52 protein-coding genes and 1 tRNA gene (1 of these 53 running past the window's edge) are annotated in these 57,671 nt (G+C 71.4%); 43 read left to right on the top strand and 10 right to left on the bottom strand.

The window, feature by feature from the left end:
- Window positions 1-2,524 carry the 5' portion of an SCO7613 C-terminal domain-containing membrane protein gene (locus IF17_RS0133075; RefSeq protein ID WP_030574212.1) on the bottom strand. Its footprint begins 23 nt before the window's first position, so 2,524 of the gene's 2,547 nt are visible here — the first part of the coding sequence; the start codon lies at window positions 2,522-2,524; its stop codon lies beyond the left edge, outside the window.
- A gap of 160 nt (window positions 2,525-2,684) precedes the next feature.
- Between IF17_RS0133075 and IF17_RS0133070 the strand changes: the two genes are divergently transcribed.
- Window positions 2,685-2,756 (top strand) — tRNA-Val (locus IF17_RS0133070).
- 49 nt (window positions 2,757-2,805) lie between these two features.
- Here IF17_RS0133070 and IF17_RS0133065 read toward each other — a convergent pair.
- The gene (locus IF17_RS0133065) at window positions 2,806-3,531 is read right to left on the bottom strand and encodes a 3'-5' exonuclease (protein ID WP_030574209.1); all 726 of its coding nucleotides are present in this window, start codon (window positions 3,529-3,531) and stop codon (window positions 2,806-2,808) included.
- Window positions 3,532-3,725: 194 nt separating this feature from the next.
- Between IF17_RS0133065 and IF17_RS0133060 the strand changes: the two genes are divergently transcribed.
- The 3 genes from IF17_RS0133060 (at window position 3,726) to thrS (ending at window position 7,646) form a co-directional block, all read left to right on the top strand.
- Window positions 3,726-4,319: a DUF4365 domain-containing protein gene (locus tag IF17_RS0133060; protein WP_030574207.1), complete on the top strand. Its 594-nt coding sequence runs from the start codon at window positions 3,726-3,728 to the stop codon at window positions 4,317-4,319.
- The gene (locus tag IF17_RS0133055; RefSeq protein WP_030574206.1) at window positions 4,319-5,569 is read left to right on the top strand and encodes a hypothetical protein; all 1,251 of its coding nucleotides are present in this window, start codon (window positions 4,319-4,321) and stop codon (window positions 5,567-5,569) included. The genes IF17_RS0133060 and IF17_RS0133055 overlap by 1 nt, the downstream gene beginning before the upstream one ends.
- Before the next feature lie 100 nt (window positions 5,570-5,669).
- On the top strand, window positions 5,670-7,646 hold the full coding sequence (thrS, locus tag IF17_RS0133050) for a threonine--tRNA ligase (RefSeq protein ID WP_030574203.1): 1,977 nt from the start codon (window positions 5,670-5,672) through the stop codon (window positions 7,644-7,646).
- Window positions 7,647-7,676: 30 nt separating this feature from the next.
- Here thrS and IF17_RS0133045 read toward each other — a convergent pair whose 3' ends face one another.
- Window positions 7,677-8,354, bottom strand: coding sequence for a potassium channel family protein (locus IF17_RS0133045; protein WP_030574200.1), 678 nt, complete (start codon window positions 8,352-8,354; stop codon window positions 7,677-7,679).
- 66 nt (window positions 8,355-8,420) lie between these two features.
- Between IF17_RS0133045 and IF17_RS0133040 the strand changes: the two genes are divergently transcribed.
- Entirely contained in the window at window positions 8,421-8,981 is a 561-nt protein-coding gene (locus IF17_RS0133040) for an HIT family protein (RefSeq protein WP_018515242.1), read from the top strand.
- An 89-nt stretch (window positions 8,982-9,070) separates the two neighbouring features.
- Here IF17_RS0133040 and IF17_RS0133035 read toward each other — a convergent pair whose 3' ends face one another.
- A complete protein-coding gene (locus IF17_RS0133035) occupies window positions 9,071-10,741 on the bottom strand; it encodes a hypothetical protein (RefSeq protein ID WP_030574198.1) in 1,671 nt (556 codons plus the stop codon).
- Window positions 10,742-10,921: 180 nt separating this feature from the next.
- Window positions 10,922-13,144 (bottom strand): elongation factor G-like protein EF-G2, encoded by a 2,223-nt coding sequence (locus IF17_RS0133030; protein WP_030574196.1) that lies wholly within the window; start codon window positions 13,142-13,144, stop codon window positions 10,922-10,924.
- Window positions 13,145-13,409: 265 nt separating this feature from the next.
- Between IF17_RS0133030 and pgsA the strand changes: the two genes are divergently transcribed.
- The 15 genes from pgsA (at window position 13,410) to IF17_RS0132955 (ending at window position 28,860) form a co-directional block, all read left to right on the top strand.
- Window positions 13,410-14,099: a phosphatidylinositol phosphate synthase gene (pgsA, locus tag IF17_RS0133025; protein ID WP_030574193.1), complete on the top strand. Its 690-nt coding sequence runs from the start codon at window positions 13,410-13,412 to the stop codon at window positions 14,097-14,099.
- Window positions 14,096-15,007 (top strand): phosphatidylinositol mannoside acyltransferase, encoded by a 912-nt coding sequence (locus tag IF17_RS0133020; RefSeq protein WP_030574190.1) that lies wholly within the window; start codon window positions 14,096-14,098, stop codon window positions 15,005-15,007. The genes pgsA and IF17_RS0133020 overlap by 4 nt, the downstream gene beginning before the upstream one ends.
- Complete coding sequence (locus IF17_RS0133015; protein WP_030574187.1) at window positions 15,004-16,164, top strand: glycosyltransferase family 4 protein; 1,161 nt, start codon at window positions 15,004-15,006, stop codon at window positions 16,162-16,164. Before IF17_RS0133020 ends, IF17_RS0133015 begins: the two co-directional genes overlap by 4 nt.
- A 65-nt stretch (window positions 16,165-16,229) precedes the next feature.
- On the top strand, window positions 16,230-16,778 hold the full coding sequence (locus tag IF17_RS0133010) for a membrane protein (protein WP_018515236.1): 549 nt from the start codon (window positions 16,230-16,232) through the stop codon (window positions 16,776-16,778).
- A 191-nt stretch (window positions 16,779-16,969) separates the two neighbouring features.
- Window positions 16,970-17,890, top strand: coding sequence for a pyridoxal 5'-phosphate synthase lyase subunit PdxS (gene pdxS, locus IF17_RS0133005; protein ID WP_030574184.1), 921 nt, complete (start codon window positions 16,970-16,972; stop codon window positions 17,888-17,890).
- Between the two features lie 6 nt (window positions 17,891-17,896).
- Window positions 17,897-18,490, top strand: coding sequence for a pyridoxal 5'-phosphate synthase glutaminase subunit PdxT (gene pdxT / locus IF17_RS0133000; RefSeq protein WP_030574182.1), 594 nt, complete (start codon window positions 17,897-17,899; stop codon window positions 18,488-18,490).
- A gap of 61 nt (window positions 18,491-18,551) precedes the next feature.
- Window positions 18,552-19,304 carry a YebC/PmpR family DNA-binding transcriptional regulator gene (locus tag IF17_RS0132995; RefSeq protein ID WP_030574179.1) on the top strand — a complete coding sequence of 251 codons (753 nt, stop codon included), beginning with the start codon at window positions 18,552-18,554 and terminating at the stop codon, window positions 19,302-19,304.
- 177 nt (window positions 19,305-19,481) lie between these two features.
- Window positions 19,482-20,105 (top strand): crossover junction endodeoxyribonuclease RuvC, encoded by a 624-nt coding sequence (gene ruvC / locus IF17_RS0132990; RefSeq protein ID WP_030574176.1) that lies wholly within the window; start codon window positions 19,482-19,484, stop codon window positions 20,103-20,105.
- Window positions 20,102-20,728, top strand: coding sequence for a Holliday junction branch migration protein RuvA (gene ruvA / locus IF17_RS0132985; RefSeq protein WP_018515231.1), 627 nt, complete (start codon window positions 20,102-20,104; stop codon window positions 20,726-20,728). The genes ruvC and ruvA overlap by 4 nt, the downstream gene beginning before the upstream one ends.
- A 30-nt stretch (window positions 20,729-20,758) precedes the next feature.
- On the top strand, window positions 20,759-21,844 hold the full coding sequence (gene ruvB / locus IF17_RS0132980) for a Holliday junction branch migration DNA helicase RuvB (RefSeq protein WP_030574173.1): 1,086 nt from the start codon (window positions 20,759-20,761) through the stop codon (window positions 21,842-21,844).
- 166 nt (window positions 21,845-22,010) lie between these two features.
- Complete coding sequence (yajC, locus tag IF17_RS0132975; RefSeq protein ID WP_030574170.1) at window positions 22,011-22,511, top strand: preprotein translocase subunit YajC; 501 nt, start codon at window positions 22,011-22,013, stop codon at window positions 22,509-22,511.
- Between the two features lie 150 nt (window positions 22,512-22,661).
- Window positions 22,662-24,443: a protein translocase subunit SecD gene (secD, locus tag IF17_RS0132970; protein WP_030574167.1), complete on the top strand. Its 1,782-nt coding sequence runs from the start codon at window positions 22,662-22,664 to the stop codon at window positions 24,441-24,443.
- A 1-nt stretch (window position 24,444) separates the two neighbouring features.
- The gene (secF, locus tag IF17_RS0132965; RefSeq protein ID WP_030574163.1) at window positions 24,445-25,554 is read left to right on the top strand and encodes a protein translocase subunit SecF; all 1,110 of its coding nucleotides are present in this window, start codon (window positions 24,445-24,447) and stop codon (window positions 25,552-25,554) included.
- Window positions 25,554-26,105 (top strand): adenine phosphoribosyltransferase, encoded by a 552-nt coding sequence (locus IF17_RS0132960; RefSeq protein ID WP_030574160.1) that lies wholly within the window; start codon window positions 25,554-25,556, stop codon window positions 26,103-26,105. The genes secF and IF17_RS0132960 overlap by 1 nt, the downstream gene beginning before the upstream one ends.
- 148 nt (window positions 26,106-26,253) lie before the next feature.
- Complete coding sequence (locus tag IF17_RS0132955; protein WP_030574157.1) at window positions 26,254-28,860, top strand: RelA/SpoT family protein; 2,607 nt, start codon at window positions 26,254-26,256, stop codon at window positions 28,858-28,860.
- Between the two features lie 68 nt (window positions 28,861-28,928).
- On the opposite strand, the gene IF17_RS0132950 is transcribed toward IF17_RS0132955, so the two are convergent.
- Window positions 28,929-30,158: a DUF349 domain-containing protein gene (locus IF17_RS0132950; RefSeq protein WP_030574154.1), complete on the bottom strand. Its 1,230-nt coding sequence runs from the start codon at window positions 30,156-30,158 to the stop codon at window positions 28,929-28,931.
- A gap of 202 nt (window positions 30,159-30,360) precedes the next feature.
- A complete protein-coding gene (locus tag IF17_RS0132945; protein ID WP_030574151.1) occupies window positions 30,361-31,155 on the bottom strand; it encodes a peptidylprolyl isomerase in 795 nt (264 codons plus the stop codon).
- Window positions 31,156-31,322: 167 nt separating this feature from the next.
- Between IF17_RS0132945 and IF17_RS0132940 the strand changes: the two genes are divergently transcribed.
- The 4 genes from IF17_RS0132940 (at window position 31,323) to IF17_RS0132925 (ending at window position 35,631) form a co-directional block, all read left to right on the top strand.
- Window positions 31,323-32,012, top strand: a complete 690-nt coding sequence (locus IF17_RS0132940; RefSeq protein WP_030574149.1) for an MBL fold metallo-hydrolase — start codon at window positions 31,323-31,325, stop codon at window positions 32,010-32,012.
- Between the two features lie 21 nt (window positions 32,013-32,033).
- Window positions 32,034-33,296, top strand: a complete 1,263-nt coding sequence (gene hisS / locus IF17_RS0132935; protein WP_030574148.1) for a histidine--tRNA ligase — start codon at window positions 32,034-32,036, stop codon at window positions 33,294-33,296.
- 276 nt (window positions 33,297-33,572) lie between these two features.
- On the top strand, window positions 33,573-34,211 hold the full coding sequence (locus tag IF17_RS0132930; RefSeq protein WP_030574147.1) for a vitamin K epoxide reductase family protein: 639 nt from the start codon (window positions 33,573-33,575) through the stop codon (window positions 34,209-34,211).
- A gap of 52 nt (window positions 34,212-34,263) precedes the next feature.
- Window positions 34,264-35,631 (top strand): replication-associated recombination protein A, encoded by a 1,368-nt coding sequence (locus IF17_RS0132925; RefSeq protein WP_030574145.1) that lies wholly within the window; start codon window positions 34,264-34,266, stop codon window positions 35,629-35,631.
- Between the two features lie 22 nt (window positions 35,632-35,653).
- Here IF17_RS0132925 and IF17_RS0132920 read toward each other — a convergent pair whose 3' ends face one another.
- Window positions 35,654-36,355 (bottom strand): DUF2470 domain-containing protein, encoded by a 702-nt coding sequence (locus IF17_RS0132920; protein WP_030574143.1) that lies wholly within the window; start codon window positions 36,353-36,355, stop codon window positions 35,654-35,656.
- 191 nt (window positions 36,356-36,546) lie between these two features.
- On the opposite strand from IF17_RS0132920, the gene rpsD reads away from it, so the two are divergent.
- The gene (gene rpsD / locus IF17_RS0132915; RefSeq protein WP_015607373.1) at window positions 36,547-37,161 is read left to right on the top strand and encodes a 30S ribosomal protein S4; all 615 of its coding nucleotides are present in this window, start codon (window positions 36,547-36,549) and stop codon (window positions 37,159-37,161) included.
- Window positions 37,162-37,178: 17 nt separating this feature from the next.
- On the opposite strand, the gene IF17_RS0132910 is transcribed toward rpsD, so the two are convergent.
- Window positions 37,179-39,383, bottom strand: a complete 2,205-nt coding sequence (locus IF17_RS0132910) for an ATP-binding protein (RefSeq protein ID WP_030574141.1) — start codon at window positions 39,381-39,383, stop codon at window positions 37,179-37,181.
- A gap of 197 nt (window positions 39,384-39,580) precedes the next feature.
- On the opposite strand from IF17_RS0132910, the gene IF17_RS0132905 reads away from it, so the two are divergent.
- The 13 genes from IF17_RS0132905 to nusB all read left to right on the top strand — a co-directional run bounded on the left by IF17_RS0132905 (window position 39,581) and on the right by nusB (window position 52,905).
- Complete coding sequence (locus IF17_RS0132905; protein WP_030574138.1) at window positions 39,581-40,045, top strand: DUF948 domain-containing protein; 465 nt, start codon at window positions 39,581-39,583, stop codon at window positions 40,043-40,045.
- Window positions 40,046-40,052: 7 nt separating this feature from the next.
- Entirely contained in the window at window positions 40,053-40,397 is a 345-nt protein-coding gene (locus IF17_RS0132900; RefSeq protein ID WP_030574135.1) for a DUF6167 family protein, read from the top strand.
- The gene (gene alaS / locus IF17_RS0132895; RefSeq protein ID WP_030574133.1) at window positions 40,397-43,066 is read left to right on the top strand and encodes an alanine--tRNA ligase; all 2,670 of its coding nucleotides are present in this window, start codon (window positions 40,397-40,399) and stop codon (window positions 43,064-43,066) included. Before IF17_RS0132900 ends, alaS begins: the two co-directional genes overlap by 1 nt.
- Window positions 43,067-43,074: 8 nt before the next feature.
- Window positions 43,075-43,548: a Holliday junction resolvase RuvX gene (gene ruvX, locus IF17_RS0132890; protein WP_030574131.1), complete on the top strand. Its 474-nt coding sequence runs from the start codon at window positions 43,075-43,077 to the stop codon at window positions 43,546-43,548.
- Between the two features lie 101 nt (window positions 43,549-43,649).
- Window positions 43,650-45,422 (top strand): endolytic transglycosylase MltG, encoded by a 1,773-nt coding sequence (gene mltG, locus IF17_RS0132885; RefSeq protein WP_030574128.1) that lies wholly within the window; start codon window positions 43,650-43,652, stop codon window positions 45,420-45,422.
- Window positions 45,409-46,242 (top strand): shikimate dehydrogenase, encoded by an 834-nt coding sequence (locus IF17_RS0132880; protein WP_030574125.1) that lies wholly within the window; start codon window positions 45,409-45,411, stop codon window positions 46,240-46,242. Before mltG ends, IF17_RS0132880 begins: the two co-directional genes overlap by 14 nt.
- A 146-nt stretch (window positions 46,243-46,388) precedes the next feature.
- Window positions 46,389-47,573 carry a chorismate synthase gene (aroC, locus tag IF17_RS0132875; RefSeq protein WP_030574122.1) on the top strand — a complete coding sequence of 395 codons (1,185 nt, stop codon included), beginning with the start codon at window positions 46,389-46,391 and terminating at the stop codon, window positions 47,571-47,573.
- Window positions 47,570-49,207 carry a 3-dehydroquinate synthase gene (gene aroB, locus IF17_RS0132870; protein ID WP_078616109.1) on the top strand — a complete coding sequence of 546 codons (1,638 nt, stop codon included), beginning with the start codon at window positions 47,570-47,572 and terminating at the stop codon, window positions 49,205-49,207. The genes aroC and aroB overlap by 4 nt, the downstream gene beginning before the upstream one ends.
- Window positions 49,204-49,644, top strand: coding sequence for a type II 3-dehydroquinate dehydratase (aroQ, locus tag IF17_RS0132865; protein WP_030574116.1), 441 nt, complete (start codon window positions 49,204-49,206; stop codon window positions 49,642-49,644). The genes aroB and aroQ overlap by 4 nt, the downstream gene beginning before the upstream one ends.
- Before the next feature lie 122 nt (window positions 49,645-49,766).
- Window positions 49,767-50,678, top strand: coding sequence for a Pro-rich N-terminal domain-containing protein (locus IF17_RS0132860; protein WP_030574113.1), 912 nt, complete (start codon window positions 49,767-49,769; stop codon window positions 50,676-50,678).
- 69 nt (window positions 50,679-50,747) lie between these two features.
- Window positions 50,748-51,854, top strand: coding sequence for a M24 family metallopeptidase (locus tag IF17_RS0132855; protein ID WP_030574110.1), 1,107 nt, complete (start codon window positions 50,748-50,750; stop codon window positions 51,852-51,854).
- A 50-nt stretch (window positions 51,855-51,904) separates the two neighbouring features.
- The gene (gene efp / locus IF17_RS0132850; protein ID WP_018515205.1) at window positions 51,905-52,471 is read left to right on the top strand and encodes an elongation factor P; all 567 of its coding nucleotides are present in this window, start codon (window positions 51,905-51,907) and stop codon (window positions 52,469-52,471) included.
- A gap of 2 nt (window positions 52,472-52,473) precedes the next feature.
- On the top strand, window positions 52,474-52,905 hold the full coding sequence (gene nusB, locus IF17_RS0132845; RefSeq protein ID WP_030574107.1) for a transcription antitermination factor NusB: 432 nt from the start codon (window positions 52,474-52,476) through the stop codon (window positions 52,903-52,905).
- Between the two features lie 201 nt (window positions 52,906-53,106).
- Here nusB and bldD read toward each other — a convergent pair whose 3' ends face one another.
- Window positions 53,107-53,607: a transcriptional regulator BldD gene (bldD, locus tag IF17_RS0132840; RefSeq protein ID WP_006123181.1), complete on the bottom strand. Its 501-nt coding sequence runs from the start codon at window positions 53,605-53,607 to the stop codon at window positions 53,107-53,109.
- A gap of 221 nt (window positions 53,608-53,828) precedes the next feature.
- On the opposite strand from bldD, the gene pyrR reads away from it, so the two are divergent.
- From pyrR to IF17_RS0132815, 5 genes are all read left to right on the top strand, one after another.
- A complete protein-coding gene (pyrR, locus tag IF17_RS0132835) occupies window positions 53,829-54,413 on the top strand; it encodes a bifunctional pyr operon transcriptional regulator/uracil phosphoribosyltransferase PyrR (protein ID WP_018515203.1) in 585 nt (194 codons plus the stop codon).
- A gap of 96 nt (window positions 54,414-54,509) precedes the next feature.
- Entirely contained in the window at window positions 54,510-55,547 is a 1,038-nt protein-coding gene (locus IF17_RS0132830; RefSeq protein ID WP_030574102.1) for an aspartate carbamoyltransferase catalytic subunit, read from the top strand.
- A gap of 2 nt (window positions 55,548-55,549) precedes the next feature.
- Window positions 55,550-56,839 carry a dihydroorotase gene (locus IF17_RS0132825; RefSeq protein WP_030574098.1) on the top strand — a complete coding sequence of 430 codons (1,290 nt, stop codon included), beginning with the start codon at window positions 55,550-55,552 and terminating at the stop codon, window positions 56,837-56,839.
- Complete coding sequence (locus tag IF17_RS0132820; RefSeq protein WP_030574095.1) at window positions 56,836-57,444, top strand: PH-like domain-containing protein; 609 nt, start codon at window positions 56,836-56,838, stop codon at window positions 57,442-57,444. Before IF17_RS0132825 ends, IF17_RS0132820 begins: the two co-directional genes overlap by 4 nt.
- On the top strand, window positions 57,441-57,671 hold a 231-nt coding region (locus IF17_RS0132815; RefSeq protein ID WP_030574092.1), incomplete at its 3' end, for a carbamoyl-phosphate synthase domain-containing protein. The genes IF17_RS0132820 and IF17_RS0132815, both read left to right, overlap by 4 nt.

Below are 57,671 nucleotides of genomic sequence, written 5' to 3'. Positions count from 1 at the left end.
CCTTCAGCTTGCGCGCGTCGCGCAGCCGCTGCTCGTACGTGGCCCCCACGGCCAGCAGCAGCAGCCCGGCCAGCGCCGGCGGCAGCCAGCGCGGCAGGGCGCCGGCCACCTGGACGACGTACGGCGCCAGCTCGTGCAGGGTGTCCAGGGCCAGCACCGCGCCGCCGAGCAGCAGCAGCGCACGGAGCCGGTACTTCGCCCCCAGCAACGTGATCACCAGCGCCGCCACGCCCAGCAGCAGCGGCCGCACCCAGTCGGGGTCGGTCCAGGCCACGGCCAGGCTCGGCAGCAGCGTCGCCGCGAGCCCCGGCCCGTACGCCGTCCAGGAGGACGCCTCGGGGTCCTTGCGCCGCCGCAGTACGCCGACGACCAGGGCGGGCACCGTCACCGGCAGGGTGTACGCCTCCGGGGCCGACACCTCCGACGCCGCCAGCCGGACCCAGGTCGCCGCCACGAACAGCACCGCCGCCACGTACCCCGCCGCCGGCCGCCGCTCCGGGCGCACGGCCGCCCCCGCCGCCAGCACCCCGCACAGGGCGAGCACCAGCGCCAGGAACGGCGCATCCGCCACCGCGAGCCCGACGGCCACCAGCGCACCCAGCGCCCCGGCCAGCTCCACCGGCAACGCCACCGGGTGCAGCCGCAGCCGCGCCCCCAGCAGCACCGTCACCGCGGGCACCACGAGCAGCAGCGGCGCGGCCTCGTGCGGGGCGAGCTCCAGGGAGCGGGCCGCACACCCGGTCAGGACCGTGCCCCACACCACCGCGGCCACCGCGAACACCGCCTGCTCCACCACCGCCCGCGTCCGCAGCGCCGCCCCCGCGAACAGGACCACCAGCGCCCCGAACACCGCGTACGTCGCCGCCTCCGCGGCGAGCGACAGCAGCCCCACGCTCACCGCCCCGCCGACAGCGGCCACGAGCGCGGTCACCGCCACGGCGGACTGGCCACCGCCCGCAGCCCCCGCTCCCGCCCCGGCACCGCCGCCCTCACCCGTCCCCGCGTCCCCGGCGCCCAGCTCCGCACCCCGGACCGCCACCAGCAGCAGCCCCGCCACCAGCACCGTCTCCAGGGCCACCGCGACCGGGTACGGCACACCCAGCGTCGCCGCCGCCAGCAGCAGCGTCCCCCAGCCGAGGGCCAGCGCCCCCGCGCCCGCCGCACCGCGCGCCGTCGCCCCCGGCGTGACCAGCGGAGCGGCGACCCGCACCAGCGACGGCCACCACCGGTACGCCGCCCCGAGCAGCCCCGCCACCACCGCGAGCACCACCGGAGCCGCAGCCGACTCCGACCACCTCATCGACTCCCCGAGCGCGCCCCGGAACCCGTCCGGCGCCCCCGCCCACACCTCGGCGACCAGCTCGACCGGCCCCAGCAGCACCGCCGCGACCGGAGGCACCGCCCACAGCAGCGCGCCCGCCACCACCGCGCCCGCCGCCGCCAGCACCCCGCGCCCGGCGCTACGCGGCAGCGGTGCCCGTACGACGGACAGCAGGGCCAGGCCGCAAAGCAGGTACACCGGAACGTGCCACATGCCCGGCACCGCCGCCCGCAGCACGCCGCCCACCGCCGCCACCGCCGCCAGACCGGCCACCACACCGCCCGCCTGGGCATAGCCGTTCGGGGCGCGCCACGCCCCGGCCAGGGCCGCCACGGCCGCCGTCAGCAGCAGCGCGCCCGGCAGCACGGCCCCGAGCGGACCGCCGGCCGTCAGGGACTCGCCGAGCCCCGTCAGCAGCGCGGCGGACCCCATCACGGCCAGGCCGATGCCCGCCGTGACCCGTACGCCCAGGCCCTTGCCCCACAGCGCGATCGCGCCGTCCACCACAGCCGTCACCAGCAGCGCCCAGCCGACCACGATCGCCGGAGCACCCGCCGCCCAGGCGCCCAGCAGCAGCGGCCACTGGACGAAGAACACGGCCGCGGGCAGCGGCAGGTGCAGCTTGCCCAGGGCCAGGCCGTAGGCCGCCCAGAGCGCGGCGAGCACCGCCGAGGCCACGGCGGTGAAGGTGAGCCCGTCGGCGTCCGGCGCCGCGACCGCGTGGACCGCGTAGGTGTCCAGCAGTGTGAGGACCAGGGCGAGCGCAGCCAGCGCCTCCGCCGTGGCCGCGAGCTTCCGGCGCAGCAGGACCACCGGGGCCGCGAGGGCGGCCAGGGTCACCAGCGCCAGGACGGCCGACCGGCCGCCGATGCCCATGGAGCCCCAGCTGACGAGGGTGAACGCGACGGCCGCGACCGTCAGCAGCAGACCGCCGAGCGTCAGCAGCACGTTCTGCGCGCTGCGCGGCGGTCCGGACGGCTTCGCGGCCCGGGGCGCCGCCGACCACGGCTGCCCCGGAGCCCAGCCCTGGCCGACGGGCGGCGTATGCCAGCGGGGCGCGTTCGGCGCCTGCGGTGCCTGCGGCTGCAACGCGCTGACCAGCCAGGCGCGACGGGTCAGCAGGTGGGCCCGGCGGGCGTCCAGCTGAGCCAGTTCTCGGTCGAGGAGCGCCAGTTCCTCGGCGGGCGGCGGCACATGTTCCATGTACGGGAGTGTCGCCCGGGCCCTCCGCGTCGTACATGCGCTCGGATACTCAGTTTCCGCGTTTCCGCGCCTGTGTACGTTCCGCGTGCGCCCCGGGACCGCCCGGCCGGAAGCGGTTTGAACGAAGCCCGCCGAGCCCTGTATGGTTCAACCCGTTCCCGGGCGATTAGCTCAGTGGGAGAGCGCTTCGTTCACACCGAAGAGGTCACTGGTTCGAACCCAGTATCGCCCACCGGGAGAGCCGGTCCGCCAAGCATCACGGCGGACCGGCTTCTGCTTGTTCAGGCGGCTGCGGGCAGCTCCGGGCGCAGCGGCCACGCCGGGTCCACCGCCTCCGGTGTCCCGCTCCTCGCGAACCACGCCTCCAGGCCGCGCGCCTGCGCCGCGTGCCAGGTGGCCTGGAGGGTGTGCAGCTCGGCGGGGGAGAGCCGCTCCAGCCGGGACGAGAAGCGCCGGCCTATCGCGCGCACCAGCTCCAGCGAGGCCGAGGCGTCCGCCGCCGCGTCGTGGGCGCCGACGAGCGGCACCTCGTACAGCTCGCACAGGTCGGTGAGCGTGCGGCGGCCCTTGCGGTAGCGGTCCAGGTGTTTGTCCAGCACCCGGGGGTCCACGACCCGCAGCGGCACGTCCGCCATGTACCCGGCCAGTGACGAGGCCCGGTGCCGCTTCAGCTCGCGGTCCAGCAGGGTCAGGTCGAACGGCGCGTTCATCACGACCAGCGGGCGGCCCGTCGCGCATTGCTCCGCCAGCGTACGGGCGATCTCGTCCATCACCGGCGCGGGCCAGCGGCCGTTGCGCTGCAGGTGATCGTCGGTCAGACCGTGGATCTCGGTCGCCCCCGCGGGCACCGGGATCCCCGGGTTGACCAGCCAGCGGGTGACGCGGACGCGTCCGCCCGTCGTGTCCTGCGCGACGAGAGCGGCCGAAACGATCCGGTCCTGCTCGACGTCCACGCCTGTCGTCTCCGTGTCAAAAGCGGCCAGCGGCCCTTCGAACCAGTGCATCATCCCCGAACTCCTCGCACCTGCGCGGCAGATGGAATGATTCCTCTGCCCGATATCGGTGATACCCGTGCTGTTTGCCTGATACGCCGTTTGCGGGCGTTCTCCTGCGGTGACAACACAGGTAGGAGCCAAGGCAGTTGCTCCTCCACCTCATACGACGTCACTTCTGACGGCACGTCCGGAAGGCATACGGGGCCATGGCGCTCGCGCAGCCCGATCCAGGAGGGCCCGCCCGCGCCGAAGGGTTCGGGCCGGTGGAGCAGCGGAACGACGCACCGCTGCGCGGCTCCCTCGCCACCACCGCCTGTATGGAGACCCTCCAGGTGGGCTACCTGCACGCGGTCGCGGCGGCGGCGGGGTGTTCGCTGTCCCAGCCCTTCCCCGACAACGGCATCGACTGGCACGTCAGCCACGGGGCCGCCGCCCACACGGTCGACGACGAAGTGACCATCAAGGTGCAGCTCAAGTGCACCTACCAGATACCGCCGCACCCGGCGGGCGGGGCGTTCTCCTTCACGCTCGACAACGCCCATCTCGTCAAGCTGGCCCGCACTCCGGTCTCGGTGCACAAGATCCTGGTGGTGATGATCGTGCCCCGCAGCCAGGACGAGTGGCTGAGCGCCGGGCCCGGCAGCCTCGATCTGCGGCACTGCTGCTACTGGACCAACCTGGCCGGCCACGCGGTGACGGGCCGGTACCGGACCACCGTGCGCATCCCGACCTCACGGATCTTCGACGACCGCGCACTCTGCGACATCATGGCCCGGGTCGGGGCCGGAGGGAGACCCTGATGCACCGGTCGATGGACGAACCGACGGGCCCGGCGGAGCTGTTCGGCGCCCGGGCGCACCCCGCCGTGAGCAGGGAGTACGCCGCCGCGGACGGGGACGGCACTCCCCTGCCCGACCCGGCGGTGCTCACCGCGCTGCTGCACCGGTACGGCTGGCAGCGGCGCGGGGGAGCGGCCGGGCGCTACAGCCGGTGGGCCCCGCCCGGACCCTCCGCGGGCGCCAGTCTGCTGGTCCCGGAGAACGCCGCCTTCCCCGACGCCGAGGATCTGCTGGCCGAGGCGCTCACCGCGCTCTCCCGCAGCGCCGCCCCGTCCGCCCAGGACATCCTGGTCGCGCTCGCCGTGCCCAGTGACGAGGTCCGCTGGTGGCGCGAGGTCCCCGAATCTGCGGCCGGGGCGGCGGGCGCCTCGGGGTGGGCCGAGGCGGAGGAGCTTCGCTCGGCGGCCCGGCAGATCCTCCTCGCCGGGGCGCTCGCGGCCCGCGGCCGGGCCGGCTACCACGGGGCCCGGCACCGCAGGAAGGCCCGGGCGGCGCTGGACGGCACCCTCATCGGGCCCGCGCCGGGCGGGCGCCGGCTCACCGCGTTCGTGCCCGTCGAGTCCGGGCGCGCCGTGGCCGTCCAGCTCTGCCACGCCCTGCACGCCACCCGGGAGGCGGTGGACTACCAGCGGGCGACCGGAGGCATGGAGGCGTTCGACAGCGCGGTGGCGGCGGGCGTCAGCCGGGAGCTGACCGAGGCGCTGGTGACCCTGGTGCGCGGCAGCGAGGGGGCCGGGATCGACCTGCGGTGGGCGCCCGCCGCCGGAACCCCGGACGGCTGCCCGGCCCGCCCCGCACCCGTCGAGTTCTCCCCGGGCGACCTGCCCGCCCTGCGCTGCGCCGGGGCCCGCTACCTCCGCGAGGAGCCCGCCGTCCCCGTCCGGATCACCGGCGCGGTGGTCCGGCTGCGCCGCTCGGGGCCGCGCGGCGCCGGGATCGTACGGCTGCGGGTGCTGGCGGGGGCGGAGGTCGCGCATGTCCGGGTGGAGCTGGACGAGGAGGCGTACCGGATCGCGGGCCACGCCCACCTCGTCGGGCTGCCGCTGCGGGTGGAGGGTCGGCTGGAGCGGCGGGGCGGCTTCCGGCGGCTCACCGGGGCTTCGCAGGTGGCGCCCGTGCAGGTCGACGAGGCGGAGCGGGACCGGCTGATGAAGTCGCTCCAGGAGAACGTGGACTTCTTCGAGGAGGCGTGCGCGGGGGAGGAGCCGTAGCCCGGCCCGGAAGGCGTTCGCATCGGGGGCTGGGGGCTCGGTACGATTCGTATTGCATTGCCAGATGAAGGCAGGCATCCCCCTCAGTCAGGAGAGACCGGTGTCAGACGTCCGTGTGATCATCCAACGCGATTCCGAGCGGGAAGAGCACGTGGTGACGACGGGCACGACGGCCGGCGAGCTCTTCCCCGGTCAGCGCACCGTCGTCGCCGCGCGCATCGGCGGCGAGCTGAAGGACCTCTCCTACGAGCTCCAGGACGGCGAGTCCGTCGAGCCGGTGGAGATCTCCTCCGAGGACGGCCTCGACATCCTGCGCCACTCCACCGCGCACGTCATGGCCCAGGCCGTGCAGGAGCTCTTCCCCGAGGCCAAGCTCGGCATCGGCCCGCCGGTCAAGGACGGCTTCTACTACGACTTCGACGTCGAGAAGCCGTTCACCCCCGAGGACCTCAAGGCCATCGAGAAGAAGATGCAGGAGATCCAGAAGCGGGGCCAGAAGTTCTCCCGCCGCGTGGTCTCCGACGAGGCCGCCCGCGAGGAGCTCGCGAACGAGCCGTACAAGCTGGAGCTCATCGGCATCAAGGGTTCCGCCTCCTCGGACGACGGCGCGGATGTCGAGGTGGGCGGCGGTGAGCTGACCATCTACGACAACCTGGACGCCAAGACCGGTGACCTGTGCTGGAAGGACCTCTGCCGCGGTCCGCACCTGCCCACCACCCGGTTCATCCCGGCGTTCAAGCTGATGCGCAACGCCGCGGCGTACTGGCGCGGCAGCGAGAAGAACCCGATGCTCCAGCGCATCTACGGGACCGCCTGGCCGACCAAGGACGAGCTGAAGGCGCACCTGGAGTTCCTGGAGGAGGCCGCCAAGCGCGACCACCGCAAGCTCGGCAACGAGCTGGACCTCTTCTCCTTCCCCGACGAGATCGGCCCCGGCCTCGCGGTCTTCCACCCCAAGGGCGGCGTCATCCGCCGGGCCATGGAGGACTACTCGCGCCGCCGTCATGAGGAGGAGGGCTACGAGTTCGTCTACAGCCCGCACGCCACCAAGGGCAAGCTCTTCGAGAAGTCCGGCCACCTGGACTGGTACGCCGACGGCATGTACCCGCCCATGCAGCTCGACGACGGGGTGGACTACTACCTCAAGCCGATGAACTGCCCGATGCACAACCTGATTTTCGACGCGCGCGGCCGCTCCTACCGCGAACTGCCGCTGCGCCTCTTCGAGTTCGGCACGGTGTACCGGTACGAGAAGTCGGGCGTCGTGCACGGCCTGACCCGCTCGCGCGGCTTCACGCAGGACGACGCGCACATCTACTGCACCAAGGAGCAGATGGCGGAGGAGCTCGACCGCACGCTCACCTTCGTGCTGAACCTGCTCCGCGACTACGGGCTCACCGACTTCTATCTGGAGCTCTCCACCAAGGACCCGGAGAAGTACGTCGGCTCCGACGAGACCTGGGAAGAGGCCACCGAGACGCTCCGCCAGGTCGCCGAGAAGCAGGGTCTGCCCCTGGTCCCGGACCCGGGCGGCGCCGCGTTCTACGGCCCGAAGATCTCCGTGCAGTGCAAGGACGCCATCGGCCGTACCTGGCAGATGTCGACCGTGCAGCTCGACTTCAACCTGCCGGAGCGCTTCGACCTGGAGTACACCGGCCCGGACGGCTCCAAGCAGCGCCCGGTCATGATCCACCGTGCCCTGTTCGGCTCCATCGAGCGCTTCTTCGCCGTGCTGCTGGAGCACTACGCGGGCGCCTTCCCGGTCTGGCTCGCCCCGGTCCAGGCGGTCGGCATCCCGATCGGCGACGCCCACATCCCCTACCTCCAGGAGTTCGCCGCCAAGGCGCGCAAGCAGGGGCTGCGGGTGGACGTGGACGCCTCCTCGGACCGGATGCAGAAGAAGATCCGCAACCAGCAGAAGGCCAAGGTGCCCTTCATGATCATCGCTGGTGACGAGGACATGGCCAACGGTGCCGTCTCCTTCCGCTACCGCGACGGTTCGCAGGAGAACGGCATCCCGGTCGACGAGGCCATCGCCAAGATCGCGAAGGCCGTCGAGGACCGCGTACAGGTCTGATCACCTCATCGGGGCACGGCCCTCGGAGCGCTAACCCCGCTCCGGGGGCCGTTTCTCGTCCTCCCGTGTGAACACCTGGATCAGCCACGACGAGAACGACCCCGTCACCGCCCCCAGCAGCGCGAGACCGCAGGCCATCAGCCCCGCCGCCACCGTCCGCCCCCAGAACGTGACCGGCGCGGCATCCCCGTAACCGACCGTCGAGAGCGTCGCGCACGCCCACCACAACGCGTCCCCGAACGTCCGGATGGAGGCCCCCGGGGCATCGCGCTCCAGGCGGTACACCGCGAGCGAGGCGGAGAAGCCGAGCAGGACGGCGCTCAGGCTCGCGTACGACATCACCCTCGCGTACAGGTTCAGCCGCGGCCGGTCGTGGCGCTGCTGCACCGCCGAGTAGACCTTGACCATCCGCAGCGGGCGCAGCAGCGGCAGCAGCAGGACCAGGGTGTCCAGCCAGCGCACGCCGACGAAGCGTGCGCCCAGGCCGCTGAGGCGCAGCCGTACCGCGTAGTCCGCCAGGAACATCAGCCACGTCGACCAGACCAGGATCACGGAGAGGTCGTGCCACGGCTGCGCGTCGTGCGGGGCCAGGACCCGGAACGCGTACCCGGCGAGGAAGAGAAGCGAGGCGGCGAAGAGCGGAAGCTCCGTGCGCTGCTCCCAGCGGGTCAGCCGGGCGGGGGCCTCCGGGGCGGGGCGCTGGCTCATCGCCTCAGCATCGCGGGCGGCCGAGCGGTGCGGCCCCGGCGACACGCTCCGCGCGGGTGACGCAATATGCTGATCGGCATGACGAGTGAGCCGGAGCAGCAGATCGGCGTGGGGACGCCGGACGCGTTTCAGCGTCTGTGGACGCCCCATCGGATGGCGTACATCCAGGGTCAGGACAAGCCGAGCGGCCCGGGCGCCGAGGACGGCTGCCCGTTCTGTTCGATTCCGGCGAAATCCGACGAGGACGGGCTCGTGGTGGCGCGCGGCGAGCACGTCTACGCGGTGCTGAACCTCTACCCGTACAACGGCGGCCACCTCATGGTCGTCCCCTACCGGCACGTCGCCGACTACACGGAGCTGGACGGCCCGGAGACGGCGGAGCTGGCGGACTTCACCAAGCGGGCGATGGCGGCCCTGCGCGCCGCCTCCGGGGCGCACGGCTTCAACATCGGGATGAACCAGGGCTCGGTCGCCGGTGCCGGGATCGCCGCCCATCTGCACCAGCACCTGGTGCCGCGCTGGGGCGGGGACACCAACTTCATGCCGGTCATAGGCCACACCAAGGTGCTGCCGCAGCTGCTGGGCGACACCCGGACGATGCTGGCGGGCGCCTGGCCGGCCGAGTAGTCGAGCCTGTACGAGGAAGAGGGGCGCCCGGGCTTTTCCGGGCGCCCCTCTTCCCCGTACGGATGCCCCTCTTCCGTACGTACGCCGGTCTACGCGTCGTACACGTCCGCCTTGCGCGGGGACGGGTCCTGGACGAGGCCGCTCAGTATCATCGAGCGGTTGTCGAAGCGCTCGGTGTCCACGCCGTTCTCCGCGAGGACCCGCATCGCCGCCGAGTGGACCACGCGCAGCACCGGGGTTGCCGCCCGCATCGCGTCGTCCGCCATGAAGCGGTGGTTCCACGGCTTGGCGGCCCAGGCGTGCCGCAGTCCGAAGGGCTCCGGCAGCACGATCTTGCCGCCCAGGTAGTCCAGCACCGGCGGATACCAGGTGAAGGGCGCCCGCAGCGCGAGCCGGACGACCTCCCTCGCCTCCACCACCGGAAGCTGGATGTCCCGGGTCTCCCAGAACCTCACGGTCTTGTTGACGGTCTTCGTCCGGGCGGCCGGCTTGGCGAAGAACAGCCCGTGGACCGGGCCCAGCGCGTGGCCGGTGACCTCGATGCGCAGTGTCTCGTGGAGCACGGTCACGGTGATCATCATCGTGATGACGAGCTGGCCGTCCCAGAGAGTGAACTGCACGCCCAGGTAGTGCCGGTCGCCGCTGCCGAACTGCTGGTGGTTGCAGATCCGCTGTATCTCGTGCGGCTTCACCTGGAAGGTCGCGACGTCCTCCCCCTCGGGACGGGAGACGGAGTCGGCGTTCTCACCGATGGGGGAGACGATCCAGTGCTTCACGGACGGCTTGGGGAAGCCGCCGGTGTTGAGCGGGCCGCGCTCCAGCATCTTCAGCTGGTCGTGGATGATCCGGATCAGGTCCCAGCTGCGGAACTGGTGGATCTCCTTCGTCGGGTCCTTCGGCGTCAGCTCCTCGGCCAGCTGCCAGCTGCCCCACCGGGTGCCCATGCCGAGGATGCCCTTGGGACCGGCGTAGAAGACGGCGTTGGACTGCTGTTCGGCGGAGAGCTTCTCCAGCCCCTGGCGCAGCGCCTCGCGCGCCGTCTCGTTGGGGTTCTTCGGCACCGCCTCCGGGATCTTGGCGATCACCCCGGTGCCGGACAGCAGCCCGTCCCAGCGGGCCCGCAGATCGCGGGCGGAGGTCTCCGCGACCCGCTTGGCGAGGAACCAGCCGATCAGCGGCGCGACGATCGCCCCTCGCACGTAGAGCGGCCAGAAACCGTCCGTCGGCAGCTTCCACAGCAGGATGAGCGCGCCGATCCCGAACGCGGCGAGCAGCACCGTGCCGACCGCCCGGAACGCGGCGTCCTTGGACTTGGCCAGCGCGTCCTTGATCCGGAAGGCGATGACCCAGGCGATCATGCCCGGCAGGAAGAGGAAGCCGAACACCGCCGTGATCAGCGTGAGCCGGGTGTCGCGCGCCTTACGGAGGTTGGTCGCCGACAGGCAGTGCTCCACCACCGTCTGCGGATCGGTGCCGAAGGACTGGATGAGAGCCTTGCGGGAGCCGCCCAGCATCCGCTCCTGGACCGCCCGGGAGAAGGCCTCGCCGAGATTCGGCTTGAAGTAGTCGGACTTGAAGAGCTTGGAGGCCCCCGGCTTCACCGTCGACTTGTGCCACTCGCTGTTGGCGTCGAGGATCACGTCCACCGGGCTGTCCCGGTACGCGGCCGAGGCCAGGGCATTGGTCGCCACCGACTGGCCGCCGGACCCCTGGATCGGGATCTGCGCCCCGGGTGAGAAGTCGAATACGTCGTTGGCCACTGTCTGTCGCCCCCACTCGCCGCACGGTCTGCTCCTGCGGTGTGCCCAACTACCGTACGCGGCATACCTTCTGAGCTGCGCCCACAGCGTATCGTCCGGACCGCCGCACCGTCCGTCACCCACCGGGACGCGGGGGCCGTTTGCGACAGTGCGCCGGTCACGCGCCGGGTGATCCGTGCCCTAGGGGGCGTCCGACAGTTCTGCGCGGACCTTCTCCGCGAGCTGCTGCGGCATCGCCTCGAACCGGGCGTGCGTACGGTCGAACCGGCCGGTGCCGTGGGTGAGGGAGCGCAGGTCGAGTGCGTACCGGCCGATCTCCGTCTCCGGCACCTCGGCCCGTACGAGGGTGCGCCCGCCCGGACTCTGCTCGGTGCCCACCACCCGGCCGCGCCGCCCCGACAGGTCGCTCATCACCGGGCCCACATAGTCGTCCGGGACCAGCACGGTGACCTCGCAGACCGGTTCCAGGAGCAGGAGCCGGGCGTCCGCCGCCGCCTCACGCAGAGCCAGCGCACCCGCCGTCTGGAAGGCGGCGTCGGAGGAGTCCACCGAGTGTGCCTTGCCGTCGAGCAGCGTGACGCGTACGTCGACGAGCGGGTGCCCGGCGGACAGCCCTCGGGCGGCCTGGGCCCGTACGCCCTTCTCCACCGACGGGATGAACTGACGCGGCACCGACCCGCCGACCACCTTGTCCACGAACTGGATGCCGCTGCCCGCCGGCAGCGGATCCACCTCGATCTCGCAGATCGCGAACTGGCCGTGCCCGCCGGACTGTTTGACATGCCGTCCGCGCCCGGCCCCCCGTCCGCGACACGTCTCGCGGAGCGCGACCCGGTGCGGTTCGGCGTCGACCTGGACGCCGTAGCGGCTGCGCAGCCGGTCCAGGGCGACCTCCTGATGGGCCTCGCCCAGGCACCACAGGACGACCTGATGGGTGTCCGGGTTCTGCTCCAGGCGCAGGGTGGGGTCCTCCGCGACCAGCCGCGCCAGCGCGTGGGAGAGCTTGTCCTCGTCCGCCTTCCCGTGCGCCCGCACGGCCGTCGGCAGCAGCGGGTCCGGGGTCGACCAGGGCTCGATGAGGACCGGGTCCCCGGAGGCGGAGAGGGTGTCGCCGGTCTCCGCCTCGCCCAGCCGGGCCACGCAGACCAGATCACCCGCGACGCACCGGTCCACCGGGTGCTGCTGCCGGCCGAACGGCGAGGTCAGGGACGTCACCCGGACCTCCGCCTCATGACAGGGGCGCGGCTCCTGGCCCGCCGCGTCCAGGCCGTGGCCGCACAGGTGCACGGTGTCGTCGGGCCGCAGGGTGCCGGAGAAGACCCGCACCAGCGAGATGCGGCCCGCGTACGGGTCGGACGACGTCTTGACGACCTCCGCCAGCAGCGGGGCCTCCGGATCGCAGGCCGGGGCGGTCCTGGGCGAGCCGGAGGGTGTGGTGACGGTGGGCGGAGTGCGCTCCAGCGGGGTCGGGAAGCCCCGCGTGATCAGTTCCAGCAGCTCCACCGTGCCGATGCCCTGCCGGGCGCCCTCGGCCGCGGGCGCGGCGGCCAGTACGGGGAAGAAGGCGCCCCGGGCGACGGCCCGCTCCAGATCGGTGATCAGTGTCGATATGTCGATGCTCTCGCCTCCGCCGTCGAGGTACCGGTCCATCAGCGACTCGTCCTCGCTCTCGGCGATGATCCCTTCGATCAGCCGATCACGGGCTTCTGCGAGCGCCTCCTCCTGGTCCGGTGCGGGCGGCAGCTCGGCCCGTTCCCCGGAGGAGTAGTCCAGGATCCGCTGCGTGAGCAGCCCGGTCAGCCCGGTGAGCGGGGCGTGCCCGTCGGCGGCCTCGGCACCGAGCACCGGCAGATACAGAGGCAGGACGGCATCGGGGTCGTCCCCGCCGAACGTCTCCGCGCAGATCCGCGTCATCTCCTCGAAGGAGGTGCGCGCGGTGTCGAGATGGGTGACGACGATCGCCCGGGGCATCCCGGCGAGCGCGCACTCCTCCCACACCGCCCGGGTCGTCGCGGCCACGGACTCGGCCTCCTGGGCCGCCGAGACGACGAAGAGGGCCGCGTCCGCCGCCCGCAGACCGGCCCGCAGCTCCCCGACGAAGTCGGCGTACCCGGGAGTGTCCAGCAGATTGACCTTGCAGCCGTCCCACGTCACCGGAACCGCCGAGAGGTGGACGGAGCGGTGCCGGCGCCGCTCGATCTCGTCGTGGTCGGAGACGGTCGCCCCGTCCTCGACCCGGCCCGCCCGGTTGAGCGCCCCCGCCGTCAGGGCCAGGGCCTCGACCAGTGTGGTCTTGCCCGATCCGCTGTGGCCGACCAGCACCACGTTCCGTACGGCGGAGGGGTGGCCGGCCGCCGGTACTCCTCCGGCGGCCCCGGGGTGTGCGTGCGTCTTCTCGCCCATGGTGTGCCTCCCGGTGGACGACGCGGTACGGGAGGGGGAGCAGCCGACCGCGCTGGATGGCGGATACGGGGAGCCGCCGAGGCGGCCTCGGTCCTTCGAGCTTGGCACCAGGGCGCCGACGCGTCCATACGTCGGGCGCGGGGCGCGCTTGCCCGTGACACCCCTGCGGGCGGGTGCCCGTCCGGTGGAGGGCACCGGTCGTGACTACGATGGGCCAGCCGGTGGCCGAAGGGGCCGCTCGGCCAACCGAACCCTCGGGAAAGCCATGCTGAACAAGTACGCGCGTGCATTTTTCACGCGTGTCCTCACCCCGTTCGCCGCCCTGCTGCTCCGCCTCGGGGTCAGCCCCGACGCGGTCACCCTCATCGGCACGGCCGGAGTGATGGCAGGTGCGCTGGTCTTTTTCCCGATGGGGGAGTTCTTCTGGGGCACCATCGTCATCACGCTCTTCGTCTTCTCCGACCTCGTCGACGGCAACATGGCCCGGCAGGCCGGGATCTCCAGCCGCTGGGGCGCGTTCCTCGACTCGACGCTGGACCGGGTCGCCGACGGGGCGATCTTCGCCGGCTTCGCCCTCTGGTACGCGGGCAGCGGTGACGACAACATCCTCTGCGCCGTCGCCATCTTCTGCCTGGCCAGCGGCCAGGTGGTCTCGTACACCAAGGCACGCGGCGAGTCGATCGGCCTGCCGGTCGCGGTGAACGGGCTGGTGGAGCGCGCCGAACGCCTGGTCATCTCGCTGGTCGCCGCCGGTCTCGCCGGGCTCCACGCCTTCGGCGTCCCGCACATCGACATCCTGCTCCCGATCGCCCTGTGGATCGTCGCCGCGGGCTCCCTGGTGACGCTGATCCAGCGCGTGGTGACCGTGCGCCGCGAATCCGCGGAGGCCGACGCGGCCGCCGCCGTCTCCGGCGCCGAGGGACCGGCCGGGCAGGGGAGCGGGGCCGACCGGTGAGCGCGCTCAAGGGCCGGATCACCGACGGTCTGTACGGACTCGGCTGGGGCGCCGTGAAGAAGCTGCCCGAGCCCGCCGCCGCAGCCCTCTTCCGCACCATCGCCGACCGGACCTGGAAGCGGCGCGGCAAGAGCGTGCTCCGCCTGGAGTCGAACCTGGCGCGGGTCGTCCCGGACGCGGGCCCGGAGCGGCTGGCCGAGCTGTCCAAGGCCGGGATGCGCTCGTACATGCGGTACTGGATGGAGTCGTTCCGGCTGCCCACCTGGACCCCGGAGCGCATCAAGGCGAGCATCGACGTCAAGGACGTCCATCACCTGACCGAGGGCCTGGACGCCGGGAAGGGCGTGATCGTCGCCCTGCCGCATCTCGGCAACTGGGACCTGGCCGGCGCCTGGGTCACCACCGACCTGAAGGTCCCCTTCACCACCGTCGCAGAGCGGCTGGAGCCCGCGACGCTCTACGACCGGTTCGTCGCCTACCGCGAGGGCCTCGGCATGGAGGTCCTGCCGCACAGCGGCGGCGCCGCCTTCGGCACACTGGCCCGGCGGCTGCGCGCGGGCGGCCTGATCTGCCTGGTCGCCGACCGGGACCTCTCCGCCTCCGGGGTCGAGGTGTCGTTCTTCGGCGCCACCGCCCGGATGCCGGCCGGCCCGGCGCTCCTCGCCCAGCAGACGGGCGCGCTGCTGCTGCCGGTGACCCTCTGGTACGACGGCACGCCGGTCATGGGGGCCCGCGTCCACCCGGCGATCGAGGTGCCGGAGGAAGGCACCCGCGCCGAGAAGACCGCCGCCATGACGCAAGGGCTGGCGGACGCCTTCGCCGGCGGCATCGCCGAACACCCGGAGGACTGGCACATGCTCCAGCGGCTCTGGCTGGACGACCTGGACCCCCGGGGAGAGCGCGCGTGAAGATCGGCATCGTCTGCCCGTACTCCTGGGACGTCCCCGGCGGCGTGCAGTTCCACATCCGGGACCTGGCCGAGCACCTCATCGGGCTCGGCCACACCGTCTCCGTCCTGGCCCCGGCCGACGACGAGACCCCGCTGCCCCCTTACGTCGTCTCGGCGGGCCGGGCCGTCCCCGTCCCGTACAACGGCTCCGTCGCCCGGCTGAACTTCGGCTTCCTCTCGGCCGCCCGGGTCCGCCGCTGGCTCCATGACGGCACCTTCGACGTGATCCACATCCACGAGCCGACCTCCCCCTCGCTCGGTCTGCTCGCCTGCTGGTCGGCGCAGGGGCCGATCGTGGCCACCTTCCACACGTCCAACCCGCGCTCCCGGGCGATGATCGCCGCGTATCCGATCCTCCAGCCCGCCCTGGAGAAGATCAGCGCGCGGATCGCGGTGAGCGAGTACGCGCGGCGCACCCTGGTCGAGCACCTCGGCGGGGACGCCGTGGTCATCCCGAACGGCGTCGACGTCGGTTTCTTCGCCAAGGCCGAGCCGAAGGCCGAGTGGCAGGGCCAGACCCTCGGCTTCATCGGCCGCATCGACGAACCCCGCAAGGGGCTGCCCGTCCTGATGAAGGCGCTGCCCGCCATTCTCGCCGCCCACCCCGAGGCCCGGCTGCTGGTCGCGGGGCGCGGCGACGAGGAGGAGGCGGTGGCATCGCTGCCGAAGGAGCTGCGTGAGCGCGTGGAGTTCCTCGGCATGGTCAGCGACGAGGACAAGGCCCGGCTGCTGCGCAGCGTCGATGTGTACGTGGCCCCGAACACGGGCGGCGAGAGCTTCGGCATCATCCTGGTCGAGGCGCTGTCGGCGGGAGCGCCGGTGCTCGCCAGTGACCTGGACGCCTTCGCGCAGGTGCTGGACCAGGGGGCGGCGGGCGACCTCTTCGCCAACGAGGACGCCGACGCGCTGGCCGCCGCCGCGATCCGGCTGCTGGGCGACCCGGAGCGCCGGGCCGGGCTGCGGGAGCGGGGCGAGGCGCACGTGCGGCGCTTCGACTGGGCGACGGTCGGGGCCGACATCCTCGCGGTGTACGAGACGGTGACGGACGGGGCCGCCTCGGTGGCGGAGGACGAGCGGTCGGGGCTGCGGGCCCGGTTCGGGCTGGCGCGGGACTGAGGGGACGTGTACCAGGCGGGTTCCCGTGAAAGGACGGGGCCGCGTCGACGGTAGCGTGTGCGACCGTGACCGTAACCCTCTTCGTCTGGATCGTCGTCGCCCTCATCGCGATCGGCGTCTACCTCAGCTGGACCGCCGGCCGCCTGGACCGCCTGCACTCCCGGATCGACGCCGCCCGCGCCGCGCTCGACGCCCAACTCCTGCGCCGCGCCTCGGTCACCCAGGAGCTGGCCACCTCCGGCGTCCTGGACCCGGCCGCCTCCATCGTGCTGTACGAGGCCGCGCACGCCGCCCGGCAGGCCGAGGAGGACCACCGCGAGGTCGCCGAGAGCGAGCTGAGCACCGCCCTGCGCGCCGTCTTCGGCGAACCGGCCCAGGTGGAGGCGGTGAAGGAGGTCCCCGGCGGGGAGGACGCGGCCACCGAACTGGCCGCCGCCGTACGCCGCGTACCGATGGCCCGGCGCTTCCACAACGACTCCGTGCGCGCCGCCCGCGCCCTGCGCCGGCACCGTACGGTACGGCTGTTCCGGCTGGCCGGACACGCCCCGTTCCCGCTCGCCTTCGAGATGGACGACGCCCCGCCGGTGGCGCTGGCGGACCGCCCCGGAACCTGAGGCCGGACCGCCCCGGAACCTGAGGGCGGACCGGCCCGGGACCTGAGGCCGGACCGCCCCGGGACCTGAGCCGGGAGAGGATACGGGGCCAAAACGATCCACGGCCTCCCTATTGGCCCTTGCTGTGGACCGGTCCCGCAGCGTTTGCTCGGCGATGCAGTAATTCAGCGTCTTTCACCGAGTGAGGTCCCGTGTCCACGCTTCCCAGCACCCCGCAGTCCGCCGAGTCCCCCGCCATCGGCACCGCCCGCGTCAAGCGCGGCATGGCCGAGCAGCTCAAGGGCGGCGTGATCATGGACGTCGTCGACGCCGAGCAGGCGAAGATCGCCGAGGACGCGGGCGCCGTGGCCGTCATGGCCCTGGAGCGAGTCCCGGCCGACATCCGCAAGGACGGCGGCGTGGCCCGGATGTCCGACCCCAACATGATCGAGGAGATCATCGGGGCCGTCTCCATCCCGGTCATGGCCAAGTCCCGCATCGGCCACTTCGTCGAGGCCCAGGTCCTCCAGTCCCTCGGCGTCGACTACATCGACGAGTCCGAGGTCCTGACCCCGGCCGACGAGGTCAACCACAGCGACAAGTTCGCCTTCACCACCCCCTTCGTCTGCGGCGCCACCAACCTGGGCGAGGCCCTGCGCCGCATCGCCGAGGGCGCGGCCATGATCCGCTCGAAGGGCGAGGCCGGCACCGGCAACGTCGTCGAGGCCGTCCGCCACCTGCGCCAGATCAAGAACGAGATCGCCCGTCTGCGCGGCTTCGACAACAACGAGCTGTACGCCGCCGCCAAGGACCTCCGCGCCCCCTACGAGCTGGTCAAGGAGGTCGCCGAGCTCGGCAAGCTGCCGGTCGTGCTGTTCTCCGCCGGTGGTGTCGCCACCCCGGCCGACGCCGCGCTGATGCGCCAGCTCGGTGCCGAGGGCGTCTTCGTCGGCTCCGGCATCTTCAAGTCCGGCGACCCGGCCAAGCGCGCCGCCGCCATCGTGAAGGCCACCACCTTCTATGACGACCCGAAGGTCATCGCGGACGCCTCCCGCAACCTGGGCGAGGCCATGGTCGGCATCAACTGCGACACCCTGCCCGAGTCCGAGCGCTACGCCAACCGCGGCTGGTAACCACTGATGAGCGACACCCCTGTGATCGGCGTTCTGGCTCTCCAGGGCGACGTACGGGAACACCTGATCGCCCTGGCCTCGGCTGACGCCCAGGCCAGGCCGGTCCGGCGCCCCGAGGAGCTCGCCGAGGTCGACGGCCTGGTCATCCCTGGCGGCGAGTCCACCACCATGTCCAAGCTGGCGGTCCTCTTCGGCATGATGGAGCCGCTCCGCGAGCGGGTCCGGGCCGGGATGCCGGTCTACGGCACCTGCGCCGGGATGATCCTGCTCGCCGAGAAGATCCTGGACCCGCGGTCGGGCCAGGAGACCGTCGGCGGCATCGACATGATCGTGCGGCGCAACGCCTTCGGCCGGCAGAACGAGTCCTTCGAGGCCGCGGTCGAGGTCGCCGGGATCGACGGTGGCCCCGTGGAGGGCGTCTTCATCCGTGCCCCCTGGGTGGAGTCCGTCGGGGCCGAGGCCGAGGTCATCGCCGAGCACGGCGGCCACATCGTGGCCGTACGGCAGCGAAATGTCCTCGCCACGTCGTTCCATCCCGAACTGACCGGCGACCATCGCGTGCACGCTCTGTTCGTGGAGATGGTGCGCGCAGTGAAGTGAGCGGACCCCGGTAGGATCTCTCGGGTTCGACTCGATTTTGGTGACGCGAAGGAGAAGGCAGATGTCCGGCCACTCTAAATGGGCTACGACGAAGCACAAGAAGGCCGTGATTGACGCCAAGCGCGGCAAGCTCTTCGCGAAGCTGATCAAGAACATCGAGGTCGCGGCCCGCTCCGGCGGCGTGGACCCCGATGGCAACCCGACCCTCGTCGACGCCATCCAGAAGGCGAAGAAGAGCTCCGTCCCCAACAAGAACATCGACTCCGCGGTCAAGCGCGGCGGCGGTCTCGAAGCGGGCGGCGCCGACTACGAGACGATCATGTACGAGGGTTACGGCCCCAACGGTGTCGCGGTGCTCATCGAGTGCCTCACCGACAACCGCAACCGTGCCGCCTCCGACGTACGTGTCGCGATGACCCGGAACGGCGGCTCGATGGCCGACCCGGGCTCCGTCTCGTACCTCTTCAACCGCAAGGGCGTCGTCATCGTCCCCAAGGGCGAGCTGGGCGAGGACGACGTCCTCAGCGCCGTGCTCGACGCGGGTGCCGAGGAGGTCAACGACCTCGGTGAGACCTTCGAGGTGGTCAGCGAGGCCACCGACATGGTCGCGGTGCGCACCGCGCTCCAGGAGGCGGGCATCGACTACGACTCCGCCGAGGCCAACTTCCTGCCGACCATGCAGGTCGAGCTGGACGAAGAGGGCGCGCGCAAGATCTTCAAGCTCATCGACGCGCTGGAGGACAGCGACGACGTGCAGAACGTCTTCGCCAACTTCGACGTGTCGGACGAGGTCATGGAGAAGGTCGACGCCTGAGGCGCGACCGGCACAGCTCGCTGCGACGTGACGACGGGCCGACGGGGGCACACCCCGTCGGCCCGTCGTCTTGTCGGTCGCGACGGTTCGGTTGCGACGGATTGTCAGCGCGAGCCGATAGCCTGCGGGAACAGATGAACGAGTGGGCAGGGCGAGCGTCAAGGACAGGGGGGCTCCATGCGGGTTCTTGGGGTTGACCCGGGGCTGACCCGGTGCGGTGTCGGCGTGGTCGAAGGGGTCGCGGGCCGCCCGCTGACCATGATCGGCGTCGGCGTCGTGCGCACCCCTGCCGACGCGGAGCTCGGCGACCGGCTCGTCGCCATCGAGCGCGGGATAGAGGAGTGGCTGGACGAGCACTCCCCGGGTTACGTGGCCGTGGAGCGGGTCTTCGCCCAGCACAACGTCCGTACGGTGATGGGCACCGCCCAGGCCAGCGCGGTGGCCATGCTGTGCGCCGCCCGCCGGGGCATCCCGGTCGCCCTGCACACGCCCAGCGAGGTCAAGGCCGCCGTCACCGGATCGGGCCGTGCGGAGAAGGCACAGGTAGGCGCCATGGTGACGAGGCTGCTGAGGCTGGACGCGCCGCCCAAGCCCGCCGACGCCGCCGACGCCTTGGCGCTCGCGATCTGCCACATCTGGCGGGCACCCGCACAGAACCGGCTCCAGCAGGCGGTCGCCGCCCACCGCACCTCAGGAGCGCCCCACACGCTGGGCTCGTCCCGTACGCAGCCCACGCCCGGCATCTCCCGTACCCCTGGCGCATCCCGCACGCCCCGCACGCTGAAAGGCCCCACCGCATGATCGCCTTCGTCTCCGGCCCGGTGGCCGCCCTCGCCCCGACCACGGCCGTCATCGAGGTCGGCGGTATCGGCATGGCCCTCCAGTGCACCCCGCAGACCCTGGCCGGCCTGCGCCTCGGCCAGGAGGCCAGGCTCGCCACCTCCCTCGTCGTCCGCGAGGACTCCCTCACCCTGTACGGCTTCGCCGACGACGACGAGCGCCAGGTCTTCGAGCTGCTCCAGACCGCCAGCGGCGTCGGCCCCCGCCTCGCCCAGGCCATGCTCGCCACCCACAGCCCCGACGCGCTCCGCCTCGCCGTCTCCACCGGCGACGAGAAGGCCCTCACGGCCGTTTCCGGCATCGGGAAGAAGGGCGCCCAGAAGCTGCTCCTCGAACTCAAGGACCGGCTCGGCGCACCGGTCGGCGCGCACATCGGCCAGCAGGGCGTCGCCGCACCCCACGCCGCCGGCTGGCGCGACCAGCTCCAGGCCGCGCTCATCGGCCTCGGCTACGCGAGCCGCGAGGCCGAGGAGGCCGTCAGCGCCGTGGCCCCGCAGGCCGAGGCCGCCGTCGCCGAGGGCACCGCACCCCCCGTGCCGCAGTTGCTGCGGGCCGCCCTGCAGACTCTCAACCGCGCACGCTGACCGGCACCGAACCACCGAAGAGGCCCCTGAATGAACTGGGACGAGACCGGACCCGAGACCGACGAGCCCACCGGGACCGTCTTCGACGACCGGCTGGTCGACGCGGACGCGGACGGCGAGGACACCGCGGTCGAGGCGGCCCTGCGCCCCAAGGACCTGGAGGAGTTCGTCGGCCAGGAGAAGGTCCGCGAACAGCTCGACCTGGTCCTCAAGGCGGCCCGCGCCCGCGGGGCCACCGCTGACCACGTGCTGCTCTCCGGCGCCCCGGGCCTGGGCAAGACCACCCTCTCGATGATCATCGCGGCGGAGATGAACGCCCCGATCCGGATCACCTCGGGCCCCGCCATCCAGCACGCCGGCGACCTCGCGGCGATCCTCTCCTCCCTCCAGGAGGGCGAGGTCCTCTTCCTCGACGAGATCCACCGCATGTCCCGGCCCGCCGAGGAGATGCTCTACATGGCGATGGAGGACTTCCGCGTCGACGTCATCGTCGGCAAGGGCCCCGGCGCCACCGCGATCCCCCTTGAACTGCCCCCGTTCACCCTGGTCGGCGCCACCACCCGGGCCGGACTCCTGCCGCCCCCGCTGCGCGACCGCTTCGGCTTCACCGGCCACATGGAGTTCTACGCCCCCACCGAGCTGGAGCGCGTCATCCACCGCTCCGCCCGTCTCCTGGACGTCGAGATCGACGTCGACGGCGCCGCCGAGATCGCCGGCCGCTCCCGGGGAACCCCCCGTATCGCCAACCGCCTGCTGCGGCGCGTCCGGGACTACGCGCAGGTCAAGGCCGAGGGCATCATCGACCGGGAGATCGCCGCCGCGGCCCTGAAGGTGTACGAGGTCGACGCCCGCGGACTCGACCGGCTGGACCGCGCGGTGCTCGGCGCCCTGCTGAAGCTCTTCGGCGGCGGACCGGTCGGCCTGTCCACCCTCGCGGTCGCCGTGGGGGAGGAGCGCGAGACCGTCGAGGAGGTCGCCGAGCCCTTCCTCGTACGGGAAGGACTGCTGGCCAGGACCCCGCGCGGGCGGGTGGCGACCCCGGCTGCCTGGGCACACCTGGGGCTTGTACCGCCGCAGCACGGCGTAAGGGGACAAGAGGGCCTGTTCGGGGCGTGATGTGTCACAGGTTCGCGTGCGCAGGAACCCCGGTGCCATGCTGGGCGTTGTTCCAACGATGCGGACTCATCTAGACTCCGCCGATGCCGCCCTTAAAGGTCGGTGTACCCACCCCCGTAAATACAGGCCGCATTCCAGCGCGGTCGTGCGAAGGAATTCCCGTCCCGTGGATATCTTGACTCTCCTCCCCTTCATCGTGCTCATCGGGGCCATGTTCCTGATGACCCGCTCCGCCAAGAAGAAGCAGGCGGCGGCCGCGCAGATGCGCAACGACATGCAGCCCGGCACCGGCGTCCGGACGATCGGGGGCATGTACGCGACCGTCAAGGAAGTCCACGACGACACCGTGCTCCTCGAGGTCGCCCCCGGCGTGCATGCCATCTACGCGAAGAACGCGATCGGTGCCGTCCTGGACGACGCGGAGTACAACCGCATCGTGCACGGCGACGACGAGGAGCTGGACGCGGACGGCACGGTCGTTCCCGACGACGCCTCCTCGCTGACCGGTGAGCCCGACGCGGACAAGGCGGACATCGCCAAGATCGACCTGGGCAAGGACGAGGCGGCCGACAAGGACGCCGAGACCGGGACCGAGGACGCGGCGGCCAAGGACGTGAAGGACGCCAAGGGCGAGGGCAAGGCCGACGGCGAGGCCGACACCAAGTAGTTCTCACGGTCCCGGGGACGTCGCGCGCCCACCGGCGCGCGGCGTCCCCGGGACCGTGCAGGTCGTCTGCGGGGGCGGGTCCCCACAACACTTCGTGGCCGCTCGGGCGCGTACCCGGCGCGGGGCGGTTGGACAGGGAGAAACGAGAAGGTGGCAGCACCCAAGAAGGGCCGAGGGCCGTCCGGCGGTCAGGGGAGGCCGGGGCGTGCCCTGGTCATCATCCTCATCGCCATGGTCGCGCTCGCCGGCGGGATGTTCCTGTCCGGGCACACCACGCCGAGGCTGGGCATCGACCTCGCCGGCGGGACGTCGATCACGCTCAAGGCGAAGAACCAGCCCGGCAAGCCGAACGCGATCAACCCGACCAACATGGACACCGCGGTCGGGATCATCGAGCGGCGCGTCAACGGTCTGGGCGTCTCCGAGGCAGAGGTCCAGACCCAGGGCAGCGACAACATCATCGTCAACATCCCCAAGGGGACCAACTCCGAGCAGGCCCGGGAGCAGGTCGGTACGACCGCCCAGCTCTACTTCCGGCCCGTTCTGACGGTGGCGGCGAGCGGCCCCGAGCAGCCCGCGCCCTCCGGCTCTCCCACCCCTTCGGGCAGCGCCACGCCGAAGCCCGGTGAGTCCGCCACGTCGGACGACAAGGACAAGGACAAGGGTGAGGAGGCCACCGGCGAGGAGGCCACTCCCTCCCCGAGCGCCACCACCCAGGGCCGTGCGGTCAGCGAGGGCCTCAAGAAGGCCCCCACCCCGACGCCCACCAACTCCGCCGAGCCCAAGCCGTCCGACTCTCCCGAGGCATCGCCCTCCGCGGACCCGGCGACGGCCAAGCTCCAGGAGGAGTTCACCAAGCTCAACTGCGCCGACCCCGAGCAGCGCGCGGCGGCGGGCAAGGACGCCCTGCCCACCGACTCCATCGTCGCCTGTGGCTCGAACGTCCCCGGCAGCTACGAGAAGTACATCCTCGGCCCGGCCGAGGTCTCCGGTGGCGACGTCGACGACGCCCAGGGCGCCATCGACCAGCAGACCGGTGAGTGGATCGTGTCGATGGAGTTCAGCTCCGCCGGCGCCAAGAAGTTCCAGACGATCACCAGCCGGCTCTCGCAGCAGCAGCCTCCGATGAACCAGTTCGCCATCGTCCTCGACGGCGAGGTCGTCTCCGCGCCGTCGGTGCGCACGGCGCTCAGCAAGAACGCCCAGATCTCCGGCAGCTTCGACCAGCAGTCGGCCGAGGACCTCGGCAACATCCTCTCCTACGGTGCGCTCCCGCTGACCTTCGAGGAGGTCAGCGTCACCACCGTGACCGCCGCCCTCGGCAGCGAGCAGCTCAAGGGCGGCCTCATCGCCGGCGGCATCGGTCTGGCACTGGTCGTTATCTACCTGGTCGCCTACTACCGCGGGCTGGCGTTCATCGCCCTGCTCAGCCTGCTGGTCTCCGGCATCCTGACGTACACGATCATGTCCTTGCTGGGCCCGGCCATCGGCTTCGCGCTGAACCTGCCGGCGGTCTGCGGCGCCATCGTCGCGATCGGCATCACAGCGGACTCGTTCATCGTGTACTTCGAACGCGTGAGAGACGAGATCCGCGAGGGCCGCACCCTGCGCCCGGCCATCGAGCGCGCCTGGCCCCGGGCCCGGCGCACGATCCTGGTCTCCGACTTCGTCTCGTTCCTGGCGGCCGCGGTGCTCTTCCTCGTCACCGTCGGCAAGGTCCAGGGCTTCGCGTTCACGCTCGGCCTGACCACGCTGCTCGACGTCGTCGTGGTGTTCTTCTTCACCAAGCCCCTGATGACGCTGATGGGCCGGACGAAGTTCTTCTCCCAGGGCGGTTCCTGGTCCGGTCTGGACCCGAAGCGGCTCGGCGCCCAGCCGCCGCTGCGCCGCTCGCGCCGTGTCAGCGCTTCCACCGAACCGAAGGAGGCGTGAGATGTCGCGACTCGGCAATCTCGGCGCCCGGCTCTACCGAGGCGAGGTCGGTTACGACTTCATCCGCAACCGCAAGATCTGGTACGGCGTCTCGATACTGATCACCATCACGGCCATCGTCGCCGTGGCGGTCGGCGGCCTGAACATGGGCATCGAGTTCAAGGGCGGTGCGGTCTTCACGACCGACACCAAGGCCAAGATCTCCACGGCCCAGGCGACGGACGTGGCGACCGAGGCCTCGGGCCACATGGCCATCGTCCAGGAGCTCGGCAACGGCGGTCTCCGTATCCAGATCACCGAGGTCGGCACCGCCAAGGCCAACGAGATCAAGGAGACCCTCTCCGACGAGCTCGGTATCCCGGCCGAGGAGATCAACGCGGACCTGGTCGGCCCCAGCTGGGGTGAGCAGATCGCCAACAAGGCCTGGACGGGCCTCGGGGTCTTCATGGTCCTGGTGGTGGTCTATCTGGCCATCGCCTTCGAGTGGCGGATGGCCGTCGCCGCCCTCATCGCGCTGATCCACGACATCACCATCACGGTCGGTGTCTACGCACTGGTCGGCTTCGAGGTCACCCCGGGCACGGTGATCGGTCTGCTGACCATCCTCGGTTACTCCCTGTACGACACGGTGGTGGTCTTCGACAGCCTCAAGGAGGGCCAGAAGGACATCACCAAGCAGACCCGCTACACGTACAGCGAGATCGCCAACCGGTCGATCAACAGCACGCTGGTCCGCTCGATCAACACCACCGTGGTGGCGCTGCTGCCGGTGGCCGGCCTGCTGTTCATCGGTGGCGGTGTCCTCGGCGCCGGCATGCTGAACGACATCTCGCTGTCGCTCTTCGTCGGCCTCGCCGCCGGTGCGTACTCCTCGATCTTCATCGCCACGCCGCTCGTCGCCGACCTCAAGGAGCGCGAGCCGCAGATGAAGGCCCTGAAGAAGCGGATCCTCGCCAAGCGCGCGGCCGCCGCCGCCCGGGGCGAGTCCCCCGAGGACGACGGCCCCGGGTACCGGAACGACACGGTCACCGAGGACGCCGAGACCGCGGGCGCCGTGGTGGGCCAGCGTCAGCAGCCCCGCGGCCACGGCCGCACCCCGGGGAAGCGCTGATGACCAGCACCACCGAATCCACCAGGGAGCTGCTGCTCAGCCGGATCCGCGATGTCGGGGACTATCCGAAGCCGGGTGTGGTGTTCAAGGACATCACCCCGCTGCTGGCGGACCCGGTGGCCTTCACGGCGCTCACCGACGCCCTCGCGGAGCTGTGCGTACGGCACGGCGCCACGAAGATCGTCGGCCTGGAGGCCCGCGGCTTCATCCTGGCCGCGCCCGTCGCGATCCGGGCGGGCATCGGCTTCGTACCGGTCCGCAAGGCCGGGAAGCTCCCCGGAGCCACGCTCGCCCAGGCGTACGAGCTGGAGTACGGCAGCGCGGAGATCGAGATCCACGCCGAGGACCTCGTCCCCGAGGACCGGATCATGGTCATCGACGACGTCCTGGCCACCGGCGGCACCGCCGAGGCCTCGCTGGAGCTCATCCGGCGGGCCGGAGCCCAGGTCGCCGGCGTCTCGGTCCTCATGGAGCTCGGCTTCCTGTCGGGCCGGGCCCGGCTGGAGCCGGGACTGCGGGGCGCTCCGCTGGAAGCGCTGATCACGGTCTGAGAACCTCCGCACGGAAAGGGCGGGCACCCGGGAACATCCGGGTGCCCGCCCTTCGTTCTCCAAGCTCTCACCGTCCCCGGGCGAGGTCCCGCCGGGGGATCGTTACCATGGGCTCTCCGGGTACCCCGGATCCGCACGAGGAGCGCTCTTGCCAGACGAGGCCCAGTCAGCCGCCGCCCCGCAGCCCGACAAGCCCGTGGCGTCCCCCGCCACGCCCGGGAAGGCCGCGCCCTCGAACGCGCCGAAGCCCGCGCCCCCCGAGCCCGAGGCACGCCCCACGCGCCCCCAGGATGCGGCCGAGCCCTCCGGACCGGCGAAACCGGCCACGCCCGGGAGCCCGCAGCCGAAGGCCCAGCCCCCCGCCGGACCGGCCGCCGCACCGCAGCCGAAGCCCCCGGCCCCCACACCCCCGGCCCCCGTGAAGCCCGCCGTCCCGGCCGGTGCCGCCCCCCGCTCCGGCGGCTCCTCCAACCGCGTGCGCGCCCGCCTCGCCCGACTGGGCGTACAGCGCTCCAGCCCGTACAACCCGGTCCTGGAACCCCTCCTCCGTACGGTCCGGGGCAACGACCCCAAGATCGAGACGGCCACCCTCCGCCAGATCGAGCGCGCCTACCAGGTGGCCGAGCGCTGGCACCGCGGCCAGAAGCGCAAGAGCGGCGACCCGTACATCACGCACCCCCTCGCCGTCACCACGATCCTCGCCGAGCTCGGCATGGATCCGGCCACGCTGATGGCCGGCCTGCTCCACGACACCGTCGAGGACACCGAGTACGGCCTGGACACCCTCAAGCGCGAGTTCGGCGACCAGGTCGCCCTCCTCGTCGACGGCGTCACCAAGCTCGACAAGGTCAAGTTCGGCGAAGCCGCGCAGGCCGAGACCGTACGCAAGATGGTCGTCGCCATGGCCAAGGACCCCCGGGTCCTGGTCATCAAGCTCGCCGACCGCCTGCACAACATGCGCACCATGCGCTATCTCAAGCGGGAGAAGCAGGAGAAGAAGGCCCGCGAGACGCTGGAGATCTACGCCCCGCTGGCACACCGGCTGGGCATGAACACCATCAAGTGGGAGCTGGAGGACCTCGCCTTCGCGATCCTCTACCCCAAGATGTACGACGAGATCGTCCGCCTCGTCGCCGAGCGGGCCCCCAAGCGCGACGAATACCTCGCCATAGTGACCGACGAGGTCCAGGCCGACCTGCGCGCCGCCCGCATCAAGGCCACCGTCACCGGCCGCCCCAAGCACTACTACAGCGTCTACCAGAAGATGATCGTGCGGGGCCGCGACTTCGCCGAGATCTACGACCTGGTCGGCATCCGCGTCCTCGTCGACACCGTCCGCGACTGCTACGCGGCGCTCGGCACCGTCCACGCCCGGTGGAACCCGGTGCCCGGGCGGTTCAAGGACTACATCGCGATGCCCAAGTTCAACATGTACCAGTCGCTGCACACCACGGTGATCGGTCCCAGCGGCAAGCCCGTCGAGCTCCAGATCCGTACGTTCGACATGCACCGCCGCGCCGAGTACGGCATCGCCGCGCACTGGAAGTACAAGCAGGAGGCCGTCGCGGGCGCCTCCAAGGTGCGCACCGACATCCCCAAGAACACCGGCCGCGGCCAGGACACCGTCAACGACATGGCGTGGCTGCGCCAGCTCCTGGACTGGCAGAAGGAGACCGAGGACCCCAGCGAGTTCCTGGAGTCCCTGCGCTTCGACCTCTCCCGCAACGAGGTCTTCGTCTTCACGCCGAAGGGCGACGTGATAGCGCTGCCCGCCGGCGCGACCCCCGTCGACTTCGCGTACGCCGTCCACACCGAGGTCGGCCACCGGACCATAGGAGCACGGGTCAACGGGCGGCTCGTCCCGCTCGAATCGACCCTCGACAACGGCGACCTGGTGGAGGTCTTCACCTCCAAGGCGTCCGGCGCCGGACCCTCCCGGGACTGGCTCGGCTTCGTCAAGTCGCCGCGCGCCCGCAACAAGATCCGCGCCTGGTTCTCCAAGGAGCGCCGCGACGAGGCCATCGAGCAGGGCAAGGACGCCATCGCGCGGGCCATGCGCAAGCAGAACCTGCCGATCCAGCGCATCCTGACCGGCGACTCCCTGGTCACCCTCGCCCACGAGATGCGCTACCCCGACATCTCCTCGCTGTACGCGGCGATCGGCGAGGGCCATGTCGCGGCGGCCGGCGTCGTGCAGAAGCTGGTGCAGGCGCTCGGCGGCCACGACGAGGCCAACGAGGACCTCGCCGAGTCCACCCCGCCCTCGCACGGCCGCAGCAAACGCCGCGCCAACGCCGACCCCGGCGTCGTCGTCAAGGGCGTCGAGGACGTCTGGGTCAAGCTCGCCCGCTGCTGTACGCCCGTCCCCGGCGACCCGATCATCGGCTTCGTCACCCGGGGCAGCGGCGTCTCGGTGCACCGCGCCGACTGCGTCAACGTGGAGTCGCTCTCGCAGCAGCCCGAGCGGATCCTCGAGGTCGAGTGGGCGCCCACCCAGTCCTCGGTCTTCCTGGTCGCCATCCAGGTCGAGGCGCTGGACCGCTCCCGGCTCCTCTCCGACGTCACCCGGATCCTCTCCGACCAGCACGTGAACATCCTGTCGGCGGCCGTCCAGACCTCCCGCGACCGGGTGGCCACCTCGCGCTTCACCTTCGAGATGGGCGACCCGAAGCACCTGGGCCACGTCCTGAAGGCCGTACGCGGCGTGGAGGGCGTCTACGACGTCTACCGGGTCACCTCGGCCCGCAGGCCGTAACAGCGGCAACGGAAAGGCCCCGGTACGCATCGCGTACCGGGGCCTTTCCGACAGCCGTACAGCCCGTATCAGCCGCCGAACTCCTCCAGGCCCTTGAGCGCCTGGTCCAGCAGCGCCTGCCGGCCCTCCAGCTCCTTGGCCAGCTTGTCCGCGCGGGCGTTGTTGCCCTGGGCGCGCGCGGTGTCGATCTGCCCGCGCAGCTTGTCCACGGCCGCCTGGAGCTGACCGGTCAGACCCTCGGCGCGGGCCCGCGCCTCCGGGTTCGTCCGGCGCCACTCGGACTCCTCGGACTCCTGGAGCGCCCGCTCCACCGCCTGCATCCGGCCCTCGACCTTGGGCCGGGCGTCACGCGGTACGTGGCCGATGGCCTCCCAGCGCTCGTTGATGGACCGGAACGCGGCGCGGGCCGCCTTCAGGTCCTTCACCGGCACCAGCTTCTCGGCCTCCGCGGCGAGTTCCTCCTTGAGCTTGAGGTTCTCGCCCTGCTCGGCGTCCCGCTCCGCGAAGACCTCGCTGCGGGCGGCGAAGAAGACGTCCTGGGCACCGCGGAAACGGTTCCACAGGTCGTCCTCGGCCTCGCGCTGGGCGCGGCCCGCAGCCTTCCACTCGGTCATCAGGTCGCGGTAGCGCGCGGCCGTGGTGACCCAGTCCGTGGAACCGGACAGCGCCTCGGCCTCGGTGACCAGCTTCTCCTTGGCCTTACGGGCGTCCTCGCGCTGGGCGTCCAGTGCGGCGAAGTGGGCCTTGCGCCGCTTGGAGAACGCCGAGCGGGCGTGCGAGAAGCGGTGCCACAGCTCGTCGTCCGACTTGCGGTCCAGACGGGGGAGACCCTTCCAGGTGTCCACCAGTGCCCGCAGCCGCTCACCGGCCGACCGCCACTGCTCGCTCTGCGCCAGCTCCTCCGCCTCGGCGACCAGCGCCTCCTTGGCGTGCTTGGCCTCGTCGGTCTGCTTGGCCTTGAGGACCTTGCGCTCCTCGCGCCGCGCCTCGACCGTCGCCACGAGCGCGTCCAGCCGCTTGCGCAGCGCGTCCAGGTCGCCCACCGCGTGGTGCTCGTCCACCTGCTGGCGCAGGTGGTCGATCGCGGTCGTCGCGTCCTTCGCCGACAGATCGGTGGTCTTCACCCGCCGTTCGAGGAGGCCGATCTCGACCACAATGCCGTCGTACTTGCGCTCGAAATAGGCCAGAGCCTCCTCAGGCGAACCGGCCTGCCACGATCCGACGACCTGCTCGCCGTCGGCTGTACGCACGTACACGGTGCCCGTCTCATCGACGCGGCCCCACGGGTCGCTGCTCACAGCGCCTCCTCCACCTGATGCCTGCGAGGGGTTGTGCCCCCCGGGCATCGTCCACAGTTTCCTCGGGCGGGCCTCGCCCGCCCTGCACAACGCCAATCTAGGCGACCGGCCGCCCGGCTGTCCGCACTCAGCGCGGCCGAAATTATCCGCTCCCGCCCGGCGGCCCGGCGTACGAGACCCGCCCCGGGACCGTGCGGCCGGATCAGCTCTTCTTCACGGTCGCCTTCTCGATCTCCACGGCCTTCTTCGGCGCACCGTCGCCCGCGCCGCCCTCGACACCCGCGGCGCCGACCTTCTCCACGTTCTTCAGGGAGGCCTTGTCGAGCTTGCCGAACGGGGTGTACGTGGGGGGCAGCTTGGTGTCCTTGTAGACCAGGAAGAACTGGCTGCCGCCGGTGCCCGGCTGGCCGGTGTTGGCCATCGCCACCGTGCCCGCGGGGAACGTCACGGTGCCGTCGTCGCCGGCCTTGCCGAGCGCCGTGAGGTTCTCGTCCGGGATGTTGTAGCCGGGACCGCCCGTGCCGTCACCCTTCGGGTCACCGCACTGCAGGACGAAGATGCCCTGCGTGGTGAGGCGGTGGCACTTCGTCCCGTCGAAGTAGCCCTTGTCGGCGAGCGCCTTGAAGGAGTTCACCGTCTGCGGGGTCTTCACCGCGTCCATGGCGAACGCCATCTCACCCTGGCTCGTCCCCAGCGACATCGTGTACGTCGCCTTCTTGTCGATCTTCATCGGCGGCAGGGGAGCCTTGCTCTCGCTCTCCGAGGGCGTCGGCTCCGGACTCCGGCTCGCCGCCGCGTCGGTCTTCTTGTCGTCCTTGCCGTCGTCCTTGCCCGCCACGACGAACGCGCTCACCCCGACGACGGCGACCACGGCCACCGAGGCCGCGACGATCGCGGTGATGCGCCTCGTCCTGCGACGGGCTTCCTCCCGGCGCTTCTGCTGGCGCTCGAACTTCTCCCGGGCGAGCTGCCGCCGCCGCTGTTCGCTGCTGGACACCGGTTGGGCTCCTTGTTACGTCGGGACGTCGGGGGTACGTCGTGGATTCGGGGCTGGGCTGCCCGTACCGTATATGGGTTACCTGTGTCATGAGGAGCGCCGGTAGGCTCTGATCTGCTGCATCCTTCGCCGCTGCCGCATCCTCCGGACGAACATTAAGGACGATCGTGCTCATTGCCGGGTTCCCCGCCGGGGCCTGGGGGACCAATTGCTACCTGGTCGCCCCCGCCGCCGGTGAGGAGTGCGTGATCATCGACCCGGGCCACCAGGCCGCCCAGGGCGTCGAGGAAGCGCTGAAGAAGCATCGGCTCAAGCCCGTCGCCGTCGTGCTCACCCACGGCCACATCGACCATGTCGCCTCGGTCGTCCCCGTCTGCGGCGCCCATGACGTCCCCGCCTGGATCCACCCCGAGGACCGCTACATGATGAGCGACCCGGAGAAGGCGCTCGGCCGCTCCATCGGGATGCCGCTCATGGGCGAGCTGACCGTGGGGGAGCCGGACGACGTCAAGGAGCTGACCGACGGGTCGAAGCTGACCCTGGCCGGGCTGGAGTTCGGCGTCTCGCACGCGCCCGGCCATACCAAGGGGTCGGTGACGTTCGGGATGCCCGAGGCCGCGGACATTCCGCCGGTCCTCTTCTCGGGCGACCTGCTCTTCGCCGGCTCCGTCGGACGTACCGACCTGCCCGGCGGCGACCACGCCGAGCTCCTCGAGTCGCTGGCCCGTGTGTGCCTGCCGCTCGACGACTCGACCGTGGTGCTGTCCGGCCACGGCCCCCAGACGACCATCGGCCGCGAGCGCGCCACCAACCCGTTCCTGAACGGTCTGGACGCGTCGCCGCGCCGAGGACTGTAGAAGACGAGAGACGCAAACCACGTGAGCACCTTTCAGGCCCCCAAGGGCACGTACGACCTGACCCCGCCGGACTCCGCGAAGTTCCTGGCGGTGCGCGAGGCCATCTCCGCGCCCCTGCGCGACTCCGGCTACGGCTACATCGAGACACCCGGCTTCGAGGACGTCGAACTCTTCGCGCGCGGCGTCGGTGAGTCCACCGACATCGTCACCAAGGAGATGTACACCCTCACCACCAAGGGCGGCGCCGAGCTGGCGCTGCGCCCCGAGGGCACCGCGTCCGTCCTGCGCGCCGCCCTGGAGGCCAACCTCCACAAGGCCGGCAACCTCCCGGTCAAGCTCTGGTACTCCGGCTCGTACTACCGCTACGAGCGCCCGCAGAAGGGCCGCTACCGCCACTTCTCGCAGGTCGGCGCCGAAGCCATCGGCACCGAGGACCCGGTCCTGGACGCCGAGCTGATCATCCTGGCCGACCAGGCGTACCGCTCGCTCGGCCTGCGACAGTTCCGCATCCTGCTGAACTCGCTCGGCGACAAGGAGTGCCGCCCCGTCTACCGCGAGGCGCTCCAGACCTTCCTGCGCGACCTCGACCTCGACGAGGAGACCCGCCGCCGCATCGAGATCAACCCGCTGCGCGTCCTGGACGACAAGCGGCCCGACGTACAGAAGCAGCTCACCGACGCCCCCAAGCTCCGCGACTACCTCTGCGACGCCTGCAAGGCGTACCACGAGGAGGTCCGCGCGCTGCTGACGGCGGCCGGAGTCGTGTACGAGGACGACGAGAAGCTCGTCCGCGGCCTCGACTACTACACCCGCACCACCTTCGAGTTCGTCCACGACGGCCTGGGCTCCCAGTCCGCGGTGGGCGGCGGCGGCCGCTACGACGGCCTCTCCGAGATGATCGGCGGCCCCGCGCTGCCGTCGGTCGGCTGGGCCCTCGGCGTGGACCGCACGGTCCTCGCCCTGGAGGCCGAGGGCGTCGAGCTCGACCTGCCCGTCACCACCAGCGTCTACGCGGTCCCGCTCGGCGAGGAGGCCCGCCGGGCCCTCTTCACCGTGGTCACCGAGCTGCGTCGCGCCGGCATCGCCGCCGACTTCGCCTTCGGCGGCCGCGGCCTGAAGGGCGCCATGAAGAGCGCCAACCGCTCGGGCGCCCGCTACACCCTGGTGGCCGGCGAACGCGATCTGGCCGAGGGAGCCGTCCAGCTGAAGGACATGGAGTCCGGCGAGCAGAGCGCGGTGCCGCTGTCCGAGGTCGTCGCGGAGCTGACGAAGCGGCTGGGCTGAGACACGACGGAACGGGCGCGGCGGGGGAACAGACTTCAAGTTCCCCCGCCGCGCTTCTGTCATTGCGTGCCCGGCCTCGTACGTCAACACGGAGAAGCCTGATTCATCCCGCCGAACCGTTTCCGACCCAAGGAGCCCGGACCGTGCCGGGGCCCGGTGGGCGGGCCCCGTGCCGCCCACCGGCCGTACACCTTTATGTCCACCGAACGGCTGACCCGTCCAGGGGTGCGGCACAATGACCGTGCCCGGCTGACCACTCAGTGATGGAACGGCGATATGACGACTGCAGCGGTAGACCACCACTCCCCGTCCCACCTGGACGAGGACGGCGGTAAGCGCACCTTCGGGGCCGGACGGGGACTCGCCCTGCTTCTGGTGATCACCGGCGCGGCCGGTCTGCTGGCCTCGTGGGTCATCACCATCGACAAGTTCAAGCTGCTGGAGGACCCCTCCTTCACGCCCGGCTGCAGCCTCAACCCGGTCGTCGCGTGCGGCAACATCATGAAGAGCGAGCAGGCTTCGGCGTTCGGTTTCCCCAACCCGATGCTCGGCCTGGTCACGTACGGCATGGTCATCGCCATCGGGATCGGCCTGCTCGCCGGCGCCCGTTACCGCAGCTGGTTCTGGCTCGGGCTCAACGCGGGAACCCTGTTCGGCGTCGGCTTCTGCACCTGGCTCCAGTACCAGTCGCTGTACAACATCAACTCGCTCTGCCTGTGGTGCTGCCTGGCCTGGGTCGCGACGATCATCATGTTCTGCTACGTGACCACGCACAACGTCAAGCACCGCATCCTCCCCGCGCCCGCGTGGTTGCGCAGCGGGCTGACCGAGTTCCACTGGGTGCCGCCGGTGCTGTGGATCGGGATCATCGGGATGCTGATCCTGACGCGCTGGTGGGACTTCTGGACCAGCTGACCGGCGCCCACCGCCCGGGGCACTGTCAGTGGGGTCGCATAGGCTTCATGACGTGGAGCCCGACCTCTTTACCGCAGCCGCCGAAGACCGCCAGGAGAAGGACCCGTCCAGCAGCCCCCTCGCTGTCCGGATGCGTCCGCGCGTCCTCGACGAGGTCGTCGGCCAGCAGCATCTGCTGAAGCCGGGCTCGCCGCTGCGCCGGCTCGTCGAGGGGAGCGGCGGTCCGGCCGGTGCCTCGTCGGTGATCCTGTGGGGCCCGCCCGGCACCGGGAAGACGACTCTGGCGTACGTGGTCAGCAAGGCCACCAACAAGCGCTTCGTGGAGCTCTCCGCGATCACCGCGGGCGTCAAGGAGGTCCGGGCCGTCATCGAGAGCGCGCGCCGCGCCACCGGTGGCTTCGGCAAGGAGACCGTCCTCTTCCTGGACGAGATCCACCGCTTCTCCAAGGCCCAGCAGGACTCCCTGCTCCCCGCCGTGGAGAACCGCTGGGTGACCCTGATCGCCGCCACCACGGAGAATCCGTACTTCTCGATCATCTCCCCGCTGCTCTCGCGCTCCCTGCTGCTCACCCTGGAGCCGCTCACCGACGACGACCTGCGGGATCTGCTGCGCCGGGCGCTGACCGACGAGCGCGGGCTCGGCGGAGCCGTCTCCCTCCCCGAGGACGCGGAGGCGCACCTCCTGCGCATCGCGGGCGGCGACGCGCGCCGGGCGCTCACGGCGCTGGAGGCGGCGGCCGGTGCGGCGCTCGCCACGCACGAGGCGGAGATCACGCTGGAGACGGTCGAGGCGACCGTCGACCGGGCCGCCGTGAAGTACGACCGCGACGGCGACCAGCACTACGACGTGGCCAGCGCGCTCATCAAGTCCATCCGCGGCTCCGACGTGGACGCCGCCCTGCACTATCTGGCCCGGATGATCGAGGCGGGGGAGGACCCCCGGTTCATCGCCCGGCGGCTGATGATCTCCGCCAGCGAGGACATCGGCCTCGCCGACCACACCGCCCTGCCGACGGCGGTGGCGGCCGCCCAGGCCGTCGCGATGATCGGCTTCCCGGAGGCGGCGCTGACCCTCAGCCACGCCACGATCGCCCTCGCGCTCGCGCCCAAGTCCAACGCGGCGACGCTCGCGATCTCCGCCGCGCAGGAGGACGTACGGAAGGGGCTCGCGGGCCCCGTCCCGGCCCATCTGCGCGACGGTCATTACAAGGGCGCGGCCAAGCTCGGCCACGCCCAGGGCTATGTCTATCCGCACGACGTCCAGGGCGGTATCGCTGCCCAGCAGTACGCGCCGGACGCGGTCCGCGACCGGCTGTACTACACCCCCACCCGGCACGGCGCCGAGGCGCGGTACGCGGACGTGGTCGAGCGGGTCCGCGAGCGCCTGGGCCGTACTCCCAAAGGCGCGGACCCGTCCTGACCCGACGACGGCGGTCCCGGAATCAGGACGCGGCCGCCTCGAAGAGGGTGTGCATCGCCCGGCGCAGCTCGGTGACGTCCCGTACGGGCTCCGGGAACTCGAAGCGGGCGTCGAAGCACGACCCCCTGTCCTCCACGAAGCGCACCCGCAGCCCGAAGCGGTCCAGCGCCACGGGCACGGCGGTGGGCTGGTGGGAGGAGCAGGCCCGCGCCGTGCGCTCGCCGAGCAGCCCGCACAGGGTGCGCATCTGGTCGCCGTGGGCGGAGTGCAGGTGCTGGAGCAGCTCCGCCTCGTGGCCGGCCAGCGGATCGGGGGCGGCGTCCCGGAAGTCCTCCGCCTCGATGTCCTCGGCGCCCCAGAGGTCGTCCACGTACGCCTCTCCGAATTCCAGGCGCAGCATCATGCGGCCCGGTTCCGCGAGGCCGGGTACGGAGGTGAGCCAGCCGGAGACCCAGGCGCGGCCGCGGATACGGTGGGGTACGGAGACCGGGGCGACGTCCGTGATCTCCAGCACGGCCGTCAGCTCGTCGCCCTGGGCGTGCGTCGCGGCCCGGACTGCCGGGGAATCCGCGGGGAATTCGAGGAACAGGTCGCCCTCGGGCCCTACGGTCCGGCTGTCCGGAACCAGGGGTTCGGCGCGGGCCAGATCCAGCCCCGGTACGACGAGCAGCGCGGAGCAGGTACTCTGTACGAGAGTTCGTGTGCGCTCGGCTGCTGACGGCATCCGAGTGGTATCAAGCCCGCTGGGACGCGGCTGACCACGATCAGATCGGCCTTCCGTCGTAGCAGCACCGTCTGAAGAGGTGCTGCCGCTGTCTGTGCTGTCCGTGACGTGAGTGGTGTTCCCAGGGCGAGACATGCGATCTCCTTGAGTAAGGTAAGCCTAACCTAACCTACAATGGAGGTCTGGAGAACGTGCCTAACCAGTCGCGTCCCAAGGTCAAGAAGTCGCGTGCCCTCGGCATCGCTCTGACGCCCAAGGCTGTCAAGTACTTCGAAGCGCGTCCGTACCCGCCGGGCGAGCACGGCCGTGGCCGCAAGCAGAACTCGGACTACAAGGTCCGTCTGCTGGAGAAGCAGCGCCTGCGTGCGCAGTACGACATCAGCGAGCGCCAGATGGCGCGCGCCTACGACCGCGCCAAGAAGGCCGAAGGCAAGACGGGCGAGGCGCTGGTCGTCGAGCTCGAGCGCCGTCTCGACGCCCTGGTCCTGCGTTCGGGCATCGCCCGCACCATCTACCAGGCCCGTCAGATGGTCGTCCACGGCCACATCGAGGTCAACGGTGGCAAGGTCGACAAGCCGTCCTTCCGCGTGCGCCCCGACGACGTCGTCCAGGTCCGCGAGCGCAGCCGCACCAAGGTCCCCTTCCAGGTGGCCCGCGAGGGTGGCTACGACACCGACGGTGAGACCCCGCGCTACCTCCAGGTGAACCTGAAGGCCCTGGCCTTCCGCCTGGACCGGGACCCGAACCGCAAGGAGATCCCGGTGATCTGCGACGAGCAGCTCGTCGTCGAGTACTACGCCCGCTGATCCAGGCGTAGCCGCTCTCACCAGCGCTCCGGCCCGCCCCTCCCTGTCATCCGGGAGGCGGCGGGCCTTCGCGTTCCCCCGGCGGAGGGACCACTCTCCGCCCCGGGCGTGTCGCGGCGCTCCCGGCCACCCCCACCCCCCAGCGCCCGCTCGACCACGGCGGCCCGGTCCAGCCGACGACCGGCCCGCAGTCCCGCCTCGTACGCCGCGTCCCCCAGCTCCCGCCGCACCTGCTCCTCGCACTCCACCCGCGGCCGCCCGAAATACACCGAGCCGAACAGCGGCAGCCCCACCGAGGGCCAGATCCGCTCCGCCGCCCCCTGGAGCACCGCCGCCTCCCCGGCATCGCCCTCCACCGCTGTCACCAGCGCCAGCAGCTCCAGCGAGAGCGCGGTGACCAGCAGGTCGTCGAAGGTCCGGCCGATCGACAGGCACTCCCCGAGCATCCGCCGCGCCCGCTCCGGCAGCCCCCGCCGCAGCGCCGCGTACGCCAGGACATAGAGCGCGTACGCCAGCGCCCACCGCTCCCCATGGTCCTCGCAGAGCTCCCGGACCTCCTCGCAGATGTCCGCCGCCGCGTCCAGGTCACCCTGGAAGGCCACCGCCATGGCCAGCTCCACCTGGGCCATCACCACGTTGCTGTTCAGCTCGCCGATCTCCCGGTAGCGGCCGAGCGCCTCCCGCAGCAGCTCCTCGGCGCGCGCCGGGTCGTCCGTGACGATCGCCAGGCAGCCCGTACGGTGCACCGCGTACGCCGTCGCCGTCGCGTCCCCGGACCGCTCGGCCTCCTCCCGGCACTCCTGGAGCGCCGAGATCGCCCCGACCGCGTCCCCCTGGAGCACCGCCACATACCCCAGCACCCACAGCACCTTCAGCCGCGAGGCGTCGTACGGGGTCGGCTCCTCCAGTACGTGCTCCAGCCAGTACCGGCCCTCCGACAGCCGCCCGCACCCCGCCCAGTAGAACCAGAGCGAGCCCGCCAGGTGGTGGGCGAGATGGACCTCGTCGGGGCTCTCCATGGAGCACTCCATCGCCCGCCGGAGGTTGGGCAGTTCGGCGTCGATCCGGGCCGCCACCTCCGCCTGCCGCGCCGAGAACCAGTCCAGCTCGCACCAGGTCGCAAGCCCCAGGAACCAGTCCCGGTGCCGGCGCCGCATCCGCCGGGTGTCGCCGGCCGCCGCCAGCCACTCGGCGCCGTACTCGCGGACCGACTCCAGCAGCCGGTACCGGGTGCCCGTCACACCGTCCTCACGCTCCACCACCGACTGCGCCAGCAGCTCCTCCAGCACGTCGAGCACCGCGTCGGCCGGCAGACCGGCGCCGCCGCAGATGTACTCGGCTGCCTCCAGGTCGAACTGCCCGGCGAAGACCGAGAGCCGCGCCCACAGCAGCCGCTGTTCGGGTGTGCACAGCTCATGGCTCCAGCCGATGGCCGTACGCAGCGCCCGGTGCCGGGGCGGAGCGCCGCGGCTGCCGCCGGTCAGCAGCCGGAACCGGTCGTCGAGGCGCAGCAGCACCTGGTCGACGGAGAGGGCGCGCAGCCGCCCCGCGGCCAGTTCCAGCGCCAGCGGAATCCCGTCGAGGCGGTGGCAGAGCTCCAGCGTGGCCGCCCGGTCTCCGGCCGTCGGCTCACGGTCCGGCCGCACCGAGCGGGCCCGCTCCGCGAAGAGCTCCACCGCGTCCTCGTCGCACATAGGGGCCAGGGTGAACGTCACTTCACCGTCCACCAGAAGAGGGCGGCGCCCGGCCGCGAGCACCTGGAGCCCTGGCGCCCGCCGCAGCAACTCCCGTACGAGATCGGCGCAGCCCTCCACCAGGTGCTCGAAGCCGTCCAGCACCAGCAGCGCCCGGCGTTCGCGGAGGTGCTCGACGAGCACGGTGCGCGGCGGCCTGCCCGTGTGGTCGGTAAGACCGAGCGCCTCGACCACGGCGTGCTCCAGCAGGCCGGGCTCGCGGACCGGGGACAGCTCGGCGAGCCAGACCCCGTCGCAGTACCGTTTCTCCGTCAGCGCGGCGACCCGGCCGGCACACCGGGTCTTGCCCACGCCCGCCACTCCGACGACGGTGACGAGTCTGGACTCCTCCAGCAGCCCGCCCAACGCCGCCAGTTCGGTTGCGCGGCCCACGAACCGGTTCAGCTCCGCCGGGACGTTGCCGACCGGGGCGGATCGGGGGGAGTCCGGATCGTCCGGGCCGGTGGAGGGGTGCTGCAGGCGTCGCATGAAACACGCAGGGTACTGGCCCGCATGCTCTCCGTACAATCCGGTCGTCGGAGCCCGCCCCCGCCGCCGGCGAATGGGGCGGGGCCCGCCGGGAATGCGGTACGGCAGGAGATGTGCGGCGCGATAGGCTCGTGGATAGACAAGCGACAAGCAGACAAGCGACGAGCAGAGAGCGGTGCACAGTGTCCGGTGGAGAGGTGGCCGGGATCCTCGTGGCCGTCTTCTGGGCGATCCTGGTCTCGTTCCTCGCCGTGGTGCTGGTGAGGCTCGCCCAGACGCTCAAGGCGACCACCAAGCTGGTGGCGGACGTGACCGAACAGGCCGTTCCGCTGCTGGCCGACGCCTCGGCGACGGTGCGTTCCGCCCAGACCCAGCTGGACAAGGTCGACGCCATCGCGAGCGACGTCCAGGAGGTCACCTCCAACGCCTCCGCGCTCTCCACCACCGTCGCCTCCACCTTCGGCGGACCGCTCGTCAAGGTCGCGGCGTTCGGCTACGGCGTCCGGCAGGCCCTCGGCCGCCGCACCGCCCCCGCCCCCGAGCCCGAACCGGAACCGGCGCGGAGCCGCTCCTCCCGCCGCACGGTGATCGTCGGCCGGACCGTACCTTCGGCGCGCGGACGTAAGCGCGAACGCCGAAACACCCGCGGACAGAAGGACTGATCCAGCGATGTTCCGCCGCATGTTCTGGTTCACCACCGGCGCAGCCGCCGGTGTCTGGGCCACCACCAAGGTCAACCGCAAGCTCAAGCAGCTGACGCCCGAGAGCCTCGCGGCGCAGGCCGCCGACAAGGCGATCGAGACCGGCCACCGGCTCAAGGACTTCGCACTCGACGTCCGCGAGGGAATGGTCCGGCGCGAAGCCGAACTGGGCGGCGCGCTGGGCCTGGAGGCACCGGTCGACCCCGACCTCCCCGTCCAGCGGCACTACGCCGTCGAGGCGGCCGAGCCCGCCCACCCGAACACGTACCGCAAGCTCCCCTACAACCCGAACAACCGGAATGAGGACCACTGATGGAGTCGGCTGAAATCCGCCGCCGCTGGCTGAGCTTCTTCGAGGAGCGCGGTCACACCGCCGTGCCTTCGGCGTCGCTCATCGCGGACGACCCGACTCTGCTGCTGGTCCCCGCGGGCATGGTCCCCTTCAAGCCGTACTTCCTCGGCGAGGTCAAGCCGCCCGCCCCGCGCGTCACCAGCGTGCAGAAGTGCGTGCGTACGCCGGACATCGAAGAGGTCGGCAAGACCACCCGCCACGGCACCTTCTTCCAGATGTGCGGCAACTTCTCCTTCGGGGACTACTTCAAGGAAGGCGCCATCCAGCTCGCCTGGGAGGCGCTGACCAACTCCGTCGAGGACGGCGGTTACGGTCTCGACCCCGAGAAGCTCTGGATCACGGTCTACCTCGACGACGACGAGGCCGAGGCCATCTGGCGCGACAAGATCGGCGTCCCCGCCGAGCGCATCCAGCGCCTGGGCAAGAAGGACAACTTCTGGTCCATGGGCGTCCCCGGACCCTGCGGCCCCTGTTCGGAGATCAACTACGACCGCGGCCCCGAGTTCGGCGTCGAGGGCGGCCCCGCCGTCAACGACGAGCGCTACGTGGAGATCTGGAACCTGGTCTTCATGCAGTACGAGCGCGGCGCCGGCGACGGCAAGGAGGACTTCCCGATCCTCGGGGACCTGCCGTCGAAGAACATCGACACCGGTCTCGGCCTCGAACGCCTCGCCATGATCCTGCAGGGCGTGCAGAACATGTACGAGACCGACACCCTGCGCGTCGTCATGGACAAGGCCACCGAGCTGACCGGCGTCCGCTACGGCGCCGAGAAGGGCACGGACGTCTCGCTCCGCGTCGTCGCCGACCACATCCGTACGTCGGTGATGCTCATCGGCGACGGCGTCACCCCCGGCAACGAGGGCCGCGGCTACGTCCTGCGCCGCATCATGCGCCGCGCCATCCGCAACATGCGCCTGATGGGCGCCACCGGATCGGTCGTCAAGGACCTGGTCGACGTCGTGATCGACACGATGGGGCTCCAGTACCCCGAGTTGATCACCGACCGCAAGCGCATCGAGACGGTCGCGCTCGCCGAGGAGGCCGCCTTCCTCAAGGCCCTCAAGGGCGGCACCAACATCCTGGAGACCGCCGTCACCGAGACCAAGGCCGCCGGCGGCCAGGTCCTCCCGGGCGACAAGGCGTTCCTGCTCCACGACACCTGGGGCTTCCCGATCGACCTGACCCTGGAGATGGCCGCCGAGCAGGGGCTCTCCGTGGACGAGGACGGCTTCCGCCGCCTCATGCAGGAGCAGCGCGACAAGGCCAAGGCCGACGCCCGCGCCAAGAAGACCGGTCACGCCGACCTGTCCGCCTACCGCGAGGTGGCCGACACCTCCGGCGCCACCGAGTTCACCGGCTACACCGCCACCGCCGGCGAGTCGACCATCGTCGGCCTGCTGGTCGACGGGGTGCCCTCGCCCGCCGCCACCGAGGGCGACGAGGTCGAGGTCGTCCTCGACCGCACCCCCTTCTACGCCGAGGGCGGCGGCCAGCTCGCCGACACCGGCCGCATCCGGCTGGACACCGGCGCCGTCATCGAGATCCGCGACGTCCAGAAGCCGGTCCCCGGCGTCCACGTCCACAAGGGTGTCGTCCAGGTCGGCGAGGTGACGGTCGGGGCCCCGGTCTTCGCCTCCATCGACTCCACCCGCCGCCGGGCCATCGCCCGCGCCCACAGCGCCACCCACCTCACCCACCAGGCGCTGCGCGACGCGCTCGGTCCGACGGCCGCCCAGGCCGGTTCGGAGAACTCGCCGGGCCGCTTCCGCTTCGACTTCGGTTCGCCCGCCGCCGTTCCCGGCACGGTCCTCACCGACGTCGAGCAGAAGATCAACGAGGTCCTCTCGCGCGAACTCGACGTCCAGGCCGAGGTCATGTCGATCGACGAGGCCAAGAAGCAGGGCGCCATCGCGGAGTTCGGCGAGAAGTACGGCGAGCGGGTCCGGGTCGTCACCATCGGCGACTTCTCCAAGGAGCTGTGCGGCGGCACCCACGTCCACAACACCGCCCAGCTCGGCCTGGTCAAGCTGCTCGGCGAGTCCTCCATCGGCTCCGGCGTACGCCGCATCGAGGCCCTCGTCGGCGTGGACGCGTACAACTTCCTCGCCCGCGAGCACACGGTCGTCGCCCAGCTCCAGGAACTGGTCAAGGGCCGTCCCGAGGAGCTTCCGGAGAAGATCGCGGGCATGCTCGGCAAGCTGAAGGACGCCGAGAAGGAGATCGAGAAGTTCCGCGCGGAGAAGGTCCTCGCGGCCGCCGCCGGACTGGTCGAGTCCGCCAAGGACGTACGCGGCGTCGCCCTGGTCACCGGCCAGGTCCCCGACGGCACCTCCGCCGACGACCTGCGCAAGCTGGTCCTCGACGTCCGCGGCCGTATCCAGGGCGGCCGCCCGGCCGTCGTGGCCCTGTTCACCACGGCCAACGGCCGCCCGCTCACCGTCATCGCCACCAACGAGGCCGCCCGCGAACGCGGTCTCAAGGCCGGTGACCTCGTCCGTACGGCCGCCAAGACCCTCGGCGGCGGTGGCGGCGGCAAGCCGGACGTCGCCCAGGGCGGCGGCACGAACCCGGCCGCCATCGGCGACGCCGTCGCCGCTGTCGAACGCCTCGTCACCGAGACGGCGTGACGGGCGGGATGACGCAGATGCGCCGCGGACGACGGCTCGCCGTCGACGTCGGGGACGCCCGGATCGGGGTCGCCTCGTGCGACCCCGACGGGATCCTGGCCACGCCGGTGGAGACCGTGCCGGGACGCGATGTCCCGGCCGCCCACCGGCGGCTCCGCCAGATCGTGGAGGAGTACGAGCCGATCGAGGTCATCCTCGGTCTGCCGCGCTCGCTCGGCGGCGGCGAGGGCCCGGCGGCAGCCAAGGTCCGCGACTTCGCCCAGGCGTTCGCCAGTTCGATCGCGCCCGTTCCGGTGCGTCTGGTGGACGAGAGGATGACCACAGTGACGGCCGCTCAGGGCATGCGCGCCTCGGGCGTGAAGTCCAAGAAGGGCCGGTCTGTCATCGACCAGGCTGCCGCTGTGGTGATCCTTCAGAACGCTCTGGAGTCCGAACGGGCGTCAGGCAATCCCCCGGGTGAGGGCGTCGAAGTGGTTGTCTGATCGCGATACGGTAACGTTCCGCGCGATGCGTCGGTGGTTCGAACAAACACCGCACAGCGAAGCGAAGAGACGGAACGTCGTCTCGCGGCTCTAGGGGATCGATGACTGAGTATGGCCGGGGCCCCGGCTCCGAACCGTGGCATCCCGAGGACCCCTTGTACGGGGACCAGGGATGGGGAGGCCGTCAGGCCGACCACGGCCAGAGCCAGTACGGCGACCAGCAGCAGCCCTATCCGCAGGACCCGTACGCCCAGCAGCACCAGAACCACCAGCAGCACCAGAGCCAGAACCACCAGCAGTACCCGCAGCAGCAGTCGTACGACCAGCACCAGCAGTACGGCCCGCAGCAGCCGCACCAGCAGCAGTATCAGCACCAGCACCAGTACGGCGCGCAGCAGCAGGACCCGTACGGTCAGCAGCCCCCCGCCCAGCCGCAGTACGACGGTGGCGGCTGGGACTCCGGGCAGCAGGCCGCCGTGCCGTACGGGGCCGAGCCTCAGGACCCGTACGCCCAGCAGCAGCCCGGCTACGGCGAATCGCACGACTACTACGGCACCCCCGAGGCCTACCCCCCGCCGCAGCCGCCGGGCCGCCGCGAGGCGCCCGAGCAGCAGCAGAAGCCGTCGACGGACTGGGACCCGGACGAGCAGCGGGAAGAGACGCATCCTTTCTTCACCGGCGCCGACGAACCCGCCGCCCGTGAGCCCCGCGACGACGACGATGACCCGGACGACGACTCCTCCCGCTCCTCGCGCCGGGACCGCGGCGGAGTTGAGCGCAGGGGCGGCAAGGGCAAGAAGAAGAGCCGCAACGGCTGCGCCTGCCTGGTCGTCTCCCTGGTGCTGGTCGGTGGCCTCGGGGGAGTGTCGTACGTCGGTTACACGTACTGGAAGAAGCAGTTCGGCGCCCCGGCCGACTTCGCCGGGTCCGGCACCTCCGAGCGGGTCGAGGTCGAGATCCCCGAGGGCTCCTTCGGCTACGACATCGCGAACATCCTGCGCAAGAAGGGCGTCATCAAGTCCTCCGACGCCTTCGTGGCCGCGCAGAACGACAACCCCAAGGGCAAGTCGCTCCAGGCGGGCGTCTACCTCCTGAACAAGGAGATGTCCGCGGCCAGCGCGATCGCGCTGATGCTCGACCCCAAGAGTCAGAACGCCTTGGTGATCCCCGAGGGCACCCGTAACGTCACGGTCTACGCCAAGATCGACGCACGCCTCGAACTCAAGAAGGGCACCACGGCGGAGATCGCCAAGACCAAGGCGGAGTCGCTGGGCCTGCCCGACTGGGCCGACGACAACCCGGACGTCAAGGACCCCCTGGAGGGCTTCCTGTATCCGGCGGCCTACCCGGTCGCCAAGGGGTCGAAGCCCGAGGACGCGCTGAAGCGGATGGTCACGCGGGCGAACAAGGAGTACGACAAGCTCGACCTGAAGGCCGTCGCCAAGAAGCACAAGCTCGACGGGCCGTGGCAGGTGATCACGGTGGCGAGCCTGGTCCAGGTGGAGGGCAAGACGCACGACGACTTCCGGAAGATGGCCGAAGTCGTCTACAACCGCCTCAAGCCCACCAATACCGAGACCAACCAGCTGCTGCAGTTCGACTCGGCGTTCAACTACCTGAACAACCAGAGCAACATCAAGATCAGCGAGTCCGAGATCCTCAGCAACAAGGACCCGTACAACACCTATACGCAGAAGGGCCTCACCCCGGGCCCCATCAGCAACCCCGGTGCCGACGCCCTGGCCGCGGCCCTCAACCCCACGACCGAGGGCTGGCTCTACTTCGTCGCGACCGACGGCCAGCACAAGACCGAGTTCGCCAAGACCTACGACGAGCACCTCAAGCTCAAGGAAAAGTTCGATGCCCTCGGCTGACGCACACCGGGCGGCGGTCCTCGGCTCGCCCATCGCCCACTCGCTCTCCCCGGTGCTGCACCGCGCCGCCTACGCCGGACTCGGCCTCGACGGCTGGTCCTACGACCGGTTCGAGGTCGACGAGGAGGCGCTGCCCGGGTTCATCGAGGGGCTGGACCGCTCCTGGGCGGGGCTCTCCCTGACCATGCCGCTGAAGCGGGCGATCATCCCGCTGCTGGACGAGATCAGCCCGACCGCCGCCTCGGTGGAGGCCGTCAACACGGTCGTGTTCACCGAGGACGGCCGTCGGACCGGTGACAACACGGACATCCCCGGCATGATCGCCGCCCTGCGGGAGCGCGGCGTCGAGAAGGTCGAGTCCGCCGCCGTCCTCGGCGCCGGCGCCACCGCCTCCTCCGCCCTCGCCGCGCTCGCGGTGATCTGCGCCGGTCCGGTCACCGCCTACGTACGCAGCCGGGAACGCGGCGACGAGATGCGCGGCTGGGGCCGGCGCCTCGGTGTGGACGTGCGGGTCGCGGACTGGGCGGAGGGCGCGCGCGCACTGGAGGCGCCGCTCGTCATCGCCACGACCCCGGCCGGTACGACGGACTCCGTGGCCGCCGACGTACCGCAGAACCCGGGCATCCTCTTCGACGTCCTGTACGAGCCGTGGCCGACGGCGCTCGCCTCGGCCTGGTCGGCACGCGGCGGCGCTGTCGTCGGAGGGCTCGACCTCCTCGTGCACCAGGCGATGCTCCAGGTCGAGCAGATGACCGGACGGCGCCCCGCTCCGCTGGCGGCCATGCGGCAGGCCGGGGAAGCCGCGCTCGCGGCCCGCTGACACGTTCGACCTGATGAAGTGGCGTCCGGTTGCTGGACCGGCGGCCGGACACCGCGCACAGTCGTGGGAGGATCAAAGGCGGCGGGCCGGGGCCGCGCACCCGGCCGCGCCGTTTGATTTTCAGGCGCGAGCATGAGGGAGCACCGTTGAGCAGGTTGCGCTGGCTGACCGCGGGGGAGTCGCACGGCCCCGCACTGGTGGCGACGCTGGAGGGACTTCCCGCCGGTGTCCCGATCACCACGGAGATGGTCGCGGAGGCGCTGGCCCGGCGACGGCTCGGCTACGGCCGCGGCGCGCGGATGAAGTTCGAGAAGGACGAGGTCACCTTCCTCGGCGGCGTACGCCACGGCCTCACCATGGGCTCCCCGGTCGCCGTCATGGTCGGCAACACCGAGTGGCCCAAGTGGGAGCAGGTCATGTCGGCCGACCCGGTCGACCCCGACGAGCTGGCCCAGCTGGCCCGTAATGCCCCGCTGACCCGGCCCCGCCCCGGCCACGCCGACCTGGCGGGGATGCAGAAGTACGGCTTCGACGAGGCCCGGCCGGTCCTGGAGCGTGCCAGCGCCCGGGAGACCGCCGCGCGCGTCGCCCTCGGGGCCGTCGCCCGCTCCTACCTCAAGGAGACCGCGGGCATCGAGATCGTCAGCCATGTCGTGGAGCTGGCCGCCGCGAAGGCACCGTACGGCGTCTACCCGGTCCCCGCCGACGTGGAGAAGCTGGACGCCGACCCGGTCCGCTGCCTGGACGCCGACGCCTCCAAGGCGATGGTGGCCGAGATCGACCAGGCCCACAAGGACGGCGACACCCTCGGCGGGGTCGTCGAGGTGCTGGCGTACGGCGTGCCCGTCGGGCTCGGCTCGCACGTGCACTGGGACCGCCGCCTGGACGCCCGGCTCGCCGCCGCGCTCATGGGCATCCAGGCCATCAAGGGCGTCGAGGTCGGCGACGGCTTCGAGCTGGCCCGGGTCCCCGGCTCGAAGGCGCACGACGAGATCGTCGCCACCGACGAGGGCATCCGGCGCACCTCCGGCCGCTCCGGCGGCACCGAGGGCGGCCTCACCACCGGCGAGCTGCTCCGCGTCCGCGCCGCGATGAAGCCCATCGCGACCGTGCCGCGCGCCCTGGCCACCGTGGACGTCACCACCGGCGAGGCCACCAAGGCCCACCACCAGCGCTCCGACGTCTGCGCCGTCCCGGCCGCGGGCATCGTCGCGGAGGCGATGGTCGCCCTGGTCCTGGCCGACGCCGTCGCGGAGAAGTTCGGCGGCGACAGCGTCCCCGAGACCTCCCGCAACGTCCGGTCGTACCTCGACCACCTCCAGATCCGATGAGCGGCCCCCTGGTCGTCCTCGTCGGCCCGATGGGCGTCGGCAAGTCCACCGTCGGCGAACTGCTCGCCGCCCGGCTCGGCACCACCTACCGCGACACCGACGCGGACGTCGTCGCCGAGGCGGGCAAGCCGATCGCGGAGATCTTCTACGACGAGGGCGAGGACCACTTCCGCGCCCTGGAGCGCCGGGCCGTCGCCGCGGCTCTCACCGGACACGCGGGCGTCCTCTCCCTCGGCGGCGGAGCCGTCCTGGACGAGGCGACCAGGGAGCTGCTGGCGGACCGCCCGGTCGTCTACCTCTCCATGGACGTGGACGAGGCCGTCCGCCGCGTCGGTCTGGGCGCCGCCCGCCCGCTGCTCGCGGTCAATCCGCGTCGGCAGTGGCGCGAGCTGATGGACGCCCGCCGCCACCTTTACGAAGAGGTCGCCCGTACGGTCGTCGCCACCGACGAGAACACCCCCGAAGAGGTCGCCCAGGCGATCATCGACGCACTGGAACTGCCGGAGGGCCAAGCCGCCCCCGGCGTGGAGAGCACCGGCATGACGCAGCAGAGCCCCACCCGCATCCAGGTCGCAGGCTCGGCGGGCTCCGACCCGTACGAGGTCCTCGTCGGCCACCAGCTCCTCGGCGAGCTGCCCCAGCTCATCGGCGACCGCGCGAAGCGGGTCGCCGTGCTGCACCCCGAAGCGCTCGCCGAGACCGGTGAGGCGGTCCGCCAGGACCTCGCCGGCCAGGGGTACGAGGCCATCGCGATCCAGCTGCCGAACGCTGAGGAGGCCAAGACCGTCGAGGTCGCCGCCTACTGCTGGAAGGCGCTCGGCCAGACCGGCTTCACCCGCACCGACGTCATCATCGGCATCGGCGGCGGCGCCACCACGGACGTCGCCGGGTTCGTCGCGGCCAGCTGGCTGCGCGGGGTGCGCTGGATCGCGATCCCCACCACCGTGCTCGGCATGGTCGACGCGGCCGTCGGCGGCAAGACCGGCATCAACACCGCCGAGGGCAAGAACCTCGTCGGCGCCTTCCACCCGCCCGCCGGGGTCCTCTGCGACCTCGCGGCCCTGGAATCGCTGCCGGTCCACGACTACGTCTCCGGCATGGCCGAGATCATCAAGGCCGGCTTCATCGCCGACCCGGTCATCCTCGACCTGATCGAGGCCGACCCGGAGGCCGCCCGAACGCCCGCCGGGCCGCACACCGCCGAGCTGATCGAGCGCTCCATCCGGGTCAAGGCCGAGGTCGTCTCCAGCGACCTCAAGGAGTCCGGACTCCGCGAGATCCTCAACTACGGCCACACCCTCGGCCACGCCATCGAGAAGAACGAGCGCTACAAGTGGCGCCACGGGGCCGCCGTCTCCATCGGCATGGTCTTCGCCGCCGAGCTGGGGCGGCTCGCCGGACGCCTCGACGACGCCACCGCCGACCGGCACCGGACCATCCTGGAGTCGGTGGGGCTGCCGCTCACCTACCGCGGCGACCAGTGGCCCAAGCTGCTGGAGAACATGAAGGTCGACAAGAAGTCCCGCGGCGACCTGCTGCGCTTCATCGTCCTGGACGCCCTCGGCAAGCCCACCGTCCTGGAGGGCCCCGACCCGGCCGTGCTGCTCGCCGCGTACGGGGAGGTCTCCGCGTGACCCGCAGGGTCTTCGTGCTCAACGGCCCCAACCTCGGCCGGCTCGGCTCCCGTGAACCCGACGTCTACGGCGCTACTTCCTACGCCGGACTCGTCGAGACCTGCACCGTGCTCGGCAAGGAGCTCGGCTTCGACGTCGACGTACGCGAGACCAACGACGAGGGCGAACTGATCCGCTGGCTCCACGAGGCGGCGGACGGTTCGATCCCGGTCGTCATCAACCCGGGCGCCTTCACGCACTACTCGTACGGGATGCGGGACGCGGCCGCCCAGCGCACCGCCCCGCTGATCGAGGTGCACATCTCCAACCCGTACGCCCGCGAGGAGTTCCGGCACACCTCCGTCATCGCCCCGGTAGCCACGGGCACGATCGCCGGATTCGGCATCGGCTCCTACCGGCTCGCCCTGCGGGCCCTCGCCGACGAACTGACGGACTGACAGTCCGCTGGTGCTCACGGGCACTCCCTGCCCTCCCGGGCCGTTCACCTTGAGGCGGCCCGGGAAGGTACGGTAGCCGTCCCATCAGCGTCAGTTGCAGTTACGAGACGGAGTGGCACCGGATGCAGCACGCAGTGGGGGCCCCGCTGCCGCCGCCCCAAGGACCCGGTCACGGGCCCGTCGGCTGGTCGCACCAGGCCCAGCACCCCGGTCACCCCGGACCGCCGGGCCCGCCCCCGATACCCCCGCCGCCCCTCGCCCCCGGCCAGGCCCCCCAGCCTCCCGCGCACGGCCAGGCCCCTCCGGCCCCGGGACACGCACCGCAGCCTCCCGCCCCCGGCCAGGCCCCCCAGCACGGCTGGAGCGGCACCGGGCCCACCCCGCCGCCCTCCGGCGGCCAGGCCACCGGACACGTCCAGCTGCCCCCGGGCGGCCCCGTCCCGCTGCCCGCACCCCCCGCCGAGCCCGGCACCGGCGGCGCCACGCTCGCCGTGCTGCTGATCGGCCCCGCCGGCGCGGGCAAGACCACCGTCGCCCGGCTCTGGGCGGCCCGCCGCCGGGTGCCCACCGCCCACGTCTCCCTGGACGACGTCCGCGAATGGGTCCGCTCCGGCTTCGCCGACCCCCAGGCCGGCTGGAACGACCACTCCGAGGCCCAGTACCGCCTGGCCCGCCGCACCTGCGGTTTCGCCGCCCGTAACTTCCTCGCCAACGGCATCTCCTGCATCCTCGACGACGCCGTCTTCCCCGACCGCCCGGTGGTCGGCCTCGGCGGCTGGAAGCGCCATGTGGGCCCCGGACTGCTGCCCGTCGTGCTGCTGCCCGGCCTGGAGATCGTCCTGGAGCGCAACGCCGCCCGCAGCGGCAACCGCAGGCTCTCCGACGAGGAGGTCGCCCGCATCCACGGCCGGATGGCCGGCTGGTACGGTTCCGGGCTCCCGATCATCGACAACTCGACGTACGACGTGGAGACCACCGCCCGGGTCCTGGACGACGTGCTCGCCCGCTCCATCGCGTCCCCGCCCGCCTGGTAGCGGTGGTGCGGGCCCCCGGTCGGATGCGCTGGCCGGGCGGGGAGCGGGATTCGTTCGTACGCTCGGAGCATGTCTGAGGTGCACGCCGTCCGACGCGGGCTGCTCCGCGACCGGTGCGCCGCCGCGGGGTCCGCGGCCGCCCTGGTCTCCCGCCCCGCCAACGTCCGCTATCTCGCGGGCGGAGCGCCTCCCGGCGCCGTGCTGCTGCTCGGCCCCGGCGAGGACGTTCTGCTCTGCCCCCGTGCCCCGGCCGGTGAACCCGGCCACGGGCGGCCCGACGAGGCGCTGCGGGTCGATGTCCTGCCCGTCCCCGACGGGGACCCGGTGGTGGCGGCCGCGGGGCTCGCCGCCGCCTCGGGCGCGGACTCGCTCGCCGTGGAGGAGCACGACCTGACCGTGGCCCGGCACCGGGCCATGGGGAAGGCCGCACCGCGCCTCAGGCTGGCCGACCTCGGCTTCACCGTCGAACAGCAGCGGATCGTCAAGGACGAGGAGGAGATCGGCTGTCTGCGCATCGCCGCGGAGATCACCGACCAGGCCCTCGGAGAGCTCCTCGAATCGATCCTGGTCGGCCGCACCGAGCGCCATCTCGCGCTGGAGCTGGAACGCCGCCTGGTCGACCACGGGGCGGACGGCCCCGCCTTCGCCACCTCCGTCGCCACCGGCCCCAACTCCGGCCAGGGGCGCCACCGGCCCTCCGACCGCCGGGTCGAGGAGGGGGATTTCCTCTCCGTCCGCCTCGGCGCGAACTACCACGGTTACCGCTGCGAGATCGGCCGGACCTTCGTCATCGGCACCGCCCCCGCCCAGTGGCAGATCGAGCTCTACGACCTCGTTTTCGCCGCTCAGCGGGGAGGCAGGGAGGCCCTGGCGCCGGGCGCCGCCTACCGGGACGTGGACCGCGCGGCCCGGCATCCGCTGGAGCTGGCGGGGTACGGAGAGGGCCTCCAGCCGAGGACCGGGCACGGTGTGGGGCTCGAAATCGAGGAGGACCCGCAATTGGCACCGACAGCCATGGGTAAACTGGACGCTTGTGTGCCGGTCACCGTCGAACCGGGGGTCCACCTCCCGGGCCGGGGCGGTGTCCGGATCGATGACACGCTCGTCGTGCGCCCCGAGGCGGACGGCGGACCCGAGCTACTCACCATGACGACCAAGGAACTGCTCGCGCTCTAGCGCGCATCCCCGGTCGTTCCACCAGCTTCAGTCCAGGAGATTCCGCAACCGTGGCTTCCACGAACGACCTCAAGAACGGCCTGGTGCTCAAGCTCGACGGAGGCCAGCTCTGGTCCGTCGTCGAGTTCCAGCACGTCAAGCCCGGCAAGGGCCCCGCCTTCGTGCGCACCAAGCTCAAGAACGTGCTCTCCGGCAAGGTCGTCGACAAGACGTTCAACGCCGGCGTGAAGGTCGACACGGCCACCATCGACCGCCGTGACATGCAGTTCTCGTACATGGACGGCGAGTACTTCGTCTTCATGGACATGGACACGTACGACCAGCTCATGGTCGACCGCAAGGCCGTCGGCGACGCCGCCAACTTCCTGATCGAGGGCTTCACCGCCTCCGTCGCCCAGCACGAGGGCGAGGTGCTCTACGTCGAGCTGCCCGCCGCGGTCGAGCTGACCATCCAGCACACCGACCCGGGCGTCCAGGGTGACCGCTCCACCGGCGGCACCAAGCCCGCCACCCTGGAGACCGGTTACGAGATCGGCGTGCCGCTCTTCATCTCCACCGGCGAGAAGATCAAGGTCGACACCCGCTCGGGCGACTACCTCGGCCGGGTGAACAGCTAACCGTGGCTGCCCGGAACAAGGCCCGCAAGCGCGCCTTCCAGATCCTCTTCGAGGCAGACCAGCGCGGTGAGTCCGTGCAGAGCGTCCTCGCGGACTGGGTCCGGCACTCGCGGACCGACGACCGTCAGCCGCCGGTCGGCGAATTCACGATGGAGCTGGTCGAGGGGTACGCGCAGTACGCGGACCGGATCGACGACCTCATCGTCACCTACGCCGTGGACTGGGAGATCGACCGCATGCCGGTCGTCGACCGCAGCATCATCCGGCTCGGCGCGTACGAGCTGATCTGGATGGACGAGACCCCGGACGCCGTGGTGATCGACGAGGCGGTCCAGCTCGCCAAGGAGTTCTCCACCGACGAGTCGCCGTCCTTCGTGAACGGCATGCTGGCCCGTTTCAAGGACCTCAAGCCGAACCTCCGCCGGGAGCAGTAGCTCTCCAGGGCGGGCCGCTCGGCCACGCACGCCACGAAGGGCCCACGGTCATCCGACCGTGGGCCCTTCGGCGTCTGCGCCGCCGCGACAGGGACGAAAACGCCGGGCCGGCGGAAGCCCGAAGGCTTCCGCCGGCCCGGCGGCACGTTTCTGCTGATGGGTCCGCCGGGGGTGGCGGACCCTGACCTCCCGGTCCCGGTCTCAGCTCTCGTCGTGGGAGACCGCGCGGCGCGCGTCCGCGTCCAGCACGCCCCAGCTGATCAGCTGCTCCGTGAGCACGGAAGGCGACTGGTCGTAGATCACGGCGAGGGTGCGCAGGTCGTCCTGGCGGATCGAGAGCACCTTGCCGTTGTAGTCACCGCGCTGGCTCTGGATGGTCGCCGCATAGCGCTGCAGCGGACCGGCCTTCTCCGGCGGGACATGGGCGAGGCGCTCCAGGTCCAGGACGAGCTTCGGCGGCGGCTCGGCGGCCCCGCCCGGAGTCGTACCGGGCAGCAGCTCCTGCACCGGGACCCCGTAGAAATCCGCCAGCTCGGCGAGGCGCTGTACGGTCACGGCACGGTCGCCGCGCTCGTACGAACCGACCACGACGGCCTTCCAGCGACCCTGTGACTTCTCCTCCACGCCGTGGAGGGAGAGGCCCTGCTGGGTGCGGATGGCACGGAGTTTGGCCCCGAGCTGTTTTGCGTATTCGCTGGACATATGGCTCCCCGGACGCTGGAACAGTGTGCGGCTCCGCCGCGTGGCTGGTAACTCACTGTGAGGTTACGCAGCGTTACTTGGATGCGTCAAGCCGGATGGTCCGGACCGGCACCTCCAGGGGGCGGGGCCAAGGCCTTGCACAAGCCCTGGTAACGTGGATGACGTAATTTCGACGTCCTTTAAGGTCCGTCCCGTGAGGCGGAGAAGGAGGTCCGTTTCTTATGGACGCACAGCACGACGACACCGGCAACGCGGCACGCCCCGTTCTCGAGGCCCCCGACATCGCCCGTGTTCTGACCCGTATCGCCCACGAGATCGTCGAACGCGCCAAGGGCGCCGACGACGTGGTGCTGCTCGGCATCCCGACGCGGGGCGTCTTCCTCGCCCGCCGGCTCGCCGACAAACTCGAAGAGATCACCGGCCGGAAGATGCCGGTCGGCTCCCTCGACATCACCATGTACCGCGACGACCTGCGGCTGCGCCCGGCGCGCGCCCTGGCCCGTACGGACATCCCGGGTGAGGGGATCGAGGGGAAGCTGGTCGTCCTGGTCGACGACGTGCTCTTCTCCGGCCGCACGATCCGCGCCGCACTCGACGCGCTCGGCGACATCGGCCGCCCGCGTGCCGTGCAGCTCGCGGTCCTCGTCGACCGCGGTCACCGCGAACTCCCGATCCGTGCCGACTACGTCGGCAAGAACCTCCCCACGTCGCTGCGGGAGACGGTCAAGGTCCAGCTCGCCGAGGAGGACGGCCGCGACGCCGTGCTGCTCGGTGTCCAGCAGGCCGCCCCCGCGGACGCGCAGTAGCCCGAGCGGCTCCCGTACGGCCCTTCGGGGGACGTACGGCTCGCTCCTGCACGCCCGCATGCCTTCACCACTCCTCCAGCCACCGGAGAACCCCAGATGAAGCGCCACCTCATCTCGGCCGCCGACCTCACCCGCGACGACGCCGTCCTGATCCTCGACACCGCCGAGGAGATGGCCCGGGTCGCGGACCGGCCGATCAAGAAGCTCCCCACCCTGCGCGGCCGTACCGTCGTCAACCTCTTCTTCGAGGACTCGACCCGGACCCGAATCTCCTTCGAGGCCGCCGCCAAGCGGCTCTCCGCCGACGTCATCAACTTCTCCGCCAAGGGCTCCTCCGTCTCCAAGGGGGAGTCCCTGAAGGACACCGCGCTGACCCTGGAGGCGATGGGCGCCGACGCCGTCGTCATCCGGCACGGAGCCTCCGGGGCCCCCTACCGGCTCGCCACCTCCGGCTGGATCGACGGGGCCGTGGTCAACGCCGGCGACGGCACCCACGAGCACCCCACCCAGGCCCTGCTGGACGCCTTCACCATGCGGCGCCGCCTCGTCGGCGCCGACGCCGGCCTAGGCCGGGACCTGGAAGGCCGCCGCATCACGATCGTCGGCGACATCCTGCACAGCCGCGTCGCCCGCTCCAACGTCCACCTGCTCACCACCCTGGGCGCACACGTCACCCTGGTGGCCCCGCCCACCCTGGTCCCCGTGGGCGTCGAACAGTGGCCCTGCGACGTCAGCTACAGCCTCGACGACGTGCTGGCGAAGTCCGATGCGGTGATGATGCTGCGTGTGCAGCGCGAACGGATGAACGCCGCCTACTTCCCGACCGAGCGCGAATACTCCCGCCGCTACGGCCTGGACGGCCAGCGCATGGCGAAGATGCCCGAGCACGCCATCGTCATGCACCCCGGCCCGATGGTCCGCGGCATGGAGATCACCGCCGAGGTCGCCGACTCCGACCGCTGCACGGTCGTCGAGCAGGTCGCCAACGGCGTCTCCATCCGGATGGCCGTCCTCTACCTGTTGCTCGGCGGCTCGGACACCGCGCTGTCCGCTCCCGCCCGCCCCGAAGGCTCTGCCCGTCCCGAGAGCCCCGCCCGTACCGAGGCCACCGCCCGTACCGAGGAGACCAAGTAACCATGAGCAAGATCCTTATCCGCGGTGCGCGCATCCTCGGCGGCGAGCCGCAGGACGTGCTGATCGACGGCGAGACCGTCGCCGAGGTGGGCACGGGCATCGAAGCCCCCGAGGGCGCCACCGTCGTCGAGGCGGCGGGCCAGGTCCTGCTGCCGGGCCTCGTCGACCTCCACACCCACCTGCGCGAGCCCGGCCGCGAGGACTCCGAGACCGTCCTCACCGGCACCCGGGCAGCGGCGGCGGGCGGCTTCACCGCCGTCCACGCCATGGCCAACACCTTCCCCGTCGCCGACACCGCCGGCGTCGTCGAGCAGGTCTGGCGGCTTGGCAAGGAGTCCGGCTACTGCGACGTGCAGCCCGTCGGCGCCGTCACCGTCGGCCTGGAGGGCAAGAAGCTCGCCGAGCTCGGCGCGATGCACGACTCGGCCGCCGGAGTGAAGGTCTTCTCCGACGACGGCAAGTGCGTCGACGACGCGGTGATCATGCGTCGCGCCCTGGAGTACGTGAAGGCCTTCGACGGCGTCGTCGCCCAGCACGCCCAGGAGCCCCGCCTCACCGAGGGTGCCCAGATGAACGAGGGCATCGTCTCCGCCGAGCTCGGCCTCGGCGGCTGGCCCGCCGTCGCCGAGGAGTCGATCATCGCCCGCGATGTCCTCCTCGCCGCGCACGTCGGCTCCCGCGTCCACATCTGCCACCTCTCCACCGCCGGCTCCGTGGAGATCGTGCGCTGGGCCAAGTCCAAGGGCTGGAACGTCACCGCCGAGGTCACCCCGCACCACCTCCTCCTCACCGACGAGCTGGTCCGCTCCTACAACCCGGTCTACAAGGTGAACCCGCCGCTGCGCACGGAAGCCGACGTCATGGCCCTGCGCGAGGCGCTCGCCGACGGCACCATCGACTGCGTGGCCACCGACCACGCCCCGCACCCGCACGAGGACAAGGACTGCGAGTGGGCGGCGGCCGCCATGGGCATGGTGGGCCTGGAGACCGCGCTCTCCGTCGTCCAGCAGACGATGGTGGACACCGGCCTGATCGACTGGGCGGGCGTCGCCGACCGCATGTCGTTCCGCCCCGCGGCCATCGGCCGTCTCGAAGGACACGGCCGTCCCGTCTCGGCGGGTGAGCCCGCCAACCTCACGCTGGTCGATCCGGCATACCGTGGAGCCGTGGACCCCGCGGGCTTCGCGTCCCGCAGCCGAAACACCCCCTACGAGGGGCGTGAGCTGCCGGGCCGCGTCACCCATACCTTCCTGCGGGGCCGTGCCACGGTCGTCGACGGGAAGCTCGCGTGACAACACTGACCCCCCTGTACCTGCTGGCCGCCGAGAAGAAGTCGGCGGAAGTGACGGACTGGTCCGCCCGCATCGCCTGGGTGATCGGGCTGTTGCTCTTCATCGCCCTCGTCTACTGGCTGATGCGCGAGGGCTGGAAGTGGCGCGGAAAGCTCCAGTCCGGCCTGCCCGAGCTCGCGACGACCCCCGACGGCTTCGCCGACGACGAGGTGCTGCTCACGCTCACCGGGCGCTACCACGCCTCCACCACCGCCGGGCAGTGGCTCGACCGGATCGTCGCCCACGGCCTCGGCACCCGCAGCCGCACCGAGCTCACGCTCACCGCACGGGGCCTGGACGTCGTACGCCCCGGCGCGAGCGACTTCTTCATCCCGGCCGAGGCCCTGCGCGAGGCCCGTCTCGACAAGGCGCTCGCCGGCAAGGTCCTCCCCGAGGGCGGCCTGCTGATCATCACCTGGGCGCACGGCGAGACCCAGATCGACTCCGGCTTCCGCTCCGACCACGCGGCCGAGCACCAAGCCTGGGTCGAAGCCGTCAACCGGCTCGCCGACGCCCCGGCGGCCACGGAACTCACCAGCACCACTACGGAAGGCACCGCACGATGACGATCTCCACCCGGGGGGCCCAGACCCCCGCCGTACTCGTCCTGGAGGACGGCCGTGCGTTCCACGGCCGTGCCTATGGGGCCGTGGGGGAGACCTTCGGCGAGGCGGTGTTCTCGACCGGGATGACCGGTTACCAGGAGACCCTTACCGACCCCTCGTACCACCGTCAGGTCGTTGTCATGACGGCCCCGCACGTGGGCAACACCGGGGTGAACGACGAGGACCCG

The sequence above is a fragment of the Streptomyces cyaneofuscatus genome (assembly GCF_000718135.1).
GTDB lineage: Bacteria > Actinomycetota > Actinomycetes > Streptomycetales > Streptomycetaceae > Streptomyces > Streptomyces cyaneofuscatus.
Note: the sequence above shows the minus strand (reverse complement) of the source record. Positions and strands in the feature narration are given on the sequence as shown.

Coding starts and splice junctions, on each gene's coding strand:
- IF17_RS0133045 (WP_030574200.1), bottom strand. CDS start 8,354: ATGAGCCAGCGCCCCGCCCCGGAGGCCCCCGCCCGGCTGACCCGCTGG.
- ruvX (WP_030574131.1), top strand. CDS start 43,075: ATGACGCAGATGCGCCGCGGACGACGGCTCGCCGTCGACGTCGGGGAC.
- pyrR (WP_018515203.1), top strand. CDS start 53,829: ATGGACGCACAGCACGACGACACCGGCAACGCGGCACGCCCCGTTCTC.
- IF17_RS0132930 (WP_030574147.1), top strand. CDS start 33,573: ATGACGACTGCAGCGGTAGACCACCACTCCCCGTCCCACCTGGACGAG.
- IF17_RS0132860 (WP_030574113.1), top strand. CDS start 49,767: ATGCAGCACGCAGTGGGGGCCCCGCTGCCGCCGCCCCAAGGACCCGGT.
- IF17_RS0132880 (WP_030574125.1), top strand. CDS start 45,409: ATGCCCTCGGCTGACGCACACCGGGCGGCGGTCCTCGGCTCGCCCATC.
- bldD (WP_006123181.1), bottom strand. CDS start 53,607: ATGTCCAGCGAATACGCAAAACAGCTCGGGGCCAAACTCCGTGCCATC.
- mltG (WP_030574128.1), top strand. CDS start 43,650: ATGACTGAGTATGGCCGGGGCCCCGGCTCCGAACCGTGGCATCCCGAG.
- IF17_RS0132920 (WP_030574143.1), bottom strand. CDS start 36,355: ATGCCGTCAGCAGCCGAGCGCACACGAACTCTCGTACAGAGTACCTGC.
- IF17_RS0132995 (WP_030574179.1), top strand. CDS start 18,552: ATGTCCGGCCACTCTAAATGGGCTACGACGAAGCACAAGAAGGCCGTG.
- pgsA (WP_030574193.1), top strand. CDS start 13,410: ATGCTGAACAAGTACGCGCGTGCATTTTTCACGCGTGTCCTCACCCCG.
- aroB (WP_078616109.1), top strand. CDS start 47,570: ATGAGCGGCCCCCTGGTCGTCCTCGTCGGCCCGATGGGCGTCGGCAAG.
- ruvB (WP_030574173.1), top strand. CDS start 20,759: ATGAACTGGGACGAGACCGGACCCGAGACCGACGAGCCCACCGGGACC.
- IF17_RS0133030 (WP_030574196.1), bottom strand. CDS start 13,144: ATGGGCGAGAAGACGCACGCACACCCCGGGGCCGCCGGAGGAGTACCG.
- alaS (WP_030574133.1), top strand. CDS start 40,397: ATGGAGTCGGCTGAAATCCGCCGCCGCTGGCTGAGCTTCTTCGAGGAG.
- IF17_RS0133060 (WP_030574207.1), top strand. CDS start 3,726: ATGGCGCTCGCGCAGCCCGATCCAGGAGGGCCCGCCCGCGCCGAAGGG.
- IF17_RS0133040 (WP_018515242.1), top strand. CDS start 8,421: ATGCTGATCGGCATGACGAGTGAGCCGGAGCAGCAGATCGGCGTGGGG.
- IF17_RS0132960 (WP_030574160.1), top strand. CDS start 25,554: ATGACCAGCACCACCGAATCCACCAGGGAGCTGCTGCTCAGCCGGATC.
- IF17_RS0132830 (WP_030574102.1), top strand. CDS start 54,510: ATGAAGCGCCACCTCATCTCGGCCGCCGACCTCACCCGCGACGACGCC.
- pdxT (WP_030574182.1), top strand. CDS start 17,897: ATGAGCGACACCCCTGTGATCGGCGTTCTGGCTCTCCAGGGCGACGTA.
- ruvC (WP_030574176.1), top strand. CDS start 19,482: ATGCGGGTTCTTGGGGTTGACCCGGGGCTGACCCGGTGCGGTGTCGGC.
- IF17_RS0132825 (WP_030574098.1), top strand. CDS start 55,550: ATGAGCAAGATCCTTATCCGCGGTGCGCGCATCCTCGGCGGCGAGCCG.
- IF17_RS0133065 (WP_030574209.1), bottom strand. CDS start 3,531: ATGATGCACTGGTTCGAAGGGCCGCTGGCCGCTTTTGACACGGAGACG.
- IF17_RS0132900 (WP_030574135.1), top strand. CDS start 40,053: ATGTTCCGCCGCATGTTCTGGTTCACCACCGGCGCAGCCGCCGGTGTC.
- IF17_RS0132855 (WP_030574110.1), top strand. CDS start 50,748: ATGTCTGAGGTGCACGCCGTCCGACGCGGGCTGCTCCGCGACCGGTGC.
- secF (WP_030574163.1), top strand. CDS start 24,445: ATGTCGCGACTCGGCAATCTCGGCGCCCGGCTCTACCGAGGCGAGGTC.
- IF17_RS0133055 (WP_030574206.1), top strand. CDS start 4,319: ATGCACCGGTCGATGGACGAACCGACGGGCCCGGCGGAGCTGTTCGGC.
- ruvA (WP_018515231.1), top strand. CDS start 20,102: ATGATCGCCTTCGTCTCCGGCCCGGTGGCCGCCCTCGCCCCGACCACG.
- IF17_RS0132910 (WP_030574141.1), bottom strand. CDS start 39,383: ATGCGACGCCTGCAGCACCCCTCCACCGGCCCGGACGATCCGGACTCC.